Here is a 53887-nt window from a genome sequence, read left to right as displayed (position 1 = left end):
GCGCCAGCACCGCTTCGTCCGGGTGGCGGAACTCCACGCTGAAAAACACCCGCCCCGGCACGACATTGCGCGAGTTGGGGAAGATAGTCGCCATGCCCACCGTGGCCCGGCCTTCGGCGCCCTGCTCCAGGCCCAGGCCGTTGACGGCTTCGACCACGCGGGCAAAGCCGAGCAAGGCGTCGAGGCGATGGTCCATGGGCGTGGTGCCCGCGTGGGCACTGCGGCCACTCAATTCCACTTCGTACCAGCGCTGGCCCTGGGCGCCCGTGACGACGCCAATGGTGATGTCCTGGGCTTCGAGGATCGGGCCCTGTTCGATATGCAGCTCAAACGCCGCATGCACCGCCTGGCCGCCCACGGGATGGGGGCCGGCATAGCCGATCTGCTGCAAGGCCTCGCCGAGGGTGACGCCGGCCTTGTCTGTGCGGGACAGTCCGTATTCCAGGTCAAACACGCCCGCGTATACGCCCGACGAAATCATCGCCGGGGCAAAGCGCGAGCCTTCTTCGTTGGTCCAGTTAACCACTTCGATCGGGCGATCGGTCTCGATGCCCAGGTCGTTCAGGGTGCGCAGCACTTCCACACCCGCGAGCACGCCGTAGATGCCGTCGTACTTGCCGCCAAAGGGCTGGGAGTCGCCGTGGGAACCGGTCAATACCGGTGCCAGATGGTCATGACGACCAGCGCGACGCGCAAAGATATTGCCCATGGCGTCCACGCGGATGCTGCAACCGGCAGCCTCGCACCACTGCACGAAGAGGTCGCGGCCTCGGCGGTCTTCATCGGTCAGCGCCAGGCGCGAGACGCCGCCTTTTTCGGTGGCGCCGATCTGCGCCATTTCCATCAGCGAAGCCCACAGGCGTTCGCCGTTGACCCGCGCCAAGTTACTCATGAGGTTTGGCCCGGTAGCGAAAGTCACAACGATGATCGCCGCCCATGATGGTCTGGGTACGGGTCAGCTTGATGTCCGGGTTGTAGCCGACGATAAACAACTCGTCACGGTTGCACGAGAGCAAGTGACCGATCTCGCCCAGGCCCATTTCGTGGTACATCTCGGCGTAGCGGCAGCGCTTGACGTCATAGTCGTAGTGCTCGGCATCGCTGGCAATGATCTCGACGTTCAGCGCGTCATCTTTTTCCCACAGCACTTGCAGCTCGACAAAGCTCTTGAGGTCGGCGCCCTGCGCTTCCAGCGCGGCAAAATGCTTGCCGGCCTGGATCGCCGCATTGCCCACGGCTTCGCCGATCACCGCGGCTGCAAAGTCCTTGCCCTGTTCGCGCTTGAGGATCTCGTAGATCGGCTTGATGATTTCGGCCTCGATGCGCCGCCGGGCGAGGATGCCCAGTTCACCTTCCAGTTTGCTCATTGTGTGCCTCTTGTAGGCGCTGGCTTGCCAGCGAAAATCGTCAACGATTGCGCGTTCCGCTCTGAAGGAACGCGCTGTTCTCCTGCTCTTCGCCCCCCAACGCGGGGCAAGCCCGCTCGCCACAACACGCCGTTCACCGGCCAGCATTCGGCGGTTATTGACCGCCTGCCACACTCACCGGCTGCCACTGGTTGGCCTTGACCTGGTAAACGGTGAACGACGGTTTCTTCAAGTTGCCCTCGGCATCAAAGGCGAGGGTGCCGGTCACGCCCGGGTAGCTGATGGCGCGCAGCACCGGCAGGTATTTCTGTGGATCAACCGAATCGGCCTTTTCAATCGCCGCCACCAGCACGCCGACGCCGTCATAGGCAAACGGCGCATGCAGTTCGATATTGGTTTTGTAGCGTTCTTTATAGGCCTGCTCGAACGCCTTGCCACCCGGCATCTGCGCGATCGCCAGACCCGGCTCCAGGGCAATCACGCCCTCGCCTTCGTTCTGCGCCAGTTGCAGGAAGGTCTGGCTGACAAACCCGCCCGCGCCCATCAACGGCGCCTTGATCCCCAATTGCTTGATACGACGGGCCAGCGGTGCGGCCTGGGCGTCGACGCCGCCGAAGAAAATCAGGTCCGGGTTCTGGCTGCGGATATTGGTCAGCACCGCGCTGAAGTCGATGGTCTTGTCGTCCACGTATTCGCGGGCAACCACTTGGGCGCCACCGGCCTGGATGGATTTGACGAACTGGTCCGCCAGGCCCTGGCCGAAGGCGGTGCGGTCGTCGATCACGGCGATGCGCTGGGCCTTGAGGGTTTTCAAGGCATAGTTGCCGGCTACCTGGCCGCCATCGTCGTCATGGCCCATGATGCGGAAACTGGTGTCGAACCCCTGCTGGGTGTAGGCGTGCCCGGTCGCAACCGGCGCCACTTGGGCGATGCCTGCGTCGTGGTAGACCCGCGCTGCCGGAATGCTGGTGCCCGTGTTCCAGTGGCCGACCACACCGACCACGCCTTCGTCCACCAGGCGCTGGGCCACGGTGACGGCGGTACGTGGGTCGGACTGGTCGTCTTCGGAGACCAGCTTGAAGGTCACGGCTTCACCGTTGAGGGTCGGGTGCTTGGCATTGGCCTGGTCGATGGCCAGTTGGGCGCCATTTTCCAGGTCTTTGCCAATACGCGCCGACGGACCGGTCAACGGGCCTGCGAGGCCGATCAGCACGGTCTGGTCGGCCTGGGCCACGGCACTGGCGAGGCTGCTCAGGGCCAGGCCGATCAATGCGGTTTTGTTCAAAGTCTTCATCAGTGGTTCCTGTTTCTTTTCGGGCGGGTCGGAACACGCCGGGCGTCCGGTAGCGTTGTCGGTTGTTATTCACCGAGGTAAGCGCTGCGTACCTCTGGGTGTTCAAGTAAATCGGCGCAGAGCCCGGTCAGGCTGATGCGCCCGGTGTCCATCACGTAGGCACGGTCGGTGACCTGCAGCGCCAGCCGCGCGTTCTGCTCCACCAGCAACAGGGTCATGCCCTGGCGGCAAACGTCATCGATGACCTGGAAGATCTTCTCGACCATGATCGGCGCCAGGCCCATGGACGGTTCATCGAGGATCAATAGACGCGGACGCGACAGCAACGCACGGGCCAGGGCGAGCATCTGTTGCTCGCCGCCCGAGAGCAGCCCGGCGGACTGATGCAGGCGCTCCTCCAGGCGCGGGAAGTGCTCGAACAACTGGCGCATTTCACGCTGTACCTGCGCGTGGTCACGGCGCAGAAAGGCGCCGGCCTGCAGGTTTTCCAGCACGCTCATGCGCGCAAAAATCCCGCGTCCTTCGGGGACCATGGCGATGCCCTGGCGCAGCAGTTGGTCCGGGGCCTGGCCGAGTATCGAGCGCCCGGCAAAGCGGATCTCGCCCTTGGCCGCCGGCAGCAAGCCGGTCAAGGCCTTGAGGCTCGAGGTCTTGCCGGCGCCATTGGCCCCGATCAGCGTGACGCGTTCGCCCTCATTGATCTGCAGGTCCAGGCATTTGACGGCTTCGATGGCGCCGTAGCGCACCTGCAAACCCTCGACGTTCAACAGCGCTTCAGACATGCGCACTGGCTCCCAGATAGGCCTGGATCACGGCCGGATGCTGACGGACTTCGGCCGGCGCGCCGACAGCGATGACCTGGCCGTAATCCAGCACGCTGATGCGGTCGCATACACCCATCACCAACTTCACGTCATGTTCGATCAACAACAGCGTGTGGCCGTCATCGCGAATCTTTTCCAGCAGGCCACGCAGTTGCACTTTCTCGCTGGCGTTCATGCCGGCGGCCGGTTCATCCAGGGCCAGCAAACGCGGTTCGGTGGCCAGGGCGCGGGCGATTTCCAGGCGCCGTTGATGGCCATAGCTGAGGCTGTCGGCGCGGTAATTGGCAAACCCGGCCAGGCCTACATAGGCGAGCAACCGGTGTGCATGGGCGCGGGTCTGCGCCTCTTCTTCAAGGGCGCGACGATGGCGACTCAAGGCCGCCCACAGGCCATTGCGGGTGCGCACATGGCGCCCGACCATGACGTTTTCGAGGGTGCTCATGGCGTTGAACAGGCGGATATTCTGGAAGGTCCGCGCAATACCCGCCTCGGCGACCTGGTGCACGCTGGTGGGCTGGTAGTCACGGCCATCCAGCTGGAAGCGTCCGGAATCCGGGGTGTACAGGCCGGTCATCACATTGAAGAAGGTGGTCTTGCCGGCGCCATTCGGCCCGATCAGGCCGTAGATCTCGCCGGGCAGGATGCTCAGGCTCACATCGGCCAGCGCCGCTACGCCGCCGAAGTGCTTGTTGACGTGGTCAATCTGCAACAGAGGTGCGTTCATCGTGCCACTCCTTTGGGCCACAGCCCGGCAGGTCGGTAGAGCATCGCCAGGATCAGCGCCAATCCGTAGAACAACTGCCGGATGATTTCCGGGTCCACCAGCACCTGGCCGAACAACGCCTGCTGCAGCGGCCCCATGCTGGCGCGCAAGGCTTCGGGCAAGGCCGCCAGTAAGACGCAGCCGAGGATCACACCCGGGATATGGCCCATGCCGCCCAGCACCACCATCGCCAACACGGCGATGGATTCGTTGAGGGTGAAGGACTCCGGCGAAACAAAGCCCTGGAACGCCGCGAACAGTGCCCCGCTCACGCCGCCGAACGCCGCGCCGATCGCAAACGCCAGCAGCTTGAGGCGCACGGTATTCACCCCCATCGCCTGCGCGGCTTCTTCGTCTTCACGGATCGCCACCCAGGCACGGCCGATACGCGAACGCTCCAGGCGGATGCAGGCAAACAGGATCAGCACCACCAGCGCGGCGAACAGGTAGTAATACAGGTACACCGAGGGCAGGCGCAGGCCGAACAGTTCCTGGCTACGCCCCAAGTTCACGCCCAGCAGGTTGACCGGATCGACCTGGGCAATGCCTTTGGGGCCGTTGGTGATATTCACCGGACGGTCCAGGTTGCGCAGCAGAATACGGATGATCTCGCCAAAGCCCAGGGTGACGATGGCCAGGTAGTCGCCGCGCAGGCGCAGGGTCGGCGCGCCCAGCACCACACCGCACCCGGCGGCGAGCAGCGCGCCCAACGGCAGGATCAGCCAGATCGACGTATGCATGCCCGCAGGCAACAGCGCCATCAGTGCGGGAAACTGTTGCAGCAGATGGGGCGATGACAGCAACGCCGCCAGGTAGGCGCCCACCGCGTAGAACGCGATAAAGCCCATGTCCAGCAGCCCGGCGTAACCGACCACGATGTTCAGGCCGAGGGCGAGCATGATGTACAGCAGGGCAAAATCCAGGGTGCGCACCCAGGTGTTGCCGCCGGCATGCCCGACCACCCACGGCGCCAGCACCAGGGCGACCGCCAGCAACAGCAGGCCGAGGCTCGCGCGTTTGTTGGGTGTGAGTGAGTTGATCATGCGCGGGTCGCCAGACGTTCGCCCAACAGCCCGGAAGGACGGAACACCAACACCGCAATCAACACGATAAAGGCGAACACATCCTGGTAATTACTGCCGAACACACCGTGGGTGACCACGCCGAGGTAGCCGGTGCCCAGGGCTTCGATAAGGCCCAGCAACAGGCCGCCGAGCATCGCGCCCTTGAGGTTGCCGATGCCGCCCAGCACGGCTGCCGTGAAGGCCTTGATGCCCGGCAGAAAGCCCATGTAGAAATGCGCACTGCCGTAATTGCTCGCCATCATGATGCCGGCCAGCGCCGCCAGGGCACCGCCGATGGCGAAGGTGATCACGATAACGCGGTTGGGGTTGATGCCCATCAGGCTGGCGACCTGGGGATTTTCCGCCACGGCGCGCATGGCCCGGCCGAAGCGCGTGCGCTCCACCAGCACCAGCAGCGCGACCATCACCGCGAGGGCGATGGCGATGGTGGTCAGGGCGGTGACGTTGGTGATCGCCGGGTGGGTGGAAGCGCTGGCCAGCACTTCAATCGGCTCAAGCGGCAGCAACTGCGGGAACATCTGCGGGTTGCGCGTCCACACCAACATGGCGATGGTCTGCAGCAGCAACGACACGCCAATGCCGCTGATCAGCGGTGCCAGGCGTGGAGCATGGCGCAGACGGCGATAGGCGACGCGTTCGATCACCACCGCCAACACCGCACAAAAGGCCATGGCGACCAGCGTTGCGCAGAGCAGTACCAGTGCCGGCGGCAAGGCGGGCCAGGTGGCCTGCACCAGGCGAATCACTGACAGGCCCACCAACGCGCCGATCATCAACACATCGCCATGGGCAAAGTTGATGATGCGCAAAATGCCATAGACCATGGTGTAACCCAAGGCTACCAGCGCGTAGAGACTGCCCGTCATCAAACCGTTGAGCAGTTGTTGGATAAACCCATCCATCAGGACCCTAGACCTCAGTGCGTACAAGGGCGGCACACTAAGCATCTATTCTATTTTTATCAAATATCAGAAAGTCATATGGATATACCAAACCAATAACAGGCTATTTATGCCACAAATACGGCGCTTATGGCTCTTTATTCACATACAAAGTTAGTATTTAATTCAACACATGAATAAATCAGAACAGCTAGCCAATGACCCACCTCTGCGTGCCGTGCGCACGTTCGAAGCCTTTGCGCGCCATGGCGGGGTGAATGCCGCCGCACGCGAACTGGACGTGTCCGCCTCGGCCATCAGCCATCAACTGCACTTGCTGGAAGACTTCCTGCAGCAGCCCCTGACCCTGCGCCAGGGGCGCAACCTGGTGCTTACCGATGAAGGCCGTGAGTACTACCGCGCGATCCGCTCGGCATTTGCCGTGCTGCGCAGCGCCACCGAACACGTGCGCGAAAAGAGCGCCACGCGCCAGGTGACCATCAGCTTGATTCCCCTGTTTGGCATCAACCTGTTCATCCCTCGGCTGGCGAATTTCCTCAAGGACCACCCGGCGCTGGACATCAACGTGACCTACGCCAACCACCGCAGCTACCCCAGCGATGCGGCCGACCTGTCGATCCGTTTCGGCACCGGGCACTGGCCGGGCTATCACAGCGAGCCATTGATCTCCGGCGCGGTGACGCCCTATTGCAGCCGTGCTTTCCTGGCGCAACACGGCCCCATCGACAGCCCCGAGGCCCTGAGCCAATTGCCGCTGCTGCACGACGAAGAGCGCGGCACCTGGGGCCAATGGTTCGAGGCTGCCGAGGTCGACACCACCGCACTGAATGGACTGTTGCTGGAAGACGGCCAACTGGCGCTCACCGCCACCCTCACCGGCCTCGGCTGCGCCTTGCTGCGCGAGCCGTTGGTAGCGCCCTTGGTGGCGAGTGGTGAGTTGGTGAAGCTGTTTGATCTGGAGGTCAATGATGGCCGCCAGTACTACCTGTGCCGGCGGGCCAACAGCGAATTGTCGAGCGAGGGGAATGATTTGTATGACTGGATCAAGCGCAGCCTGATTGCTGACTGACCCACTGCAGGAGCGAGCTTGCTCCTACAGAAAAATGGATATCAGCTGCCGTTGCCGCCATGGGCTTCTTCGAAGAAGTAGTCCTTCCAGCTGGCGGCCTTGTTTTTCAGCACGCCCAGCGCCTGCAATTTCTCGGCATAGATATAGGTACGCTGCGGCACGATGGTGAAATCGATCTCCGGGTCCTGGACGATCTTCTCCACCAGGTCCAATGGCAACTTCGACTGTTCTACGCGGATATACGCCTTGGCCGCGGCGGGTTTGTCCGCCTTGATGATCTTCTCGGCTTCGGCCAGCGCGTCATAGAACGCCTTGTAGGTCTTGGGGTTCTCGTCGTGGAATTTCTGCGTGGTGTACAGCACGTTGAACGTCGCCTGGCCACCGAGGATGTCGTAGGAACTCAACACCTTGTGCACATTCGGATTGAGCAGTTCCTGGTACTGGAACGGCGGGCTGGAGAAATGCGAGTTGATCTCCGAACCACCGGCGATCAGCGCAGCGGTGGCGTCGGGGTGGGCCAGGCTGATGGAGATGTCGTCGAACTTCTTGTAGTTGGCATCGCCGAACTGCTTGGCGGTCTCGATCTGCAGCGTGCGCGACTGGAAACCCACACCCGCGGCAGGCACGGCGATACGGTCTTTTTCGGTGAAGTCCTTGAGGGTCTTCACGTTGGGGTTGTTGGTCAGCAGGTAGTTGGGCATCGAACCGAGGGAGGCGATGGCCTTGACGTTCTGCTTGCCCTTGGTACGGTCCCAGAGGGTCAGCATCGGTGGCACACCGGCAGAGACCACGTCGAGCGCGCCGGCCAGCAGTGATTCGTTCATTGCGGTCGCGCCGGAAATGCTGTTCCACTCCACCTTGATATCCAGGCCCTGCTCCTTGCCGTGCTTTTCGATCAGGTTCTGGTCGCGCACCACATCGAGAATCAGGTAGCCGATACCGAATTGCTGGGCGATGCTGATTTTGCCTTCGGCCTGGGCGCCGGGGCTGAGCAAGGCGCTGGCAGCAGCGAGAGACGCTGCCAGAAGAGTCAGGGAAGAACGCTTGAAGGTCATGGGAGGTCTGCCGCGCTTTTGAGAAGGTGAGCGAGGGTAGCCACGATTTTTAAGACGGGAAAAGAATATCGGGTTCTATTGTTATGCAAATAACCCACAAACAGGCGCGTGGCTGTTATTGTGCCGCGCTTTGAAAAGCTACCGAATACTGCGAGGAAGTGGACGTTGAACACTGACGAAAAAATGACCGGAGACCTGTTCGAGGTGGATAAGCGCCTGTCACTCAAACCCGTGGTGGACTTCAACGCCTACCTGCGCAGCGCGTTCGGCGACGGCCCGTGCAGCTGCATCCGCTGCACCAGCGGTAACGGTGATGAAAGCGGCTATGAGTTCCAGCACAGCTTCACCTTCGACGGTAAACCCACCCAGCGCCGATTCGCCAATACGGCAGGCAGCGATGTATTGCAAGTTTTGAAGAAAGCCTGGTTGTCGTACACCAAGGCCGAGTTGCCGCTGAGCGGTGTGCTGGCGCTGGATACGGTGAAGGAGTTTGTCGAACCGCAGTTGCACAAGCGCCTGACGCCGTTGTTTTTGGCCAGTGGTTTGGTCAAGGACGTAGACGGAGCGTTACAGGTTCAGCCGCAGGCAGCGTAAGCCACATTTTGTGGTGAGCGGGCTTGCCCCGCGCTGGGCTGCGCAGCAGCCCCAGAACCAGACAACCAAGTTCCGCCTGAAGGAAATCGATGCCTGTCATGGGGTGGCTTCGCCACCCAGCGCGGGGCAAGCCCGCTCACTACAATTGCACAGATGTGATTACTTACGCGCAGCCTCCCACTGCTTGAGCAGGTCGTTGTAGCCCACGGTTTCGCCTTTCGGTTTCTCGTTGGCCAGTTTCGGTTTCGGTGCGCCCGGCTGGTCGAACCAGTATTGCGCATCACGCTCGGGGTTCATTTTCGGGCCGCACACCGGCTGCACCTTGGAGCGCTCCAGGCGCGTCATGATCGCGTCCTGCTCCTTGGCCAGGTTGTCGAGCGCCTGTTGCGGGGTTTTCTCGCCGCTGGCGGCGGCGGCGATGTTACTCCACCACAGTTGCGCTAGGCGCGGGTAGTCCGGCACGTTGGTACCGGTCGGAGTCCACTCGACCCGCGCCGGGCTGCGGTAGAACTCCACCAGGCCACCGAGTTTCGGCGCCAGGTCGGTCATGGCCTGGGAGTTGATGTCGGACTCACGAATCGGCGTCAGGCCGACAATGGTTTTCTTCAGCGACACGGTTTTCGACGTCACAAACTGCGCATAGAGCCAGGCCGCAAGCTTCTGCTTCTCAGGCGTCGACTTGAGGAACGTCCAGGACCCCACGTCCTGATAGCCCTTCTTCATGCCCTTTTCCCAATAAGGCCCGACTGGCGAAGGTGCCATGCGCCACTTCGGCGTGCCGTCGGCGTTCACCACCGGCAGGCCCGGCTTGGTCATGTCGGCGGTAAACGCGGTGTACCAGAAGATCTGCTGGGCGATGTTGCCCTGGGACGGTACCGGCCCGGATTCGGAGAAGGTCATGCCCGCGGCCTCCGGTGGCGCGTAGGCTTTCATCCAGTCCACGTATTTCTGCGTGGCGAATACCGCGGCCGGGCCGTTGGTGTCGCCGCCACGGGTCACGCTGGAGCCCACCGGGTGGCAGTCCTCCACGCGAATGCCCCACTCGTCCACCGGCAAGCCGTTGGGCAAGCCCTTGTCGCCGCCACCGGCCATGGAGAACCAGGCATCGGTGAAGCGCCAGCCCAGGGACGGGTCTTTCTTGCCGTAGTCCATGTGCCCATAGATGCGCTTGCCGTCGATTTCCTTGACGTCTTCGCTGAAGAACTTGGCGATGTCTTCATAGGCCGACCAGTTCACTGGCACGCCGAGGTCGTAGCCGTATTTTTCCTTGAACTTGGCTTTCAGCTCCGGACGCTCGAACCAGTCGGCGCGGAACCAATAGAGGTTGGCGAACTGCTGGTCGGGCAGCTGGTAGATCTTGCCGTCCGGCGCGGTGGTGAAGGAGATGCCGATAAAGTCCTTGATGTCCAGGGTCGGCGAGGTGAACGCCTTGCCTTCATTGGCCATCAGGTCAGTGATGGATTCGGTCTTGCCATAGCGAAAGTGCGTACCGATCAGGTCCGAGTCGTTGACCCAGCCGTCGTAGATATTCTTGTCGGACTGCATCTGGGTTTGCAGCTTCTCCACCACGTCGCCTTCCTGCAGCAGGTCGTGGGTCAGCTTGATCCCGGTGATTTCACTGAAGGCCTTGGCCAGCACCTTGGACTCGTACTCGTGGGTGGTGAGGGTTTCCGACACCACGTTGATCTTCATCCCACGGAACGGTTCGGCGGCCTTGATGAACCACTTGAGTTCCTCGAGCTGCTGGTCGGCCGTGAGGGTGGACGGTTTGAACTCGCTGCCGATCCATTTTTTCGCAGCATCTTCGTACGCATCGGCCCAGGCCGAAGCGCTCAAACCGCTGAGGGCCAGTACGGCGGCCAATGAAATGCTATGTCGCAGCTTATTGTTCTTATTCAACATAGAGACCTCCTGGTTATTTTCAAACGGGACTACAGACGCCACCGCCCTGTGTAGGAGCCGGCTTGCCGGCGATAGCGGTTTCAAGATCGCCATCGCCGGCAAACCGGCGCCTACAAGGGCGCGGTATCCGCACTAGCCCCAACGCATCACACTCAACAGCCATACCAGGGAGAGCGCGGACGCCACCCAGATGCTCCAGTCGGTAGCGCCGATGACCAGCAAATGCAGGTAGGCGCTGCCGAGAAGACCGATAAACAAGCGATCACCACGGGTGGTGCTGATCGGTAAGAAACCGCGCCGGGGAATGCTCGGCGAGCGCAGTTCCCAAGTGGTCATACCCGCCAGGATCAGGGCTATGGCACCAAAGAACAGCGCAGTGGGGGTGGTCCAGGCCATCCATTCCATCATCGACTCCTCAGACCCGGCCCAGGGCAAAGCCCTTGGCCACGTGGTTGCGAACAAACCAGATCACCAGCATGCCAGGCAGGATAGTCAACACTCCCGCCGCCGCCAGTACGCCCCAGTCGATACCCGACGCCGACACCGTGCGCGTCATCACCGCCGCGATGGGCTTGGCGTTGACCGACGTCAGGGTGCGCGCCAGCAACAGTTCGACCCAGGAGAACATGAAGCAGAAAAACGCGGTCACACCGATGCCGGAGCCGATCAACGGGATAAAAATCTTCACGAAGAACTTCGGAAAGCTGTAGCCGTCGATGTAGGCGGTTTCGTCAATTTCCTTGGGTACGCCAGACATGAAGCCTTCCAGGATCCACACCGCCAACGGTACGTTGAACAGGCAGTGGGCCAGCGCCACCGCGATGTGCGTGTCGAACAAGCCGATGGACGAATACAGCTGGAAGAACGGCAGCAGAAACACCGCCGGTGGCGCCATGCGGTTGGTCAGCAGCCAGAAGAACAGGTGCTTGTCGCCCAGGAAACGGTAGCGCGAGAACGCATAGGCCGCCGGCAGCGCCACGCTCAGGGAGATCACCGTGTTCAGGCTCACGTAGTACAGCGAGTTGAGGTAACCGGTGTACCAGCTCGGATCGGTGAAGATCACCTTGTAGTTGGCCAGGGTGAAATCCTGCGGAAACAGCGTCAGCCCACCGAGGATTTCGGTGTTGCTCTTGAAGGACATGTTCAGCAGCCAGTAGATCGGCACCAGCAGGAACAGGATGTAGACCAGCAACGGGATTAGCTTGCGTTTGCTCATGTTGGCGGCCTCAGCGGTTGGCGTCGGAGTGGGTCATGGCGGTGTAGAACAGCCAGGACACCAACAGGATGATCAGGAAGTACACCAGGGAAAACGCCGCGGCCGGGCCCAGGTCGAATTGGCCTACGGCCATCTGGGTCAGGGTCTGACTCAAGAACGTGGTGGCGTTACCCGGCCCGCCGCCCGTGAGGACGAAGGGTTCGGTGTAGATCATGAAGCTGTCCATGAACCGCAGCATCACCGCGATCAGCAGCACGCTTTTCATCTTCGGCAACTGGATGTGTCGGAACACCGCCCACGCCGAGGCACGATCAATTCGTGCGGCCTGGTAGTACACATCCGGAATCGCCCGTAGGCCGGAGTAACACAGCAAAGCCACCAGCGACGTCCAGTGCCACACGTCCATCACCAGCACCGTGACCCAGGCGTCCATGGTGTTGGCCGCGTAGTTGTAGCTGATGCCCAACGCATTGAGGCTGTAGCCCAGCAAGCCGATGTCGGCGCGGCCGAAGATCTGCCAGATGGTGCCCACCACGTTCCACGGAATCAGCAGCGGGATGGCGAGGATGATCAGCACCAGCGACGACCAGCGGCCCTTGGTCGGCATGGTCAGGGCGATGGCGATGCCCAGCGGGATTTCGATCAGCAACACACAGGCCGAGTAGATGAACTGACGCAGCAGCGAGTCATGCAAGCGCGGGTCGAGCAGCACCTGCTTGTACCAGTCGGCGCCGACGAAGTAGCGGCTGGATTGGTCGAAGATGTCCTGCACCGAGTAGTTGACCACGGTCATCATCGGGATCACCGCACTGAACGCCACCAGCAGGAACACCGGCAGTACCAGCCACCAGGCCTTGTTGTTCTGCACCTTGTTCATGGCTGCACCTCCAGCAGGTAGTCGTCGGCGTACACCATCAGCCATTGCGCGGGAAAGCTGATGGAAGCCTTGCCTTCGGGCACGGGTTTGTCTTCGGCCAGGCGCACCTTGAGCAGTGCGCCATCGAGGTTAAGGGTGATGATCTTGTAGGTGCCGAGGTCTTCGAGATGAGTGACATCGGCCTGCAAGGCGTCAGGGTTGTACTCGTCCCACACGTGGATGAATTCCGGGCGGATGCCCACCTGCAATTTCTTGTAGTCGGTGTTGGCAATGCGTTGCTGCAAGGCCTCTGGCAGTGGCAGGTGAGTACCGGCAAACCGTACCCCGCCCGCCTCGGCCTGCACTTCGATCAGGTTCATCCCAGGGCTGCCGATGAAATAGCCGACAAAGGTGTGGCTCGGCCGTTCGAACAAGTCACGCGGTGTGCCGAACTGTACGATCTGCCCGCCGTACATCACCGCGATCTTGTCGGCGAAGGTCGAGGCCTCCAGCTGATCGTGGGTGACGTAGACCATAGTGATATTGAACTGCTCGTGAATCTGCTTGAGCTTGCGCCGCAGTTTCCACTTGAGGTGCGGGTCGATCACCGTCAGCGGCTCATCGAACAGGATCGCCGACACATCATCGCGCACCAGGCCACGGCCCATGGAGACTTTCTGCTTTTCATCGGCGGTAAGGTTGCGGGCCTTCTTGGTCAGCAGGTTTTGCAGGTCGAGGACCTCGGCGATCTCCTGCACCTTGCTGTGGATCTTCGCCTCGGCCATGCCCTGGTTGCGCAGCGGGAACGCCAGGTTGTCGAACACCGTCATGGTGTCGTACACCACCGGGAACTGGAACACCTGGGCGATGTTGCGTTTTTCCGGGGTGAGGTCGTTGACCACTTTGGTGTCAAACAGCACTTGGCCTTCGGACGGGCTGAGCAGGCCGGAGATGATATTGAGCAACGTCGACTTGCCGCAGCCCGACGGCCCGAGCAAGGCGTAGGCACCGCCCTGCTCCCATACGTGGTTCATTTCCCGAATGGCGTAGTCCTCAGGGCCGCTCGGCGTAGGGCTGTAGCTATGCGCCAGGTTCTGCAAATGGATTTCGGCCATCAGGCAACCCTCGCGACACGGCGCCCGGGAGCCTGGACCAAACGGCCCTGACCATCGAACACAAACAGTTTATGGGTGGGGATGTACACGCGGATCGGCGCGTCAACGTCGTATTCGTGCACCCCCGGCAGGTGCAGCACCAGCAGGAAGTGTTCGCTGCGCACATGCAGGAAGGTTTCCGAACCACTGATCTCCGCGACTTCCACGGTCACCGCCAGCTCCAGGTCGTCGTCGTTGCTCGGCACCAGGCTGATATGGCTGGGGCGTACGCCGAAACGGAATTCGCCTTCGCCGATGGGGCGCAGGTCGACGTTCAGCGGGAAGTGCACGAAATTGGCGAAGCTGACTTCATTGCCGCTGATGCGCCCCGGCATCAGGTTGATCGGCGGCTCGGAAAACAGTTCGGCGGCCAGCACGGTTTGCGGCTGGTGATAGACCTCGGCAGCCTTGCCGCTCTGGATCACCCGGCCTTCGTGCAGGATGGTGGTGGTACCGCCCAGGGCCAGGGCTTCGTTGGGTTCGGTGGTGGCGTAGATCGCAATGGTGTGGCGCGCGGCAAACAGCTCGCGCATTTCCTGACGCAGCTCTTCGCGCAGCTTGTAGTCCAGGTTCACCAGCGGTTCATCGAACAGGATCAACTCGGCGTCCTTGACCAGTGCACGCGCCATGGCCGTGCGTTGCTGCTGGCCACCGGAGAGTTCCAGCGGGTGGCGCTGGAGAAACTTCTCGATGCGCAACATCTTCGCGGTCTCCAGCACCTTGCTCTGGATCAGCTCGTTGGACACACCGGCCTGGCGCAACGGCGAGGCGATGTTCTCGAACACCGTCATGGTCGGGTAGTTGATGAACTGCTGGTAGACCATCGACACGTTGCGCAGGCGCACCGGTTTTTGCGTGACGTCCACGCCGTTCATCAGGATGCGGCCGCTGTCGGGCTTGTCCAACCCGGCCATCAGGCGCATCAGGCTGGTTTTGCCGGACAGCGTGCGGCCGAGCAAGACGTTGAAGGAACCGGCTTCGAAACGCAGGTTGGCGTCGTCGATCCAGGTCTGGCCTTCGACAACGCGGGAGACATGTTCCAGGGTCAATGACATGACACGACCTTTTTATTATTGGAATGAATCTGGCCAGGTGTCAGAGCGAGTTTCGTGCCAAAACGGCAAGTGGTTGATGTGTAAAGAAATGGGGTAAAGCGGATGTTCGGGAGTGAACACTTCGGGTGAACAACTGAACAGTGCTGGGGTTGACAATGAACAGTTCTGAACAACACTCTCATGCCTAACACAGACTAAATGTGGGAGCTGGCTTGCCTGCGATAGCGGTGTACCCGTAGCAAATGAGCAAGCTGACCCACCGCTATCGCAGCGGTGCGACGACTCGACAAGCCAGCCTCCCACAGTTTGATCCGGTTTCAACCGCTGAATAGTGCAAGACCCCATAACAATAAAAAGAAGGTCAACATGGCCGAACCCTTGGCTCACGACACCCTTATCCAGGAATCCTGGCGCCGTTGCCGCGCCTTCGGCCTGGACCACCAGAGCACGCCCAGCTTCGACCAGCTCCCCGCCGAGGGCATCAGCCAATTGCTGGAGAGCCAGCACTCGCTGGTGCAGACCACTCACCAGGAAGTGCTGCCCTACTACGAAAACATCCTCAGCAACTCCAACTGCCTGATCATGCTGGCCGACAATCAGGGCCAGGTGCTGACCAGTTGGGGCACCCAGCGCTTTATCGAGCCCAAGCTGGCCCGTGGTTTCAACCCCGGCGCCAGTTGGATGGAACGCTCCAGCGGCACCAATGCCATCGGCACCGCACTGGCCTGTGCCCAGGCGGTGCACATCGAGCACGACGAACACTTCCTGAAGGCCAACCGTTTCATGACCGGCTCGGCGGCGCCGATCTTCGATGCCCAGCGCGAGATCATCGCGGTGCTGGACGTGTCCAGCGACAGCTACCTGCCGCCCTCCCACACCCTGGGCATGGTCAAGATGATGAGCCAGACCGTGGAGAACCGGCTGATTCTCAACCTGTTTCGCGGCGAGCACTTCCAACTGACCTTCAATACCGGCCTGAGCAACCTGGATAGCCAATGGGCCGGCCTGCTGATCTTTGATGAAAGCGGCCAGGTGCTGTCGGCCAACCGGCGTGCCGACAACCTGCTGGGCATCAGCCTGTCGCGGGTAATGATCGACAGCTTGTTCAAGGTGTCGCTGCTGGAGTTGTTGAACCAGCCGGAAGGGCTGCCCTTCTCCCTGCAAGCCGCGGGACGCAACCGGTTCCAGTGCTTGTTGAGGCGGCCCAGGCAAACGCCGGTGCAGGCGCGGGTGTTCACTGAGCCGGCGCCGCCCAAGCCCACCGCGATTGGCCTCAAGACCCTGCATTTCGGCGACGTACGCGTGGAGAAAGCCGTGCGCCAGGCCGAACGCTTGCTGGAAAAGGATATTCCGCTGCTGATCCACGGTGAAACCGGGGTGGGCAAGGAAGTGTTCGTCAAAGCCCTGCACCAGGCCAGCTCGCGCAGCCAAAAGGCATTTATCGCAGTGAACTGCGCGGCGATTCCCGCCGAACTGGTGGAGTCGGAACTGTTCGGCTACGAAAAAGGTGCCTTTACCGGCGCCAATCAGAAAGGCAGCATCGGCCTGATCCGCAAGGCCGACAAGGGCACGCTGTTTCTCGACGAGATCGGCGACATGCCGCTGCCGACCCAGGCCCGCTTGCTTCGGGTGTTGCAGGAACGTTGCGTGCAACCGGTGGGCAGCAGCGAATTGTTCCCGGTGGATCTGCGCATCATCTCGGCCACCAACCGCGCGCTGCGCGAGCTGGTTCAAGCGGGGCGTTTTCGTGAGGATCTGTACTACCGCATCGGCGGCCTGACCCTGGAATTGCCGCCGTTGCGCGAGCGCACCGACAAGCAGGCGCTGTTCCAGCAGCTGTGGCAGCAACACCGTGAGCCGACCCAATGGGCGGGCCTGAGCACCGAAGTACTGGCACTGTTCGAACAGCACCCGTGGCCGGGGAATCTGCGCCAGGTGAGCAGCGTGTTGCAGGTGGCGCTGGCGATGGCGGAAGAACAGCCCATTCGCCCGGAGCATCTGCCGGATGATTTTTTTGTCGACTTGAAAGTGGAACCACCGCAGCCCATCAGTGAGTACCTGGATGACAGCATCGACCTGAACCAGCGCCTCAAGGCCGTCGGTGGAAATATCTCCCACCTGGCGCGCGAACTGGGGGTGAGCCGCAATACCCTGTACAAGCGCCTGCGCCAGCCCTAGCGCGGCTTGACCACCACCAGCAGGTCGGTGAAGTACTCCACCTGGATCGGCAGGTTATCGGCCAATGACGACAGCGCAGCTGCCGTATCGTCGAGCTTGAACACGCCGGACACCCGCAGGTTCTGCAAGGCCTGGGGGTCGAAGCGCAGCAGGCCGTGGCGATAGCTGGCCAGCGTTTGCAGCACGTCGCTCAGGGGTTGGTCGTTGACCTTGAGCAGGCCACGGGTCCAGGCATCGGGGTCGCTGTCGTTGACGGCTTGCGGCGGCTGCGCGCGACCGTGATCGAGGACCGAACGCTGCCCGGCCGTAACCTTGACCCCATCACTGGCTTCACCTTTGACGGCCACGCTGGACTCGATCACCGTGACCACCGTGGTGCCGTCTGCCACACGCTTGACCAGATAACGCGTGCCCAATGCCGTGGCCGTGCCCTGGTCGGTGCGGACCACGAAGGGCCGTTGCGCATCCTTGGCCACTTCCACCCAGAGCTCGCCTTGCAGCAGTTCGATCACCCGTTGATGGCCGTCGAATTTCACATCCACCGCCGAGTTGCTGTTGAGCTGCAACTGGCTGCCATCTTCGAGGGCGATCTGCCGGCGCTCACCGACGCCGGTGCGCTGGTCGGCCATCCAGATCGGCAGGTGCTGCAAGCCCAGCCAGCCGCACAAGACCACGCCGAGCAAGCCCACCGCCTGTACGCCGCGCGGACGTCGCGGTGCGAATGCGCGGTTCAGGGCCACGCGGGCGGGCTTCGCGGGCACTGTATCGAGGCTGCCCCACAAGGCGCGCATGCGTTCGATGGCCACGGCGTGACGCGGGTCGGCCTCGCACCAGGCGTTGAACGCCAGGCGATCGGCATCGGTGACGTCCTCGTCGTGCAGGCGGGTCAACCACTGCGCCGCTTGCTGGATGATGTGTTCGGTGCTCATACCAGTGGGTCTGCCGGGTGCAGGCTGTGGTAGCAGTGCACCAGGGCGCTGGAAATGTAGTTCTTCACGGTGCTGGCCGACACGTCCAGGCGCGTGGCGATCTCGCTGTAGGTCAGGCCATCGAGGCGACTCAACAGGAACGCTTCGCGGGCCTTGGCAGGCAGCCCGGCAAGCATCTCGGCGATGCGTTCCAAGGCTTGCAACGCCACATGAATCGCAGCCGGGTCGGGCATGCCGGCGTCCTCGCACTGGATCGCCAGGGCTTCCATATAGGCTTTTTCGATGCGGCGACGACGGGCGCCGTCGATCAATAGCCGCCCTGCCGTGGTGGCGAGGAAGGCGCGAGGCTCCTTGATATTTTGCGGTTCGGCCAGCATCAGCACACGGATGAACGCGTCGTGGGCCAGGTCGGCGGCATGCTGGGAACAGCCGAGTTTCTTGCGCAGCCAACCATGCAGCCAGCCGTGGTGCTCGCTGTACATCGCCGTGAGGGTCTGCTGCCGGACGGAATCGCCCAGCGCGGCCGGAATGTCATGCATGCGCAAAAAGATCTCAAATGGGAAGTGTTACCAATTGCGCAAACAATGCCAGTAAATCGCTGTAGGAGCAAGGGCCGCTCCTATGTCGGAGCTACCCAATGAAATGGAGGTGTTTTAAAAATTACGTTCCTTTAGCGCCAGCTCCAGGACACGCCGGTGTAGATGCCACGGCCATCTGCCGGCGTGGAGCGCGCGACGTCCAAGCCTTTGTCGTCGTAACCCGGCGTGACGGTATTGGCATAGCGCCGGTTGGTCAGGTTACGCAGGTCGACCCAGGCTTGCCAGTCTTGCTTGGGCGCGTCGTAACCGAAGGTCGCGCCGAGCAGGGTGTAGGACGCAGCGTAGTAAGAGTTTGCGTAGTCCACTGCCACCCTGGAGGAATACTCGGTATTGAGGCTGGTGTAGAAGCCCGTCGGGTGGCTGTAGCGCACTTGGGCCTGGTAGTAGTGCTTGGGGATGCCCGGCAAGGTGTTGTCGCCGAAACGGTCATCGTCGCGGTAGTGGAAGTCGCTGAAGGTGTAGGCCTGGCGCAGGGCGACCTGGCCGTTGCGGCCACCGTCCCACAACGGGCTGAGCAGGCTCAGCTCAACGCCTTGGTGCAAGGTGGGGCTGGCGTTGGACTCGGCAACGATGGCATTGCTGGTGGAGGTTTGCGCCTGGGTTTCCACGGTGAGCAGCTCGTGGCGTACTTCGGAGCGATACAGCGCCAGGTCCCATTGGCCGAGCCAGGCTTCGCCACGGCCGCCGATCTCCAGGGTGGTGGCGGTCTGGTTTTTCAGGCTCACGCCTTCGCGCTGCAAGCCGGTGGCCGCTCCACTGCCTGCGGGGAAGTATTTGTTCGAACCCCAGATCATCGACCACGCATGCGGCGGCTCCACCGACCGGCTCAGGTTGCCGTACACCTGCAATTGCGGGGTGAAGTCATAGCGCAGGCCGATGCGCGGCGCGTAGTCCCAGTCGTGCTGGCTCAACGGTGCCTGGCCTTCGGGATAGGTGACCTGGGTTTCGCGGCGGGTGTAGATCGCGGCCAGGCCGGTGGTCAGCCACAGGTCGGGAATCAGTTCCAGGTCGTTGCCGATGTGCAGCACGGTATCAGAGCCCAGGTAGCTGTAGTCGCGGGTCTTGGTGCCGGGGGCGTAGAGGGCAGTGTTGCCGGCCGGCGTACGCACGTATTCCGAGGCGCCGTTGTTGGGCATCGCCTGGGTGGTGCGCAGACCGAGGGTGGTTTTGCTGTCGTGACCGAACAGCGTGTCCTGGCGGATGTAGTTGAGGGTGCTGCTGATGTCGGTGTAGGCGACTTTCAGGCGGTTGGTGCCTTCACGCAGGTCCATCGGATAGTCGTGATAGGCCAGCCCGAGTTCGACCCGGGCATCGTCATCCAGCTGCAAGGTGGTCTTGTTGGCGATCCAGGTGGAGCCCGGTTGCAGGCGCTTGGAATCGCGGTCGGCATTGAGGCTGGCAGCCGCGCGTGGGTCGTGGCTGATCTGGTAACGCGTGAGTTTGCCCGGCGTGTCGTTCGTGGTTTCGCGGTAGCGGAAATAGAAGCGGGTTTCCAGGTCCGGGTTGAAACGATAGCCGAAGTTGGCGGCCACGCCCTTGCCGGTGGCGGCGCTCTGGTGCTGGTAACCGTCGGATTCGGAGTCGGTGAGGCTGATGTAATAGTCGGCATCCCCCAACACCTGGCCGGAACTGATCTCGCGCTGGGCGTAGCCTTTGCTGCCCGCCTCATAGCGCAGTTGCAGCTTGGGCGCATCGTAGCCCGTGCGGGTCACGTAGTTGACCGCGCCGCCGAGGGCCAGGGCACCCTGGTCGAAACCGTTGGCGCCGCGCAGCACCTCTACCCGGCTTTGCCACAACGGGTCTTTCAGCTCGTAAGGGGTGCCGCCAGGACCGGTCAGCGGCAGACCGTCGAACATTTCGTATACGCCAGACGCATGGGCGCCGGGGCTGCGGTTCAGGCCCGAACCACGAATCGAGAGTTTCACCCCTTCGTTATTCGCCGCCTTGGCGTACACCCCGGGCTGGTACTTGAACACGTCTTCGTTGGTGCTCACCCGGCCCTGCTGCACGCTGTTCATGTCGATGTAGTTGGTAGCGCCGGGCACGCTCTTGAGTTGCGCCTGGGCCACTTCGCTGGCGCTGGCCTCGCTGCTGGTCACTTCGACCGGGGCCAATTGCAGGTCTTCGGCGTGCACCAGCGAGCTGAACGTCAGGGCGGCAAGAAGGAACGGAGGGTGGCGCAACAGCATGGGGCAGGTCCTTGGAATTCGGGGGGCACGAGGTGGGAAGACGGGGACGCCCGCCAGGTCACTCCTTATTAACGGACCAGACCCTTCCCACAACAGCGTCGGACCGGGATTATTTGTTAAGTCCAAAATCGAATTAACACATGCAAACTCAGTATTTAAAGAAATAACCGCCAAGCATTACTGTGGAGCCACTGAGTCACCCACGTACCACGAGACCGCACCCATGCAGACATTCGCCACCGTCATCGACTTCACTCTCCACCGCAAACGCCGCCAAGCGCGTGCAGCGGCCGAGCTGATGTGGGCGATGTACGCAGCGCGTGCCGGGCTGGCGGTGTTTACCGCTCAGGCCGCCCCGTCCAGCGATACGCGCCGGGCGTAAGGCCGATGAACTTCCTGCACGTGCTCCCCGAACCGCCTGAACCCCTGCCCAAACCCAGCACCGACGACGATGTGATCAGCCTGTGCGTCGCCCATAACCTGCAACGCCTGCGCAGTAAACGCCACTTGTCTCTGGATGGATTGGCACGCGCCTGCGGCGTGAGCCGGGCGATGCTGGCGCAGATCGAATCCGGGCGCAGCGTGCCGTCGATCAAGGTGCTGTGCAAGATTGCCAAGGGCTTGAAAGTGTCAGTGGCGGCGTTCCTGGAAGACCGCGCCTTTGAGGGCGTGGAAGTGCTGCCGGCGCAACAGAGCAAGCGCCTGGTGAGTGCCGATGGCGCGTTTATCAGCCGTGCGCTGTTCCCCTACGATACCGCACGCCAATCCGAGTTCTACGAGATCCGCCTGCGGGCGCTGGGCGAAGAAGTTTCCGAAGGCCACGGGCCCGGCATCCAGGAGAATCTGGTGGTGGCCCAAGGCGTGCTGGAAGTCAGCGTCAACGACGAGCGCTACCTGCTTTCAACCGGCGACTCGATCCTGTTCTACGCCGACCAACCCCACCGCTACCGCAACCCGGCGGACAGCGAGGCCGTGGCGTTTCTGGTGATTACCTACCCCGAACGCCTGGATTGACCGGGATTGAAATGCAAAACGCCCCGAATGGTCGGGGCGTTTTTTTGGGTGCGGAACCTATCAGCAGGTGCAGCACATCATCGGCATGCCGTTGCAGCTCATCATCATCGGCATGGCGCAGTCGTTCATCATTTTGTTCATCAGCATGCAGCAGTTTTTCATCATGTCCATGCTCATGCCGGGCATCGGCATCATTTTGCACATCATGCTGTCGCCCATCATGGTGCATTCCATCATGCAGGTCATCATTGGCATCGACATGCCCATGGACATCATCGGCATCATCGGCATCATCGGCATCATCGGCATGTTCATGCCGGTCATCATTTTCATGGCATCGGCCGACATGCACATCATCGACATGTTGGCGCACTGCATCATCATCGGCATGCCACAGTTCATCATCATCGCCATCATTTCGGCGTTGGTCTTGAACTGAGCCATGTCCATGCCGGCAGCCGGCTTCATGGTGCACATCATGGCGTCCGCAGCCATTTCGCACTTCATGGTGGCCATCATCATCGGCATGCCCATCATCGGCATCATTGGCATGGCGGTGTTCATCGGCATCTGCATTGCATTCATCATGTTCGAAACTCCGTAATCGACAGGAAATGAGTAAGTTCTGGGGCCGATTCTAGAGACGCCAGACGGCGGCGCAAGACGGCGGCAGAGCAGCAGGAATGGATGTTCGGAAGGAAGCTTAGCTGAAGAAAACAGCTGCCATGGATGCGATGACAGTCATTTCGATGCTATTGCATCCCGATTGATCGTTACCCGCTCTAAATCGACGCGATGGATATTCGATCCTGGAATCTCGACCAATCTTATGGAAATAAACGATCTAACAGGCCGAAGCGCGCCTCAAGGTTTGCCCAGCGCTTGCATCAGTTCCTCCGCTTCCGAGCCTGGCGGCAGCCGGAAACCGTACATTTCCTCCTCCGCCAGGATGTCGTCCAACGCCTCGAGCAATTGCGCTTCGGTTGGCGAGTCACGCAGCAGCTTGTGCGCTGGCAGTAACAGTTCGGAGGCAACACCCTGAACACTCGCCGCATCGATTACGGCAAAGAGGATAAAACGCAAACGTATTTCGCGATCAGTAGGCCAAACCGTCTTTCGCTTACCCATTGGTGCAGGCCTCTATGTTTCGGAAAAATCCGAGGCTATTGAGGACCGCAGGGTGTTTCAAGCAGGGGGAGGTAAGATAGGCAACTTCCTACAGAAGAAAGGGAATAACCGTACCGAACATTCACGAGGGCCAAGCGCTTGCGGGTCGTGCTGACGTTTGTCGCGTACCGGTCAAACGATCATTGCACCGGCAGGAAATTCATCAGCAACAAGCTCTGCGCGTAGTTGAGGCCTATACGCCGGTAACGCTCATCGAGCATCTGGGTCAGCAAGTCGAGGCGCGCGACGATCTTGCCGAACTCCACTGCAAAGCTGAGGTTGCTGCCCTCCTCCGATATCTCGTTGGAAAACAGCAGTAGCACCCCATTGGCGTCCTGACGCTTGCTCAGCAGCCAGGTGGCTTTCTCGATATTACGCGCGGCATTGCTGACGAACTGCGGGTTGATCGAATCGGTGATATAGAACTCAGTGCGCCCACCGTGGGCGGTCACGATCATGCTGCCGATCGCATAGATAAACGCCCCGACCCGATCGCCTTTGAATTCCGGGCTCAAGGAATAACTCAGGGCCACCAGGTCCCGACGCTCCCCCAGCGCCGGCAGGGTTCGCCGCTGCTCGATGGCCTGGCGAATCTCCCGGGCAGCGCTCACCGCATCCGGGTAACCCGACTGACGCCACTGGCTGGGGTTACGCAGATAGAGCTTGTTCATCAGCAAATACAGGCTTTGCAGGTTGTCGCGCATGCCCAGCGTCGCCATGCGGTCGACACTGGTCTGAAAGAACTCATCGGGCTTGCCATTGCTGAACTGCTTGGCGATATCCCGTCCCTGTTGCTGGCTGCAACCACTGGCACAGAGCATTAACACCGCGGCCAGCAGCAAGGGCTGGCGCATCCGTCGAATGTTGAAACAAGGAAACGTGCGATCCATCGGCACCCGGTCTGAATTCATCTGCCCACGCGGGAATCGGCGGGGCTGCGACAGAGATAGAGCGGATAAATCCAAAAAAGTGCGATGAAGGTGGGGAGATAGTTGTCAGCAGGGCACGCCGGGAGCGGTGAAAAGGCCCCATCGTGAAGATTTATTTCCAGGGTCTATACTGATTGCAACAGTTGCGTGCGTTGTCGGCGATCCAGGTGGTATTTGAGCCGTTGAACGGCCTGGCGTGTTCGTCTACATCGCCCACGGCATACTGACCAGCAACTGTACTTGAGGGTGACGGCAATGAAACATCCAATTCGAGCGCAAATGGTTGTTCAAATGATTTGCCTGCTTTCGGTGGCGCAGCTTTTTTGCTGAGCAACGTATCACTGCCTTGAAAATCGGCTGCCGTTGCAGCGGTGAGAGGTATTGCCCGCAACCTGCCGATAATCCGGCCCGACATTCCTCTGCCGGGCCAGAACGTGCAGCTACAGCAAGACCCTGGCCAACATGCCCAGGGCGCCCAGGCAAAACCCGATCAATGCGCCGCGCCCGGGGACTTCATGGAACAGCGCCCAGATCACCACAGGCTCCAGTAGCAATAACGAGGTGATCGACACCACCGTCCCCCCCAGATGTCACCGATCGCACCCGTTGTTTGGAACAACCAGGGTTGGGCCGGCGAACAAGGCATTAAAAATTTGCAGCCACCCTCGCCGCCTCCCTTCGTGATCGGGCTATGATCGGTCCATATGAACCGGACGCCCAATGCCCCATGCCTGTCGACCTGCAAGCGCTCTATCCCAAACTGATCCACTTGATGCTGGATACGGTCTTCGTCGTCGACGGTGATAACGTAATTGTCTTCGTAAGCGATGCCTGTGAGGCACTGCTCGGCTACCGTGCCGAAGAGCTGACGGGCACCCTGATCACCCATTACATGCACCCGGAAGACTTGGCGCGCACCCGCGCCTCCATTGTCCGGGTCATGAATGGCCAACCCCATGTCGACTTTCGCAATCGTTATCTGCGCAAGGATGGCAGCGTCGTGCACATCCTGTGGGCGGCCTTCTGGTCCGAAGAGGTAGGCGCGCGAATCGGCGTCGCACGAGACGTGACCGCGCTCACCCAGGCCGAGGAGGAGCTACGCTTCCTCGCCCATCATGATCCGCTGACAGAACTCACCAACCGATCGCTGTTCAATGACCGGCTGGATCAGGCCCTGCACATCGCACGAAGTCACAACCACACCCTGGCGTTGCTGTTTCTGGACATCAATGACTTCAAGGGCATCAACGACGTGCATGGCCATGCCATGGGTGATCGCGTGCTTTGCGTGATTGCCCGACGACTGGAGCGCTGCGTGCGCGAGACCGACCTGGTCGCTCGGATGGGCGGTGATGAATTCACGGTGCTGATCACGGATATCCGGTCGCCGGATGCGGTTGCCGGCAAGGTGGCGCAGATACTCGCGGTCATGGCTGAGCCACTGGGGGCTGAGTTTGGCGGGGTGAAAATGCCGTCCTGCAGTGTGGGCGTGGCGTTCTATCCGAGGGATGGGGAGGATGCGGACACGCTGTTGAGTCATGCGGATGGGGAGATGTATCGGGTGAAACGGCAGCGGTTTGCGAGTGAGTGATCAGTGAAGGTCGAGTCAAGCGCTGCATGACCCGCAGCCGACGAACAGCGTGAAAGAATTCACATTTATAGAAAACGAAGATTGAAGCTCAAAAATTGACCAAATAATATTTTGCCCCAACCGAGCACCACCTTTATACGGATATTGCTCTGCACCAGCTCGGGTGCCACGCGTGTGCAGACAATAAAACATTGAGGTTTGCCATGCGTCTTTCCAAGCTCGCTCCATCCGCCGCTTTGTTCAGCCTGATCTCCCTATCAGTCCAAGCCGCTGACTTGAGTGCTCTGACGGGTGCTCTTTCTTCTGCTCTGGGTGGAGCAAACACCACCACCAACAACACCGGTTACTCCAACAACGCTTCCTCCTGCCAGCAACAGGTCCGGGACTTGCAGGCAAACATCAATGCCGCCAATGCCAAGGGCGATACGTTGCGCGCTACCGCCTATCAAGCCGCCCTGACACAAACAAACAAAAGCTGCAGCAATTCCAGCTACAACGCCCAAGCACAAGTTGACACCAACCCACAGCACCAACAAAACGTGAATAAGGCAGCCGACGCGATCAATGCCATTGGCGGCCTGTTTAAGTAAGCCGGAAAATCGATGTGAAAGGCCCGCGATCGCGGGCTTTTTTAACGCTGCAGAGCTGGCCGTGAGATCTTCAAGCGGATCATGTCGAAACACGATGCGCATGGCGGTTCTCATGGAACGGACATTGGGTTCAGTGATGATGGCCAGTATTTGAGTGGCGGTTATTTTTTCGCGGAAACCATTCAACACCGCACCGACTGCTTCGGATGCATACCCAGCCCCCATCCATTCGTCGCCAGGCACGCTTGATACCTCAATATCGACGCGGCGCTCCCCTTCACCAACGATTGGATTGAGTTGCGGAATCCACCTGAAACGAGCGAAAACGATCAGGCGTTCAACCGAAAGCGTCATCGGATGCCAGACACACAAAAGTGCATCGACTCCCCGGGTATCAACCCAACGGAACAGAATTGCGTGAAGTCCTTTTTGTTTTCTTTTGCTTGGCCTCCAGAAACGCGCCCCAATCTTCCATCGCGTGCAAAATCGGTGAAAGGGTAACGCCCAACGTGGAAATACTATATTCGACCCTAGGCGGAATTTCGCCAAAATCCTTGCGGATAACCACACCGTCTTCCTCCAGCTCACGCAATTGTTGGGTAAGGGTTTTCGGCGATATGCGCCCCAGATTTCTCGCCAGCTCACCAAACCGTTGTGTGTCTTCAAGCAGGAAGTGAATGATCATTACCTTCCACTTTCCTCCTATGACTTTCAGGGTCGTTTCTACGGGACAACTTGCATTCTTTTTAGCAACGGGCATGGTAGGCCTCAGTATCATTTAGGAAACTAGTATCCTGAATGTAAGTACTTGCGATTTCAGTACGCAAGACCTAATTTGTTTGGGCAAGAATAAAGTGCCCTCGTTGAATTGTTGGCACAACACTAGCACCAAATTTTGACATCTGAGGTAACAAAATGGCGAGCACCAATGGAATGCTGGATGCAGACGATGCGGTAATTCTTCTTATCGATCACCAAAGCGGCCTATTCAACACCGTGCGCGATGTACCCGTTCCCGATCTTCGCAATTACGTAATAGCCATCGCGAAAACCGCGACCTTACTGAACATTCCAGTGATCACCACCGCATCGGTACCGGATGGCCCCAACGGCCCGTTGATTCCAGAAATCCATCAGCATGCTCCCCACGCGGTATACGTGCCACGCACCGGACAGATCAATACCTGGGACAACCCTTTGTTCGTTGATGCGGTCAAGAAGACCGGTCGTAAAACATTGATCATCGCCGGCACTCTCACCAGCGTTTGCATGGCTTTTCCTGCTGTAAGTGCGGTGCGAGAAGGTTACAACGTTTATTGTGTGGTAGATGCTTCAGGCAACTGGAGCAAGTTGGCGACCGACACCACAATCGCACGTGTCACCCAGGCGGGTGCAGTTCCGACAGACACTTTCGCTATAGTTGCTGAGCTGATGCGAACGTGGAACCGTCCTGAAGGCTCGCGTTTCGCTGAAATCCTTGCCGAGCATGTTTGTCCGGAATACAAGTGCCTTATGGAAAGCTATAGCAAAGCCCAGGCAGTGGCTAAGGACGGTCCTGAGACGAATCTAGACAAATACAAGTAAATCCGTGTGACGGTTGAAAATAGAGGGACGCTTCGGCGCCCTCTTTTAGATCCCGCAAGTAAAGGTGTTGAGAGAGTTTTGTGAGGTATGAAACCTGCTTAATTAGCTCAGATTAAGATAACTTCAGCTCCAGCATCGTTACTTTGGAAACAGTTACCAAGCGCTTGCTGCTACGCTGTTCACTCTCAGGAGGTTTACCGAGGAACTGGCGCGACCGCCAAGCCTTCCAAATAGGCAAAGTTTCGGAACTCATAACCGAAAGTTCAGGAACTCCTGCCGCTTGCCCAGTTCTGCCTCCTACCCCCAGAAACACGAAAGCCCCGCATGTGCGGGGCTTTCGTTTGAATCTTGGCGGGAAACCAGGGATTCGAACCCTGGAGACGCTATTAACGTCCGCCGGTTTTCAAGACCGGTGCATTCAACCACTCTGCCAATTTCCCTTGTGCATCACAGGATTATAGTAGCCTATCCCGTCTCAGCGGGCGCCATAATACCCGAATGAAACACACTGTCAAACTCTCGCCATCGCTTGTTACAGAGCGTCTGTTATGATCTTTGCGACTGAACGTTTCAAAACCGAAGGAGTGTCGCCATGCGCGAACAGAATTACGCAGTGAATGGTAACGCGCAGGCTGAGCAGCTTGAAGTCAGCCGCGTGTTGCGCAACACCTATGGCTTGCTCGCCCTTACCCTCGCATTCAGCGGCGTGATGGCGTTCGTGGCTCAACAGATGCGCGTCGGCTACCCGAATATCTTTGTCGTGCTGATCGGCTTCTATGGTCTGTTCTTCCTGACCAACAAGCTGCGTGACTCGGCCTGGGGCCTGGTGTCGGCGTTTGCCTTGACCGGTTTCATGGGCTTTATCCTCGGCCCGATCCTCAACCGTTACCTCGGCATGGCCGGTGGTGCGGAAGTGGTCAGCTCGGCGTTTGCCATGACGGCCCTGGTGTTTGGTGGTCTGTCGGCCTACGTGCTGATCACCCGCAAGGACATGAGCTTCCTGGGTGGCTTCATCACCGCGGGCTTCTTCGTGTTGCTGGCGGCTGTGGTTGCAAGCATGTTCTTCCAGATCAGCGGCCTGCAGCTGGCGATCAGCGCAGGTTTTGTGCTGTTCTCCTCGGTGTGCATCCTGTTCCAGACCAGCGCTATCATCCACGGTGGTGAGCGTAACTACATTATGGCGACCGTCAGCCTGTATGTGTCGATCTACAACCTGTTTATCAGCCTGTTGCAGATCTTCGGCATCATGAGCCGCGACGACTGATCGCTGGCGCAATAAAAAATGCCCCGTATCGAAAGATACGGGGCATTTTTTTTTACGTGATCAAAGGCAGCCGATCAGTACTGGTTGGGTTCCATTTCCAGATCGACCTTGAAACGCTCTGCAATGTCCTGCTGGATACGCCGGGCCAGATTGGCGATATCGTGCCCCGAGGCACCGCCATAGTTGACCAGCACCAGCGCCTGCAACTTGTGCACGCCGGCATCGCCGTCACGAAAGCCTTTCCAGCCGGCCTTGTCGATCAGCCAGCCGGCTGCGAGCTTCATCTGCCCATCGGTTTGCGGGTACGCGACCAGGTCCGGGTACAGCGTTTGCAGCTCAGCCGCCAGCGCCTGGGATACCAATGGGTTCTTGAAGAAGCTCCCGGCATTGCCCAGTTCTGCCGGGTCCGGCAGTTTTTCCCGACGGATGCTGCAGATGGCACGGCTGACATCGCTCGGTGTCGCGTCGGTGATGCCCTGCCCCGCCAGGCGCTGCTGTACTGGGCCGTAGTCGAGTTTGAGGTGGCTGGCGCGGCTGAGGGCAAAGCGCACCCGCAGGATCAGCCAGCGTCCGGTCTCGTGCTTGAACAGGCTGTCGCGGTAGGCGAAGTTGCATTCTTCCAGGCTGAAGTCGCGCAGTTCGCCGGTGTGGCGATCCAGGGCCGTCAGACCGGCGAACACATCCTTGATCTCCACACCGTAGGCGCCGATGTTCTGCATGGGGGCTGCGCCGACGGTGCCAGGGATAAGGCTGAGGTTTTCCAGGCCGCAGAAACCCTGCTCCAGGGTCCACAGCACAAAGGGGTGCCAGGCTTCGCCCGCTTCGGCCTCGACCACCACGTGGGTGCCGTCATCGTGCAGTACGCGGATGCCCCGGGTGGCCATGCGCAGGACCAGCGCCGGGATGTCCTGGGTCAGCAGCAGGTTGCTGCCACCGCCGATCACCAGCAGCGGCACCGCGTGCGCGGCTGAATAGGCCAGAGCCTCACGGACGTCATCGTCACTGTGGGCCTCGGCGAACAGTTGGGCACGCACATCAATGCCAAAGCTGTTGAATGGCTTGAGCGATACCTGCGCAAGCACCTGCAAGGTCATAGCCGCCCCTTCAATTCGATCACCAATAAATCACAGGCACGTTCGATCAGGTCCAGGACCCGTTCGAAGCCTTGTTCACCTTCGTAGTACGGGTCGGGCACTTCGTCCACTTCGGCGTCGTAGCGGCGCAGGAACAGGTCCAGCTCCGCCTTGCCCTGGCTTGGCTGCATGGCCTTGAGGTTGCGCAGGTTGCTGTGGTCCATCGCCAGGATCAGGTCATAGCGCGCAAAGTCGGCGCGGGAGACCTGCTGGGCACGCTGGGCCGACAGATCGTAGCCACGCACCAACGCCGCACGCTGGCTGCGTTGGTCAGGCGGGTTGCCGATATGCCATTCACCGGTACCGGCGGACGCTACGTCGACCTGCCCCGCCAGCCCGGCTTCGCGCAATTTATGGCGCAGTACGCCTTCCGCGGTGGGCGAACGACAGATATTGCCCAGGCAGACAAACAGAACCTCCATCAGGCGCCCAGCAGGCGACGGACGCGCTCAAGGTCTTCCGGGGTATCGACACCGGCCGGCGGCGCTTCCAGCGCATCGCCCACGTGGATGCGTACGCCATGCCACAGCGCCCGCAGTTGCTCCAGGGATTCGGTGTTTTCCAGCCAGCACGGGCCCCAACTGACGAAGTCATGCAGGAAGCCGGCGCGGTAGGCGTAGATGCCGATATGGCGACGGTATGGCACACCTTCTGGCAACACGTCAGGCTGCTTGGCAAAGGCGTCGCGGGCCCATGGCAGGGTCGAACGACTGAACGTCAGCGCCAGGCCGTTGATGTCGCTGACCACCTTCACCACGTTCGGGTTGAACAGGGTCTCGATGTCTTCGATCGGCTCGGCCAGGGTGGCCATGCGCGCTTCGCCATGGGCGGCCAGGTTGGCAGCCACCTGATCGATCACGCTCGGCGGGATCAACGGCTCATCACCTTGCACGTTGACCACGATGGCGTCAGGCGCCAGGCCGAGTTGGGTGGCGACTTCGGCCAGACGGTCGGTACCGGAGTTGTGGTCTTCCCGCGTCAGCACAGCCTCGGCGCCAAAGCTTTTGCAGGCTTCGATGATGCGCGGGTCATCAGTGGCGACTACCACGCGCTCGGCGCGGCTTTTGCAGGCCTGTTCCCATACCCGCTGGATCATCGGCTTGTCGCCGATCAATTGCAGCGGCTTGCCCGGCAGGCGGGTCGACGCGTAGCGGGAGGGAATGACAACGGTAAAGGCTGTGGTCATTTATCCAGGCGCTCATCGGTGGTCAGGGTGCGGGCTTCGCTTTCGAGCATCACCGGGATGCCGTCACGGATCGGGTAAGCCAGGCCGGCGCCTTTGCTGATCAGCTCGGTCTTGTCGGCGCTGAGCTTGAGCGGGCCTTTGCAGATCGGGCAAGCGAGGATGTCGAGCAGTTTGGTGTCCATGAGTGTTTCCTGGAAAGAAGCGGTTTAAGGCAAGAGACGGGCAGGCAGCAGGCGCATCAGTTGCGTGTCGAACCAGGCGACGAACGCCGGCGACGGCAACGCATCCACCGCAAGGTACCACCAGTCGGGCTGGGCAAAGGCGCGGCACTTCACCGCGTCCTTCTCGGTCATGACCAGCGGCAATGACGGGGTAAAATTCAAGACCTCTGCGCTGTACGGCGCGTGGTCGGCAAACGCATGGGGTATCGGCTGCCAGTGTAGCGTTTCAAGAGTGTTGAAGAAACGCTGCGGGTTGCCGATGCCGGCGACCGCATGCACCTGCTGGCCCGGCGCAAAGTGATTCACCGGCTGGCGCTCGCCGGTCTTTAGATTGACCAGTGCGGTGGGCTGCAGTCGAAAGGCAAAGCCGTCCTCGCGGTCGCTGGCGGCGCCGTTGTACAGCAGCGCATCGACACTCTGCAGCCGCTCCACCGGTTCGCGCAACGGCCCCGCCGGCAGGCAACGACGGTTGCCCAGGCCACGGGCCGCGTCGATCAGCACCAGCTCGAGGTCACGGGCCAGGCGGTAGTGTTGCAGACCGTCGTCGGAGAGGATCAGGTCCAGGGGTTCACTGGCCAGCAGCGCCTTGACCGCACGGCTGCGATCGGGGTCGATCATCAACGGAACGCCGCAGCGCTGCACGATCAACAACGGCTCGTCACCCGCCACCTCGGCGCTGTGACTGGCTTCGACCCGCCACGGAAACTGCGCAGGCTTGGCGCCATAACCGCGGCTGACCACGCCCACGCGCAAGCCACTGCGCCGGCAGTGGTCGATCAACCACAGGATCAACGGCGTCTTGCCTGTGCCACCCACAGTGATATTGCCGACCACCACCACCGGCACCGGCGATTGATAGATCTCACCCTCGCCCGCCACGAAGCGTGCGCGCTTGTGCTGCACCACCCGGCGGTACAGAGATTCCAGCGGCCGCAACAGCGTGAGCGCCGGATGGCCCTCGTACCAGGCTTTGAGCAAACGATCGGACATGGCCATCAGGGTTGGCTCGCCGCCTCGACGGTGGTCATGCGCAGATGGCTGAAACCGAGCTTGCCGGCGGCATCCATCGCAGTGATCACGGCCTGGTGCTGGGTCTTGCCATCGGCGCTGATGGACAACGGCAGCTTGGTGTCACCGCCGGACTCTTTCTGCAAGGCATCCATCAGGCTGGCGAGGTCGTTTTTCTCGAGCAATTGGTTATTCACCGAAAATACCCCGTCGGCGCTGATGGCGATGTCCAGTTGCTTGACTTCCTGGTCTTCGGCCGGCGAGCCGCTCACGGCTTCCGGCAGGTCGACGCGCAGCTCGGTTTGCCGGGTGAAGGTGGTGGTGACGACAAAAAACAGCAGCAGGATAAACACCACGTCGATCAGCGACGCGAGGTTGATATCGACATTTTCCCGTTGCTTGCGGCGAAATTTCACGCTTTGCCCCCAACCAGGTCCACGTCACGGTCGCCCTGTACCACTTCCACCAGCTTGATGGCTTCCTGCTCCATGCCGACCACCAGTTCATCAATGCGGCGTTGCAGGAAGCGGTGGAAGAACACTGAAGGGATACCCACCATCAAGCCCGCCGCCGTGGTGATCAGTGCCTTGGAGATACCACCGGCCAGCACCGCCGCATTGGTGGTCATGCCGGAGCCCATGAATGAGCTGAAAATATCGATCATGCCCAGCACGGTACCGAGCAAGCCGAGCAATGGCGCCATGGCGGCGATGGTGCCGAGGGCATTGATGTAGCGTTCCAGCTCATGGATGACGCGGGCGGCGGCCTCTTCGATGCACTCTTTCATGATCTCGCGACCATGCTTGGAGTTGGCCAGGCCTGCGGCAAGGATTTCACCCAACGGGGAGTTGGCGCGCAGTTCCTTGAGCTTTTCCTTGTCCAGTTGCTTGTTCTTGATCCAGCCCCAGACCAGCCCCAGCAGATGCTCGGGGGTGACACGGCTGGCGCGCAGGGTCCACAGGCGTTCGGCGACGATGCCGAGTGCGGCGATAGAGCTCATGATGATCGGCAACATCATCCAGCCGCCGGATTTGACCAATTCCCACACAGTGAATGTCCCCTTGAAAAAGTGCGCCACTTTACCATATAGGTTCGCCGGCCACAGACCCCATCGGCCGCGGCCATGAGCGCCTAGGGTAACCGCTCACGCCAGAACCTGCGTTGACTGCGCGCAACAACCGGTGGCGAGAAAGCCCCCAACTGCAGGCGCACGGCCCCCTGCTCGGCACTGTCATACACCTGGCTGCCCAACCGTTGGTAACGCGCCATCACCTGCGGGTGAGGATGGCCGAACGCATTGCTGCGACCCCGAGAAATAAGCACGGAACGTGGGGCAAGGCGCTCCAGGAACGCCCAGGACGAAGAACTGCGACTGCCATGGTGTGGTGCTTGCAACCAATCGGTGGGCACCGCCAGCGGTGAAGCGAGCATGGCCTGTTCGGCGGCGCGCTCAATGTCGCCGGTCAGCAGCAGGCGCTCGCCATTGGCCTGTACCTGCAACACGCAGGACTTTGGATTGCCGGTGATAGCGTCAGGCCACTGCCAGAGTTCGAATGTCACACCGTCCCAGTTCCAGCGCTCACCACTGATGCACGGCTGTGTGCCGAGAAACAGCGGCAGCCCTTCGGTTTCCCCGCCTACCACGCGCTTGATGGGAATCCCCCTGGCAACGGCGGCTGCGCCACCGGCATGATCCGCGTCGGCGTGGCTGAGCAGCATCAGGTCCAAGGCCTCCACTCCAAGCTTTCGCAGCGACGGCAACACCACCCGCGCGCCCAGGTCAAAGGTTCCGGAGCGCGGGCCGGCGTCGTAAAGCAAGGTGTGGTGACGGGTGCGCAAAATCAGCGACTGCCCCTGCCCGACGTCCAGTTGCAGCACGTCCACCTGCCCATGGGGCACCAGTGCTCGCGGGGGAAACACCGCCAGCAACAGCATCGGCCAGCCCAGCAGCCGAAAGGGCACGCCCTTGGGCAGCAGGAGCAGCACGGCACCGAGCAGGCTCATCAGCCAATAGCCCAACGGAACCTCGGCGGGAATCCACGCTGGCACCTGCCCGGCGAGCCACGCCAAGCCCTTGAACAACCCATCCAGCGCACCGCCCGCCAACCACAGCAACCCCTCACCCAGTAACGGCACCGGCAGCAACGCCGTCCCGAGCAAGGCCAGTGGCAACACCATCAGGCTGATCCACGGCACCGCCACCAGGTTGGCGAACGGCGCGCTCAGGCTGATGGGCAGCCCCACCACCAACAACACCGGAAACAACCCGATGGCAATCAACCATTGCGGCCGGGTCCACGCTTGCCAAACGCTCCAGGGGCCCAGCCGGCCACCGAACGCCAGGATCAACACCGCCACCGCCGCAAACGATAGCCAGAAACCGGGCTGCAGGCTGGCCAACGGTTCCAGGACCAGCACCCCATTGAGTGCCAGCAGCAACGGCCACCACAGCCCCAGGTGTCGGAAGCGCAACCGCCACAACAACACCAGCCCGACCATCATGCAGGCGCGCTGCACCGGCACGCCAAACCCAGCCAGCAAGCCGTAACCCAGCGCGGCGGCGAATGCCAGGCCACAGGCCCAAGGCAACCACGGCCAGGTTCGCGGCCAACAGCCGTAGCGCGCCAAGCCGGCGATCAACCCATAGATCAAGCCCGCCAGCAAACCGATGTGCTGGCCGGAGATGACCAACAGATGCACAGTGCCGGTGTCCTGCAATACTTGCCAATCGGCGGCGGCCAATCCGGAGCCGTCCCCCAGCACCAGGGCAATCAGGCCGGCTTCCCGGCCCTGGGCATCCACCGCCAGCAGGCGTTGGCGCACGCTGTCGCGCCAAGCGTTGCGGGCCGGTGTCAGACGCTCGCCGTCTTTTACGGTGCCGGTGGCGCCGATGCGCTGGGCCAGCAGCCAGGCTTCCTGATCAAAACCATGGAAGTTCAGCAGCCCGGCCGGCTGCTTGAGGGTGACCGCCAAGCGCCAGCGTTCACCACTGCGTACCGGCGGCCCGCCACGCCAGGACACCCGGATGCGTTGGGGCAACCGGGCATTGCGTGACCGACTGTCGGCCAGCACAAAACGCACGCCGTCGCCGGTGTGTTGCGCCAGCCCGGTAATCCGCCCCTCTACCCAGCGTGTCTGGCCGTCCAGTGCCGGCCGCAGGCGATCAGCCAGCGCCCACTGCGCGCTGATGCACGCCCAGCCCAGCCCAAACAGGAAAAACGCCATGGGGTACGTGCGAAACGGCAACAGCATCAACGCCAGCACCCACAGGGCGATCAGCCAACCGGTCGCCGGCAATGCCGGTAAGAAGCGCAGGGCCAGCAGCCCCAGCGCAAGTGCGAACATCCCTGCCCTCATGAATCATCCTTTTCCAGTGATCCACTCAGTCTTAGCCGGGTACCCAGCACTGCCGATGATGTTTTGTCACAAAGTCTGAATTTTCTGTTTATAGAATGCGGGCATACTTGCCCCTCGAACTGACCTGGACCCCTTATGCCCCGGCGCTTATTCAAACGGTACATGCCCGATCCCAGCAGTATCCGGGAACACAAGTCATTACAGTTTCTCGGCACGTTGCTGCACGACCCGAACCTCTGGCACCTCAATCGGCACTCGGTCGCACGCGCCATGGCCGTGGGTTTGTTCGCGGCTTTTATCCCGATTCCGTTGCAGATGCTGCTGGCAGCCATCCTGGCGATCACCGTGCGTGGCAACATGCCCATTGCGGTCAGCCTGGTGTGGCTGACCAACCCGATCACCATGCCGGTGGTCTTTATCTGCACCTACATGACCGGCGCCTGGCTGATGAATGTGCCCCCCCGCAGCCTGCCCGACGACCTGACCTGGGAATGGATCAGCGGCCAACTGAGCACGTTGTGGCAGCCGTTCCTGCTGGGTTCCGTGGTGCTGGGGCTGGTACTGGGCGCCCTCGCCTACTGCCTGACCATGCTCTATTGGCGCTGGTGGGTGGCGCACCAATGGAAAAAACGCAAACAGCGTCGCGCTTAGCAGGCTCGCAAACGCAGATGCACGCGCAAACCTTGCCCGGTATTTTCCGCCCACAAGCTGCCGTCCTGGCGCTGCACGGCGTTGCGGGCGATGCTCAGCCCCAGGCCGAAGCCACCATCGCCGGGACGTGAACCGTCCAGCCGGGTGAAGGGCGCAAAGATCCGCTCCAGGTCGCCCTCATCGATCCCACCGCCTTGATCTTCCAGCCACAGGTGCCAGTAATCCCCTTCACGACGCCCATCCAGGCTGACCACGCCGCCCACGGGCGAGTGGCGGATGGCGTTGCGCAGGATATTTTCCAGGGCTTGGGCCAGCGCATTCAGGTTGCCCCGCACCCAACACTCCGCCCCCAGCAGGCATGGCAGGCGCGAGGGCGGCCAGCCGCTCTCGAAGCACGCGTTTTCGCGCAGCATGTCCCACAGCGCCTGAAGCTGGATAGCTTCCTGGGGCAGTGGCGCCCGCTCGGTGTCCAGCCAGGCGAGCTGCAGGCTGTCCTCCACCAGGCGCTGCATGGCGTCGATCTCACGGCCCAGTCGCTCGCGCAGTTGCGTCAGGTCCTGCTCACTGTCACAGGCCACCCGCAAGCGGCTCAGCGGTGTGCGCAGTTCATGGGACATGTCTCGCAGCAGTTGCTGTTGCAATACCACCGTGCCCTGCAAACGCTCGGACATGTGGTCGAACGCGCGGCCCAGCTCGCCCAGTTCATCCTGGCGACTGGTGGCATCGTGGGACAGCCGCGTATTCAACTGGTCGGCACGCCAGGCATTGGCCTGCTCGCGCAGTTGATTGAGGGGCATGATCAACAGCCGGTATAGGCCGATACACAGCAACAGGGTAAACAGGCCGGGGATCACCCCGTTGGTTACCACGCGCCAGAACAGTTGATAGCGCCCCGGCATGAAGCGCTGCGGCAACTCGATCACCAGCGACCCCGCGTTGGGGTCTGCGGGAAACGGGATCTTCAGCCACGGCAAGCCTTTGACATGCCGGCTCACTGGCCAGTCCAGCCCACGCAGAAAGGTCAGCCGCTGGCTTTCCTTGTCGGTCAGCGGGTAGCTGCTCAGCGACTGCAGGTCATTGCCGATCACGCCTATCCAGGTGGTCTCACGCGTGCCCATCGCCTGCAGCCACGCATCGACGCCGGCATTGCCGCCGCGATTCCACGCCTGTTCGGCATCGAGCGCGTAACCACGCAAGGTGATCCGCGCTTCGTCGGACAGGTAAGCGTTCTTCTGCTCCATGTACCGACCCCATGACCAACTGAGCCAGATCATCAGCAAACAGAAGGCGATCAGCAGGCACGCCAGTTTCCAGAATAACGAATGCTTGCCCGGCAACCGTTTCAACGGGCGTTCAAAGACCGTCATCGTGACCGCTCAGCACATAGCCCTTGCCCCACACCGTGCGCACCTCCCGCTCGGTGTATCCGATGGCCTTGAGCTTGCGGCGGATCTGGCTGATATGCATGTCGAGGCTGCGGTCGTGAGGGGCATAACCGCGTTGCAGCACGTGCTGGTAAAGGAAGGCTTTGCTGAGGACTTCTTCGCTGTTGCGATGCAGGGTTTCGAGCAGGCGATATTCACTGCGGGTCAGGCCGGCCCAGTGTTCCAGGTGGAAGACATCGCACAGCTCATCGTCAAAGCGCAGGGTGCGTGCATCGTCGCGCACCGGCGCCAGGCTCGGCAACGGGCGCCGGTCCAGGGCCACCCGGCGCAGGATGGCCTCAATGCGCACGCGCAACTCGATCATGCTGAACGGCTTGGGCAGGTAATCATCGGCGCCCAGGCGAAACCCACTGATGCGATCGGCTTCGGCGCCGAGTGCAGACATCAGGATCACCGGGATCGAATGGCTCTTGCGCAGATGGGTGAGGATCGACAGGCCATCCATGCCCGGCAGCAGAATATCCATCAACACCACATCGAACACCTGGTCGCGCGCCATCTGCAGGCCTTGCTGGCCGTTCTGGCACCAGGTGACATGAAAACCACAGCGCCCCAGGTGCTCATGGACATAGGCACCCAGCACGGGGTCATCTTCGATGGTGAGGATACTGGGTAGGCCAACTGCTGCGGGATTCATTAGTATCTGCAAGTCATTCTCAATCACTGATTATTCAAGATTACCCCGCCACAGGCAATCGCCACCGGGCGCCAAATGGCGTGAAGATTGCCGCATGTCATTAATTTGCAAGATTCCACGCCGCGCAAATGGCTACACTGCGCAGGTGGCGCGGGCCGGATGCTCGCGTGAAGGGTAGATATCAATGTGGTAGCAGGAGAGTGGCGTGCTTAGAAGAATGGGGATAAAAGGCCGCGTACTGTTGCTGACCTTATTACCGACCAGCCTGATGGCCTCGTTGTTGGGGGGCTATTTCACCTGGATGCAACTCTCCGAACTGCAGTCCCAATTGCTGCAACGTGGCGAAATGATCGCCGAGCAACTGGCGCCGCTGGTGGCGCCCGCCTTGAGTGCACGCAACACCGACCTGCTGGAGCGCATCGCCACCCAGTCCCTGGAACAGCCGGACGTACGCGCCGTGTCGTTCCTCAGCCCGGACCGCGCATCGCTCGCCCACGCCGGCCCGACCATGCTCAACCTAGCCCCCATCGGCAACAGCTCGCACCTGTTGCAGCGCACCGGCAATGACGCCACCCGCTACCTGCTGCCGGTGTTTGGCCGCCATCGCAACCTCGCCGGCGAGCTGATCCCGGATGAAGCCGACCGCCTGCTGGGTTGGGTCGAAGTGGAACTGTCCCACAACGGCATGTTGCTGCGCGGCTACCGCAGCCTGTTCGCCAGCCTGCTGCTGATTGCCATCGGCCTGATCTGCACCGCGGCCCTGGCCCTGCGCATCAGCCGTACGATCAATTCACCGATCGGCCAGATCAAGCAAGCCGTGGCCCAATTAAAGGACGGCAACCTGGAAACCCGCCTGCCACCGCTGGGCAGCCAGGAACTGGACCAACTCGCCTCGGGCATCAACCGCATGGCCGAAACCCTGCAGAATGCCCAGGAAGAACTGCAGCACAGCATCGACCAGGCCACGGAAGATGTGCGCCAGAACCTGGAAACCATCGAAATCCAGAACATCGAGCTCGACCTCGCCCGCAAGGAAGCCCTGGAGGCCAGCCGCATCAAGTCGGAATTCCTGGCCAACATGAGCCACGAGATCCGCACGCCGCTCAACGGTATCCTCGGCTTCACCCATTTACTGCAAAAGAGCGAGCTGACCCCGCGCCAGCTCGACTATCTGGGCACCATCGAGAAATCCGCCGACAACCTGCTGGGCATCATCAACGAGATCCTCGACTTCTCGAAAATCGAAGCCGGCAAGCTGGTCCTCGACAGCATCCCGTTCAACTTGCGGGATTTGCTGCAAGACACCCTGACCATCCTTGCCCCCGCCGCGCATGCCAAGCAGCTGGAGCTGGTAAGCCTGGTTTACCGCGACACGCCGCTGGCACTGGTAGGCGACCCGCTGCGCCTCAAGCAGATTCTCACCAACCTGATCAGCAACGCGATCAAGTTCACCCGCGAGGGCACCATCGTGGCTCGAGCGATGATCGAGGACGAGCAGGAAGACAGCGTGCAACTGCGTATCAGCGTGCAGGACACCGGCATCGGCCTGTCCAGCCAGGACGTGCGCGCGCTGTTCCAGGCCTTCAGCCAGGCCGACAACTCCCTGTCGCGCCAACCCGGTGGCACGGGGTTGGGCCTAGTGATCTCCAAGCGCCTGATCGAGCAGATGGGCGGCGAAATCGGCGTCGACAGCACACCGGGTGAAGGTTCGGAGTTCTGGATCAGCCTGAACCTGCCCAAGACCCGTGACGACGTCGAGGACCTGCCTTCCGCGCCCCTGCTGGGCCATCGCGTGGCCGTGCTGGAAAACCACGAGCTGGCGCGCCAGGCGCTGCAACACCAACTGGAAGACTGCGGCCTGGAAGTCACACCGTTCAATAGCCTGGAAAGCCTGACCAACGGCATCACCAGCGCCCATCAGACCGACCAGGCGATTGACCTTGCGGTGCTTGGCGTGACGGCCAATGACATCCCGCCCGAGCGGCTCAACCAGCACCTGTGGGACCTCGAACACCTGGGCTGCAAGGTACTGGTGCTGTGCCCCACCACCGAGCAGATGCTGTTCAACCAGTCGGTACCCAACCCCAACAGTCAATTGCAGGCCAAGCCGGCGTGCACGCGCAAACTGCGCCGTGCGTTGTCCGACCTGATCAGCCCGCGCCCAGCGCGCAGCGAACCGGGCGAGCCGCTGTCCAGCCGGGCGCCGCGCGTGCTCTGCGTGGACGACAACCCGGCGAACCTGCTGCTGGTCCAGACCCTGCTGGAAGACATGGGCGCACGGGTGCGTGCCGTGGAAAGCGGGTATGCGGCCATTGACGCGGTGAAACAGGACACCTTCGACCTGGTGCTGATGGACGTGCAGATGCCTGGCATGGACGGTCGCCAGAGCACCGAGGCGATCCGCCAGTGGGAAAGCGAACGCAGCGGCACGCCACTGCCGATCGTCGCCCTCACCGCCCATGCCATGGCCAACGAAAAACGCGCCCTGCTGCAAAGCGGCATGGACGACTACCTGACCAAACCCATCAGCGAACGGCAACTGGCCCAGGTGGTGTTGAAGTGGACCGGCCTGGCCCTGCGCAATCAAGGTCCGGAACGTGCGACCGAGGGCCTGGGCCCGGGCGTGCAACTGCCGGTGCTCGACCATGAGGAAGGCCTGCGCCTGGCAGCCGGCAAGGCTGATCTGGCGGCGGACATGCTCGCGATGCTACTGGCATCGCTTGAGGCCGATCGCCTGGCAATCACCCTCGCCCGCGATGCCAATGACAACAACGCCTTGATCGAACGCGTGCACCGCCTGCACGGTGCGACCCGTTACTGCGGCGTACCGCAATTGCGAGCCGCTTGCCACCGCGCCGAAACCCTGCTCAAGCAGGACGACGCCAAGGCCCAGCACGCGCTGGATGAACTGGACATGGCCATTGCCCGGCTCGCCAGTGAAGCGCGAGTCAATGCCTGACTTTGCACAGGAACAGGCTTTTGTGGTGAGCGAACTCGCCTCGCGCGGGTGTAGCCCGCTCACCACAAAAGCCTGATTCTTCATTTGTAATTGCAGGGAGCATTTCCATGCGCGTGATTCTTTTCAGCAGCCAGGCCTACGACCGCGACAGCTTTCTCGGCGAACCGCTGCCATCAGGTCTGGAGCTGCAGTTCCAGCCCGCCCGGCTCAACCTCGACACCGTGGCCCTGGCCGAACATCACGAAGTGGTGTGTGCCTTCATCAATGACGACCTCAGCGCCCCGGTGCTGGAACAGTTGGCCAAGGGCGGCACACGGCTGATCGCCCTGCGTTCGGCGGGCTACAACCATGTGGACCTGCCCAGCGCCAAGCGCCTGTGCTTGACCATCGTGCGCGTACCGGCCTATTCACCCCACGCGGTGGCCGAACACGCGGTCGCGCTGATCCTCGCCCTCAACCGTCGCCTGCACCGCGCCTACAACCGCACCCGCGATGGCGATTTCAGCCTGCATGGCCTCACCGGCTTCGACCTGGTGGGCAAGACTGTCGGTGTGGTCGGCACGGGGCAGATCGGTGCCACGTTCGCCAAGATCATGGCCGGCTTCGGTTGCCAATTGCTCGCCTACGACCCCTTCCCCAACCCGCAGGTCGAGGCCCTGGGCGCGCGCTACGTAAGCCTGGCCGAATTACTGGCCCAGGCGCAGATCGTCAGCCTGCACTGCCCGCTGAACACCGACAGCAAACACCTGATCAATGCCGGCTCGCTGGCGCAGATGCAGCCCGGTGCGATGCTGATCAACACCGGCCGCGGTGGCCTGGTCGACACCCCGGCGCTGATCGAGGCGCTCAAGGATGGCCAACTCGGCTATCTCGGGCTGGATGTGTACGAGGAAGAAGCCCAGTTGTTTTTCGAGGACCGCTCCGACCTGCCCTTGCAGGACGACGTGCTCGCGCGCCTGCTGACCTTCCCCAACGTGATCATCACCGCGCACCAGGCGTTTCTGACCCGCGAGGCCCTGGCGGCCATCGCCGGCACCACCTTGGCCAACATCGCGGCCTGGGCCGAGGGCCGGGCGCAGAACCTCGTCGAAGGATGATCAGCGGTCACATACCAGGCGCATGATGAACCAGCACCCGTGATAGGATGCCGCGCCTATTTGGAGGATCCATGGCCGAACACGATTTCCGCTTCAGTTTGCTGAGCCCGCAACACACCCTGATCGAATGCCGCGCCCTGGTGCCTGGCCGTTACCAGGTCACTGGTAACGGTGGTTCGATCAAGCATGGCGACGTTTTGATCGTCTCCCTGCGCGGCAGTAAAACCCTGTCGATGCGCCTCACCGTCGAAGGTGACGCGCGCTACTCCATCCGCCCGGCGGGCCAGTGGGTCGCCATGGCCCAGGGGCCGAAATTCGGCGAGTTGGAGATTCACACCTGGAAGGTCAATTGCAACAGCTGCGACAGCGTGCTGGAGTTTGAATTCGCGGTGGAAACCAAGCTGACCAAAGAGCCGCTGCAACCGGCCGCCAACGCGCGGATCGCCGAATTGGGCTGGGCCAGCGAGGGCGACAGGCACCGCTGCCCTAAATGCCAGAAGGCCGCGCAATGAGAGGCCTGCTTCTGCTCGCCGCCGTCGGTGCGGCCCTGACGGGCTGCGCCGGCGACTCGGTCAAGCTCAAGCAGGATCACAGCTACGTGGTGGAATGGATCGGTGAACGACCGCTGATGGATTACGCGCACCTGACCGTCACCCTCGGCGCCGATGGCCGCGCCTACGGCAATGGCGGTTGCAACCATTGGTTTGCACCGTACACCGTCGAGGGCGACAAGCTCAGCTTCGGCAAGATCGGCAGCACCCGCAAACTCTGTGCCGAGGCCTTGATGGAGCAGGAACACCGCTTCTTCCAAGCCCTGCAAGGCGTGCAGCGCTGGGACATCTCGCCGATCGAGCAGACGCGCTTCTGGCCGGCCGACGGCAAGCCGATACGCTTGTGGCTGGAAGAAGGCTAACCCTAGCCTTTCGCAATCAACATGTGGGAGCGGGCTTGCTCGCGAAGGCGGTCGTTCAGCCGGTATATCCGGTGACTGACACACTGCCTTCGCGAGCAAGCCCGCTCCCACATTTGTTTTGAGTGGTTGCTTTAGCCACGCAGGGCCTTGAGTTTTGCCAATACACCTTCCGCCGTCTGCTCACCCATCAACTGCTCACGCACCTTGCCCTTGTCATCGATGATGTAGGTCACCGGCAACGCTTCGCTGCGCGGAATATCGAAAATCTCTTCCGGGTTCTGCGCCAGTACGGTGAACTTGATCCCCAGCTTTTCACTGGCGGCCTTCAGCTCTTCACCCTGCACATTGTCGAAGTTGACCCCGAAAACGCCGACGTTCTGCGCCTTCAACTGTTCGGCCAAGGCATTGAGCTCGGGGATTTCCGTGCGGCACGGGCCACACCATTCGGCCCAGTAGTTGACCACCAGCCACTGCTTGTCCAAGCGTTCGGATGCTACTTTCTGGCCATATTGGTCAACGCCGTAATCGTTACCGCAGCCGCTGAGCAGCAGGGTTGTAATGATCGCCAATGCTCCGATCAGTCGCCTTGTCATGGGGTAATCCTTCGCAAAAATGAACGTTGGCTGCGACCTATCGCCTCTTACGGTTTAAGGACAGGTCGCTGCGCGGGTAGAATACCCGCCACCTTACGCAAGATGCGACCCGCACATGACCGATCTGACGCTTTATCACAACCCGCGCTGCTCGAAATCCCGCGGTGCGCTGGAACTGCTCGAAGCCCGCGGCCTCACGCCTACCGTGGTGCGTTACCTGGAAACCCCACTCGACGCCGCGCAATTGAAGGCGTTGCTGGGCAAGCTAGGCATCAGCGCGCGCCAACTGCTGCGCAGCGGTGAAGACGAATACAAGGCGCTCAACCTCGCCGACGCCAGCCTCAGCGAAGCCCAGTTGATCGCAGCCATCGCCGAGCACCCGAAGCTGATGGAGCGCCCGATCCTGGAAACCGCCGACAAAGCCATCATTGGCCGTCCTCCGGAAAACGTATTGGAGATCCTGCCGTGACGTCGCCGTATGTGCTGGTGTTGTATTACAGCCGTAACGGCTCGGTCAGCGAAATGGCCCGGCAGATTGCCCGGGGCATCGAGCAAGGCGGGATGGAAGCCCGGCTGCGCACCGTGCCGGCGATCTCCACCGAGTGCGAAGCCGTGGCGCCGAGCATTCCGGAAGAAGGCGCGCTGTATGCCAGCCTCGATGACCTGAAGCACTGCTCGGGCCTGGCCCTGGGCAGCCCGACCCGCTTCGGCAACATGGCCGCGCCGCTCAAGTACTTCCTCGACGGCACCAGCAACCTGTGGCTCACCGGCGCCCTCGTCGGCAAGCCGGCTGGCGTGTTTACCTCCACGGCCAGCCTGCACGGCGGCCAGGAAACCACGCTGATGTCGATGCTGCTGCCGCTGCTGCACCACGGCATGCTGATCACCGGCCTGCCCTACAGCGAACAGGCGTTGCTCGATACCCAGGGCGGCGGCACGCCGTATGGCGCCAGCCACCACGCCGGGCCGGACGGCAAGCGCCTGCTCGATCAACATGAAATCGCCCTGTGCCGTGCTCTCGGCCTGCGCCTGGCCACCACCGCCACGCTGCTGGAGAACGGCCGTGGCCAGAAAGCCTAAGGTCCTGCCGCCCCAGGCGTGGCTGGAGCCACGGGTCAAGGTCGCTCGAGTGCTGAGCCTGCTGGCGTTTTTTGGCCTGGTGGGCCTGCTCTGCGTGTACTACCTGTTCGTCGCCGACCTGCACGGCGCACGGCCGTGGGTGATCCTGCTGATCGAACTGGTGCCCCTGCTGGTGCTGGCACCGGGCATGCTGCTGGGCAGCGCGCGCGGGCATTCGTGGATGTGCTTTGTGGTGAACCTGTACTTCATCAAGGGCGCGCTGGCGGCGTATGACCCGAACCGCCAGGGCTTCGGGGTGTTGGAAATGCTGGCGAGCCTGGCAGTGTTTTGTACGGCACTGCTGTATGTGCGCTGGCGGCATCAGCTGAATCGGCGGCTCGCGAACTGATTCTGTGGTGAGCGGGCTTGCCCCGCGCTGGGTGGCGAAGCCACCCCATCTCACGCACTGAGTTTCTCCAGTTAGGACTGAGGCGTCTGAGTTTGGGGCGGCCTCGCCACCCAGCGCGGGGCAAGCCCGTTCACTACAGGTTAGTGATTCACCGTATACGCCAGCATCATCGACAACTGGCACATCGGCCGCCCACTCTCGGCATGCCACTGGTTGAACGCGCCCTGCACCGTCGCCAGGTCTCGCAGGCTGGTCGGCGCCTTGTCGACGATCTTCTGCGCATTCAGCGCGGCCACCACATCATAGCTGGGCACGAAGGTATCCTTGCCAACCATGCGCAAGAAGCGCGGCGCGGACAGCCCGCCGAGTTGATGACCGTGCTTGCTCAGGTACTTCCACAACCCAACGATATCGGTCACCGGCCAATCGGCGATGAACGCGCCAAAGCTGCCCTTCTCCTGCTCGATGTCGAGGATCATCTGCGCATTGCGCGGTACGCTCTTGAGCTTGCCCAGGTGACGGATGATCCGCGTGTCCTGCATCAGCCGCTCCAGGTGCTCAGCGCCCATCAGCACGACCTTTTCTGGGTCGAAGCCAAAAAACACCTGCTCGAACGCTGGCCACTTGGCGTCCACCACACTGTGCTTCAAGCCCGCACGGAACACGCGCAATGCCAGGGTCGACAGGTAGCGATCATCGCTGATCTTGCGCAACTGCGCCGGGGTCTTGGGAACAGGCAGATGGGCTTCCAGCTCGGCCACCGAACCGAAGCGGTTCAGACAATACTCGTGCAGCCACTTGTAATCGCGCATGCCCTCTCCTGGCAATTGAATTGAAAACGGCGCCCGCAAGCGCCGTGTGTCAGAGCATGGAATCGGCTCAGAGGTTCACAACATTGACAAAGCGCGAGGCAGCGGTTTCATCAATCTTCAAGCTGGTGAAGTCGAACAGGTTACGGTCGGCCAACTGCGAGGGGATCACGTTCTGCAGGCTGCGGAAGATGCTTTCGGTACGGCCTGGGGTCTTGCGCTCCCAATCCACCAGCATTTCCTTGACCACCTGGCGCTGCAGGTTTTCCTGGGAGCCGCACAGGTTGCACGGGATGATCGGGAATTGCTTGAAGTCGGAGTAGGCCTGGATGTCCTTCTCGTTGCAATACGCCAGCGGGCGGATCACCACGTTGCGTCCGTCATCGGCACGCAGCTTGGGCGGCATGGCCTTGAGGGAACCATTGAAGAACATATTGAGGAAGAAGGTTTCGACGATGTCATCGCGATGATGACCCAGGGCCATCTTGGTCGCACCGATCTCATCGGCGAAGGTGTACAGCGTGCCACGACGCAGGCGCGAACACAGCGAGCAGGTGGTCTTGCCCTCCGGGATCAGCTCCTTGACCACGGAATAGGTGTCTTTTTCGACGATGTGGTACTCGATGCCCAGTTCCTTGAGGTAGGCCGGCAGCACGTGCTCAGGGAAGCCCGGTTGTTTCTGGTCCATGTTGACGGCGACGATCTCGAACTTGATCGGCGCGACCTTTTGCAGGTGCAGCAGCACGTCGAGCATGGTGTAGCTGTCTTTGCCGCCGGAGAGGCAGACCATGACCTTGTCGCCGTCCTCGATCATGTTGAAATCGGCGACCGCTTCACCGGCCAGGCGACGCAGGCGTTTTTGCAGTTTGTTCTGGTTGACCGTAAGAGTGCCCATGGCGCTTGGATCCGCTAGAGGTGTGTGACGAAAAGCCGGGTATTTTACGCAAAAAAAATCATCAAAAGGGCTAGCGGTAAAAGACTCCGCCGCGATTAGGGCCAATGTTTACAGCGCAATTCGCTCTAAAGCCTTACAGTTTTTCCGGTCATCACTTCCTATACTGCGACTAGAGGTCGCATATCTATCCAGACCTTTGAGGCCAGTTGGCCCGTGGGCGCTCCGATGGGGGGCGATAGCAATAACGACAGGAGTGAATGGCATGATCCATCACGTCGTGGGGCTTTTTACCCATCCCGACCAGGAATGGCGGGAAATTCGTGGCGATAAAGAAGAAAGCATCGGCCACATGTACCTCACCCATACCTTGATTCTCGCGGCGATCCCTGCCGTATCCGCCTTTATCGGCACCACCCAGGTCGGCTGGGTCATCGGCAACCGCGCGCCGGTGATGCTCACCCAGGAAAGTGCATTGTGGATGACCCTCATGTCCTATGCCGCCATGCTCGGCGGCGTGGCAGTGATGGGCGCGTTCATTCACTGGATGGCGCGCACCTACGACGCCAACCCCAGCATGGCACGCTGCGTGGCTTTTGCCACCTACACCGCCACACCGCTGTTCATTGGCGGGCTGGCCGCGCTCTACCCGCATATGTGGCTGGGCATGGTCGTGGGCACGGCGGCGATCTGTTACACGGTGTACCTGTTGTATGTAGGCGTACCGACCTTCATGAACATCGATCCGGATGAAGGCTTCCTGTTTTCCAGCTCGATACTGGCCGTAGGGCTGGTGGTGCTGGTGGCGATCATGGCGTTTACCGTGATCGTCTGGGGGCTGGGCGTAGGCCCGACCTATACAAGCTGAGCAGATAAAACCGTAGGCAAAGCCACCGCAAGGTGGCTTTGTGCGTTATGCATGACCATTCGGCGCCTGACAGATTCGGAAACACCCAGCTTTGCGGCATACTGGACATCTCTGGAGATATGTACAGCATGCCCGAGCAACTCAATACCCGCGTCGAAGATTGTTTCCTGCAAGCCGAATCCTTTTTCAAACGAAGCTTCAAACGCCCCCAGGTCAGCCTCAAGCTGCGGGGCCAGAAGGCCGGTGTCGCGCATTTGCACGAGAACCTGCTGCGTTTCAACCCACAGTTGTACCGCGAGAACACCCAACACTTCCTGAAACAGACCGTGGCCCATGAAGTGGCGCATTTGATTGCCCACCAATTGTTTGGCGAGCGCATCCAGCCCCATGGCGAGGAATGGCAATTGATCATGCGCGGGGTTTACGAACTGCCGCCGGACCGTTGCCACACCTATGAAGTGAAGCGCCGCCAGGTGACGCGCTACATCTACCGATGCCCGTGTGCGGACAGCGACTTTCCGTTCTCGTCACAACGCCATGGGATGGTGGCCCAGGGTCGAAGGTATTTGTGTCGGCGGTGCCGGCAGACCTTGGTGTTTACCGGCGAAACCCGCGTCGAATAAGCGTCAGGCAATCACGCGGGCTGTGCGCAGCTCGCTGATTCGCTGCGGGCTCAGGCCCAATTCCGCCAACACCTCATCACTATGGGCGCCCACGGCAGCGCCAATATGCCTCGGCGCTGGCAAACCTTCCGAAAACTTCAGCGGGCAGGCCAGCTGTGCCTGGGTCGACCCATCACCCCGTGGCACCTGACTGACCAGTCGCCGCGCTTTGAGCTGTGGATGCTCCACGGCTTCACTCAGGCTCAATACCGGCTCCACACACGCATCCACCCCGGCAAACAACTCACACAACTCATCAAAGCTGCGTTTCTCGAACTCAACCTGCAGCGCCTGCTTGAGTGTGGGCGACAGACCCAGCGCCGCAAGTTCCGGTCGCCCCAGGGCGTCACAGAGTTGCTGCATAAACCCAGGTTCCAGACTGCCCACCGACATCCAGCGCCCATCCCGTGAGCGGTAATAGTCGTAAAAACTGCCACCGTTCAACACGTGGCTTTCGCGTTCAGGCTCGACGCCGCACGCCAGGTAACCCGCGCCGGCCATGGCGTTCAGGCTGAACGAGCAATCGGTCATGCTCACATCCAGATACTGGCCGACCCCGCTCTGCTGCCGGGCGATGACCGCCGCGAGCAACCCCACCACCGCATGCAACGAACCGCCACCCACATCCGCCAGTTGCACGCCAAGCGGCAGCGGCCCGCTGTCCTGGCGCCCGGTGTAACTGGCCACCCCGGCCAGTGCCAGGTAATTGATGTCGTGCCCGGCGCGATCCTTGTAGGGCCCGGTCTGGCCATAACCGGTGATCGACACATAAATCAGCCGCGGGTTGATCGCCTTCAATGCCTCGTACCCCAGGCCCAGGCGCTCCATCACCCCAGGCCGGAATTGTTCGAGCACAATGTCGTAGTCCTTCACCAGCGCCCGCACGATCTCCAGCGCCTCGGCCTGTTTGAGGTCCAGCGCAAGGCTGCGCTTGTTACGGTTGAGATAGGCGTGGCTGGCTGAGGTGCCCTGGTCGAGGGGCGGCAGTACGCGCAACAGGTCGATGCGCGTCGGCGATTCGATGCGCAGCACCTCGGCGCCCATGTCCGCCAGCATCAACGAGGCGAACGGGCCAGGCAGCAAGGTGGAGAAATCCAGCACTTTGAGGGACACCAAGGGACCTGACATGAGCACTCCATTTCCGTTGTGAATGCCCACAGACTAGGCAGCCTTGGGCCTACCGGCAATCGCCGGAACGGTCATCGACAGTGACCGTTTTGATCACGGCGGGCTTTTTCGTGGCGGCGGCTTTATCATTGGCCCACGTTTGCTTGCAGAGTGTTCCATGAAGTTTGCGATTGCACTGTTTTCCGCCGCCCACGCGCCCTCCTCGCGCCGCGCCCTGCTGTTCGCCCAGGCGGCGCTGGCCGGCGGGCATGAGATTGTGCGGCTGTTTTTCTATCAGGACGGTGTCTACAGCGCCTCCAATGCCATCGTTGCGCCTCAGGATGAGCTGGACATCGCACGCCAGTGGCGTGAGTTTGTCAGCGCCCACCAGCTCGACAGCGTGGTGTGCATCGCCGCCGCCTTGCGCCGTGGCGTGCTCAACCAGGAGGAAGCCACGCGCTATCAACGCAGCGCGGTCAACCTCGATGCGCCGTGGGAGTTGTCGGGCCTGGGGCAACTGCACGACGCCGCCCAGGCCGCCGATCGCCTGATCTGTTTTGGAGGGCCGTGACATGTCCAAATCCTTATTGGTGATCAGCCGCCAGGCGCCGTGGTCCGGGCCAAGCGCCCGCGAAGCGCTGGACATCGTGCTGGCCGGCGGCGCCTTCGATCTACCGATCGGCCTGCTATTCCTCGATGACGGCGTGTTCCAACTGGCACCGCACCAGGACGCCAAGGCCGTGCAGCAAAAAGACCTCGGCGCAAACCTCCAGGCACTGGGCCTGTTTGGCATTGATGAGGTGTTCGCCTGCAGCCACAGCCTTGCCGAGCGCGGCCTCACGCCCCCCGCCAGCGCCCAGCCGCTGGACAGTGCCGCGATCTCCGCCCTGATTGACCGTTACGACCAGGTGATTACCCTCTGATGTCGACTCTCCATGTGGTTTCCCACTCCCCGTTTACCGATAGCCGCCTCGACAGCTGCCTGCGCATCTGCGGCGCCGAAGACGCCATCCTGCTCTGCGGCGATGGCGCCTACGGGCTGCACAACCCGGCCCTGCACACCAAGGGCGTGAAGGTCTTTGTGCTGGCCGAAGATATGCAGGCGCGCAATCTGCCTCTGCCGGATTGGGCCGATAGCGTCGATTACCCAGGTTTCGTGCAGCTGTCGATCGACTACGACAAGGTCAACAGCTGGCTATGAACACCCTGACCGTAGGCGCACGCACCCTGGAACTGGACAAGGACGGTTACCTCGTTGACCTGAACGACTGGTCCGACGAAGTGGCCAACGCCCTGGCCGCCGCCGAACCGCTGGCGTTGACCGCGGACCATTGGGAAATCCTCACGCTGCTGCGCCAGTTCTATGCCGAATTCCAGCTGTCGCCCGCCACGCGCCCGTTGATCAAGTACACCGCCTTGAAACTGGGCCCGGAAAAGGGCAACAGCCTGCACCTCAACAAATTGTTCAATGGCACTCCCGCCAAACTCGCCGCCAAGCTGGCGGGCCTGCCCAGGCCGACGAATTGCTTATGACCGATTTTGCCCCGCTGACCCTTGAAACCCCCGCCGAGCACCCGTTTGCACAGTTCGTGCGCATCCTGGGCAAAGGCAAGCGCGGCGCGCGCAACCTCACCCGCGAAGAAGCTCGCGAAGCCATGGGCATGCTGCTCGACGAAAAGGTCGAGGACACCCAATTGGGCGCCTTCCTGATGCTATTGCGCCACAAGGAGGAAAGCCCGGAAGAACTCGCCGGTTTCACCGAAGCGGTGCGCGAACGCCTGGACGCCCCGGCGCTGAACGTGGATGTCGACTGGCCCACCTACGCCGGCAAGAAGCGCCACCTGCCGTGGTACCTGCTGGCGGCCAAGTGCCTGGCGCAGAACGGCGTGCGCATCCTCATGCACGGCGGTGGCGCCCACACGGCGGGCCGGCTGTACACCGAGCAATTACTCGACGGCTTGCAGATCCCGCTGTGCCGCAACTGGCAGCAGGTCGAAGCCGCCTACGAGCACGGCAACCTGGCGTTTATCCCGCTAGGGGATTGGGCACCACAACTGCAGCGCATGATCGACCTGCGCAACACCCTGGGCCTGCGCTCGCCGATCCACTCCCTGGCGCGCCTGCTCAACCCGCTGAATGCGCGCCTGGGCCTGCAAAGCATTTTCCATCCGGGTTACCAGGGCGTGCACCGTGATGCCAGCGGCCTGCTCGGCGACAATGTGATCGTGGTGAAGGGTGATGGCGGTGAAGTCGAGATTAACCCCGACACCCTCAGCCATCTGTACGGCACCACCGGCGGCGAAAGCTGGGACGAAGAATGGCCTGCCCTCTCCGCCCAGCGTCACGTCAAGCCGGCCACGCTCGAACCCGAACACCTGAAAGCCGTGTGGCGCGGTGACGTTGAGGACAGCTACCCGCAACTGGCGCTGATCGCCACCATGGCCTTGGCGTTGCGCGGTCTGGGCCACCCACGGGAACACGCCTTTGAATTGGCCCAGCAGTACTGGGCCGCGCGGGACAAATCGATTTAATCGATGATTCACGCCCGGTCTTTGCGCTTTTAGTTCGAACTCATCCCTTTAGACTGGGCTCCAACGCTTATTAGCCAAGGAGCCAGTCATGGGTTTGCTGATCGAAGGACACTGGAAAGACCAGTGGTACGAAAGTAGCGCAGACGGCGCGTTCCAGCGCGAACAGGCGCAACGCCGGCACTGGGTGACCGCCGACGGCTCGCCTGGCCCGAGCGGCGAAGGTGGCTTCAAGGCCGAGGCCGGCCGCTATCACCTGTACGTGTCCCTCGCCTGCCCGTGGGCCCACCGAACCTTGATCCTGCGCAAGCTCAAGGGCCTGGAAGACTTGATCGAGGTGTCCGTGGTCAGTTGGTTGATGCTCGAAAACGGCTGGACCTTCGACAAGGCCCATGGCTCCACCGGCGACAAACTCGACGACTTCGCCTTCATGCACCAGCGCTACACCGCCGACACAGCCGATTACACCGGACGCGTCACCGTGCCGGTGCTGTGGGACAAAACGCTGCAGCGTATCGTCAGCAATGAATCGGCGGAGATCATCCGCATGTTCAACAGCGCCTTCAACGACCTGACCGGCAACACCCTGGATTTCTACCCCGCGCCGCTACGCGCCACCATCGACACGTTGAACGAACGTATCTACCCCGCCGTGAACAACGGCGTGTATCGCGCAGGCTTTGCCACTTCGCAGCAGGCGTATGAAAGTGCCTTCGATGATGTATTTGCGGAGTTGGATCATCTGGAACAGCACTTGGGCGACCATCGTTACCTGGCCGGTGAATACCTGACCGAGGCGGATGTGCGACTGTTCACGACCCTGATTCGCTTTGATGCGGTGTATTACAGCCACTTCAAATGCAACCTGCGCAGGATTGCGGATTATCCGCACCTGTCGAATTGGTTGAGGGAGCTGTATCAGTGGCCGGGCGTGGCCGAAACGGTGGATTTCGCGCACATCAAAGGGCATTACTATGCCAGTCACCGCACGATCAACCCCACGGGGATTGTGCCGATGGGGCCGTTGCAGCGGTTTGATGGACAGCATGATCGGGCACAACTGAACGGCAAAGGCGTCTGGAGCTGATCAGTCACTGTGGTGAGTGGGCTTGCTGTGGTGAGCGGGCTTGCCCCGCGCTGGGCTGCGCAGCAGCCCCAAAACCAGACGCCGAGTTCTTTCTGA

General features: G+C 61.3%; 62 protein-coding genes and 1 tRNA gene (1 of these 63 cut by a window edge). 25 read left to right on the top strand and 38 right to left on the bottom strand.

Features of this window, described 5'->3' with window-relative positions; genetic code table 11:
- The 7 genes from BM70_RS0122900 to BM70_RS0122870 form a co-directional block, all read right to left on the bottom strand.
- Positions 1 to 892, bottom strand: partial view of a Zn-dependent hydrolase gene (locus tag BM70_RS0122900; protein ID WP_025858186.1) — the 5' portion only. Its footprint begins 344 nt before the window's first position; the window shows 892 of its 1236 coding nt (coding positions 1-892); the start codon lies at positions 890 to 892; its stop codon lies beyond the left edge, outside the window.
- Entirely contained in the window at positions 885 to 1367 is a 483-nt protein-coding gene (locus BM70_RS0122895) for an L-2-amino-thiazoline-4-carboxylic acid hydrolase (RefSeq protein ID WP_025858185.1), read from the bottom strand. Before BM70_RS0122895 ends, BM70_RS0122900 begins: the two co-directional genes overlap by 8 nt.
- A 154-nt stretch (positions 1368 to 1521) precedes the next feature.
- Positions 1522 to 2661 carry a branched-chain amino acid ABC transporter substrate-binding protein gene (locus tag BM70_RS0122890; RefSeq protein ID WP_025858184.1) on the bottom strand — a complete coding sequence of 380 codons (1140 nt, stop codon included), beginning with the start codon at positions 2659 to 2661 and terminating at the stop codon, positions 1522 to 1524.
- Positions 2662 to 2726: 65 nt separating this feature from the next.
- Positions 2727 to 3443: an ABC transporter ATP-binding protein gene (locus BM70_RS0122885; RefSeq protein ID WP_025858183.1), complete on the bottom strand. Its 717-nt coding sequence runs from the start codon at positions 3441 to 3443 to the stop codon at positions 2727 to 2729.
- The gene (locus BM70_RS0122880; protein WP_025858182.1) at positions 3436 to 4209 is read right to left on the bottom strand and encodes an ABC transporter ATP-binding protein; all 774 of its coding nucleotides are present in this window, start codon (positions 4207 to 4209) and stop codon (positions 3436 to 3438) included. Before BM70_RS0122880 ends, BM70_RS0122885 begins: the two co-directional genes overlap by 8 nt.
- Positions 4206 to 5291: an ABC transporter ATP-binding protein gene (locus tag BM70_RS0122875; protein WP_025858181.1), complete on the bottom strand. Its 1086-nt coding sequence runs from the start codon at positions 5289 to 5291 to the stop codon at positions 4206 to 4208. Before BM70_RS0122875 ends, BM70_RS0122880 begins: the two co-directional genes overlap by 4 nt.
- On the bottom strand, positions 5288 to 6235 hold the full coding sequence (locus BM70_RS0122870) for a branched-chain amino acid ABC transporter permease (RefSeq protein ID WP_025858180.1): 948 nt from the start codon (positions 6233 to 6235) through the stop codon (positions 5288 to 5290). The genes BM70_RS0122875 and BM70_RS0122870 overlap by 4 nt, the downstream gene beginning before the upstream one ends.
- 172 nt (positions 6236 to 6407) lie before the next feature.
- Between BM70_RS0122870 and BM70_RS0122865 the strand changes: the two genes are divergently transcribed.
- Positions 6408 to 7304, top strand: coding sequence for a LysR substrate-binding domain-containing protein (locus BM70_RS0122865; RefSeq protein WP_025858179.1), 897 nt, complete (start codon positions 6408 to 6410; stop codon positions 7302 to 7304).
- A 41-nt stretch (positions 7305 to 7345) separates the two neighbouring features.
- Here BM70_RS0122865 and BM70_RS0122860 read toward each other — a convergent pair whose 3' ends face one another.
- On the bottom strand, positions 7346 to 8359 hold the full coding sequence (locus BM70_RS0122860; protein ID WP_025858178.1) for an ABC transporter substrate-binding protein: 1014 nt from the start codon (positions 8357 to 8359) through the stop codon (positions 7346 to 7348).
- A 165-nt stretch (positions 8360 to 8524) separates the two neighbouring features.
- Between BM70_RS0122860 and BM70_RS0122855 the strand changes: the two genes are divergently transcribed.
- Complete coding sequence (locus tag BM70_RS0122855; RefSeq protein ID WP_025858177.1) at positions 8525 to 8953, top strand: hypothetical protein; 429 nt, start codon at positions 8525 to 8527, stop codon at positions 8951 to 8953.
- Between the two features lie 159 nt (positions 8954 to 9112).
- Here BM70_RS0122855 and BM70_RS0122850 read toward each other — a convergent pair whose 3' ends face one another.
- From BM70_RS0122850 to BM70_RS0122825, 6 genes are all read right to left on the bottom strand, one after another.
- Complete coding sequence (locus tag BM70_RS0122850) at positions 9113 to 10855, bottom strand: ABC transporter substrate-binding protein (protein WP_025858176.1); 1743 nt, start codon at positions 10853 to 10855, stop codon at positions 9113 to 9115.
- Between the two features lie 132 nt (positions 10856 to 10987).
- Positions 10988 to 11260, bottom strand: coding sequence for a DUF2160 domain-containing protein (locus BM70_RS0122845; RefSeq protein WP_025858175.1), 273 nt, complete (start codon positions 11258 to 11260; stop codon positions 10988 to 10990).
- A 10-nt stretch (positions 11261 to 11270) separates the two neighbouring features.
- Positions 11271 to 12071, bottom strand: coding sequence for a carbohydrate ABC transporter permease (locus BM70_RS0122840; protein ID WP_003192012.1), 801 nt, complete (start codon positions 12069 to 12071; stop codon positions 11271 to 11273).
- Between the two features lie 10 nt (positions 12072 to 12081).
- A complete protein-coding gene (locus BM70_RS0122835; RefSeq protein ID WP_025858174.1) occupies positions 12082 to 12948 on the bottom strand; it encodes a carbohydrate ABC transporter permease in 867 nt (288 codons plus the stop codon).
- Complete coding sequence (locus BM70_RS0122830; protein ID WP_025858173.1) at positions 12945 to 14042, bottom strand: ABC transporter ATP-binding protein; 1098 nt, start codon at positions 14040 to 14042, stop codon at positions 12945 to 12947. The genes BM70_RS0122835 and BM70_RS0122830 overlap by 4 nt, the downstream gene beginning before the upstream one ends.
- Complete coding sequence (locus BM70_RS0122825) at positions 14042 to 15136, bottom strand: ABC transporter ATP-binding protein (RefSeq protein WP_012724886.1); 1095 nt, start codon at positions 15134 to 15136, stop codon at positions 14042 to 14044. The genes BM70_RS0122830 and BM70_RS0122825 overlap by 1 nt, the downstream gene beginning before the upstream one ends.
- 366 nt (positions 15137 to 15502) lie before the next feature.
- Between BM70_RS0122825 and BM70_RS0122820 the strand changes: the two genes are divergently transcribed.
- Entirely contained in the window at positions 15503 to 17314 is a 1812-nt protein-coding gene (locus BM70_RS0122820; protein WP_025858172.1) for a sigma-54-dependent Fis family transcriptional regulator, read from the top strand.
- On the opposite strand, the gene BM70_RS0122815 is transcribed toward BM70_RS0122820, so the two are convergent.
- From BM70_RS0122815 to BM70_RS0122805, 3 genes are all read right to left on the bottom strand, one after another.
- Positions 17311 to 18243 (bottom strand): FecR family protein, encoded by a 933-nt coding sequence (locus BM70_RS0122815; protein WP_025858171.1) that lies wholly within the window; start codon positions 18241 to 18243, stop codon positions 17311 to 17313. The genes BM70_RS0122820 and BM70_RS0122815 overlap by 4 nt on opposite strands.
- Positions 18240 to 18782 (bottom strand): sigma-70 family RNA polymerase sigma factor, encoded by a 543-nt coding sequence (locus tag BM70_RS0122810; RefSeq protein WP_025858170.1) that lies wholly within the window; start codon positions 18780 to 18782, stop codon positions 18240 to 18242. Before BM70_RS0122810 ends, BM70_RS0122815 begins: the two co-directional genes overlap by 4 nt.
- 131 nt (positions 18783 to 18913) lie before the next feature.
- On the bottom strand, positions 18914 to 21031 hold the full coding sequence (locus BM70_RS0122805; RefSeq protein ID WP_025858169.1) for a TonB-dependent receptor domain-containing protein: 2118 nt from the start codon (positions 21029 to 21031) through the stop codon (positions 18914 to 18916).
- A 223-nt stretch (positions 21032 to 21254) separates the two neighbouring features.
- On the opposite strand from BM70_RS0122805, the gene BM70_RS33385 reads away from it, so the two are divergent.
- Together BM70_RS33385 and BM70_RS0122795 are read left to right on the top strand one after the other, a co-directional pair.
- A complete protein-coding gene (locus BM70_RS33385; protein ID WP_177326582.1) occupies positions 21255 to 21413 on the top strand; it encodes a hypothetical protein in 159 nt (52 codons plus the stop codon).
- 5 nt (positions 21414 to 21418) lie between these two features.
- On the top strand, positions 21419 to 22045 hold the full coding sequence (locus BM70_RS0122795; protein ID WP_025858168.1) for a helix-turn-helix domain-containing protein: 627 nt from the start codon (positions 21419 to 21421) through the stop codon (positions 22043 to 22045).
- Between the two features lie 60 nt (positions 22046 to 22105).
- Here the strand turns inward: BM70_RS0122795 and BM70_RS33695 are convergent, their stop codons facing one another.
- The 5 genes from BM70_RS33695 to BM70_RS33690 form a co-directional block, all read right to left on the bottom strand.
- The gene (locus BM70_RS33695; RefSeq protein WP_081782115.1) at positions 22106 to 22633 is read right to left on the bottom strand and encodes a hypothetical protein; all 528 of its coding nucleotides are present in this window, start codon (positions 22631 to 22633) and stop codon (positions 22106 to 22108) included.
- A gap of 276 nt (positions 22634 to 22909) precedes the next feature.
- Positions 22910 to 23173, bottom strand: coding sequence for a hypothetical protein (locus tag BM70_RS0122785; RefSeq protein ID WP_025858167.1), 264 nt, complete (start codon positions 23171 to 23173; stop codon positions 22910 to 22912).
- A 179-nt stretch (positions 23174 to 23352) separates the two neighbouring features.
- A complete protein-coding gene (locus tag BM70_RS0122780) occupies positions 23353 to 24066 on the bottom strand; it encodes a hypothetical protein (protein WP_155952186.1) in 714 nt (237 codons plus the stop codon).
- A gap of 187 nt (positions 24067 to 24253) precedes the next feature.
- A complete protein-coding gene (locus tag BM70_RS33165) occupies positions 24254 to 24556 on the bottom strand; it encodes a hypothetical protein (RefSeq protein ID WP_155952185.1) in 303 nt (100 codons plus the stop codon).
- A gap of 25 nt (positions 24557 to 24581) precedes the next feature.
- On the bottom strand, positions 24582 to 24713 hold the full coding sequence (locus BM70_RS33690; protein WP_256220936.1) for a hypothetical protein: 132 nt from the start codon (positions 24711 to 24713) through the stop codon (positions 24582 to 24584).
- 155 nt (positions 24714 to 24868) lie between these two features.
- Between BM70_RS33690 and BM70_RS0122770 the strand changes: the two genes are divergently transcribed.
- Complete coding sequence (locus BM70_RS0122770; protein WP_025858165.1) at positions 24869 to 25732, top strand: diguanylate cyclase; 864 nt, start codon at positions 24869 to 24871, stop codon at positions 25730 to 25732.
- A 203-nt stretch (positions 25733 to 25935) separates the two neighbouring features.
- Entirely contained in the window at positions 25936 to 26322 is a 387-nt protein-coding gene (locus tag BM70_RS0122765) for a DUF1090 family protein (RefSeq protein WP_025858164.1), read from the top strand.
- A 394-nt stretch (positions 26323 to 26716) separates the two neighbouring features.
- Here the strand turns inward: BM70_RS0122765 and BM70_RS0122760 are convergent, their stop codons facing one another.
- Positions 26717 to 27082 (bottom strand): helix-turn-helix domain-containing protein, encoded by a 366-nt coding sequence (locus tag BM70_RS0122760; RefSeq protein WP_025858163.1) that lies wholly within the window; start codon positions 27080 to 27082, stop codon positions 26717 to 26719.
- 155 nt (positions 27083 to 27237) lie between these two features.
- Between BM70_RS0122760 and BM70_RS0122755 the strand changes: the two genes are divergently transcribed.
- Positions 27238 to 27906 (top strand): isochorismatase family protein, encoded by a 669-nt coding sequence (locus BM70_RS0122755; RefSeq protein WP_025858162.1) that lies wholly within the window; start codon positions 27238 to 27240, stop codon positions 27904 to 27906.
- 349 nt (positions 27907 to 28255) lie between these two features.
- Here the strand turns inward: BM70_RS0122755 and BM70_RS0122750 are convergent.
- Positions 28256 to 28346 (bottom strand) — tRNA-Ser (locus BM70_RS0122750).
- 152 nt (positions 28347 to 28498) lie between these two features.
- Here BM70_RS0122750 and BM70_RS0122745 point away from each other — a divergent pair.
- Positions 28499 to 29170, top strand: a complete 672-nt coding sequence (locus BM70_RS0122745) for a Bax inhibitor-1/YccA family protein (RefSeq protein ID WP_025858161.1) — start codon at positions 28499 to 28501, stop codon at positions 29168 to 29170.
- Positions 29171 to 29244: 74 nt separating this feature from the next.
- Here the strand turns inward: BM70_RS0122745 and murB are convergent, their stop codons facing one another.
- From murB to BM70_RS0122705, 8 genes are all read right to left on the bottom strand, one after another.
- Positions 29245 to 30264, bottom strand: coding sequence for a UDP-N-acetylmuramate dehydrogenase (gene murB, locus BM70_RS0122740; protein ID WP_025858160.1), 1020 nt, complete (start codon positions 30262 to 30264; stop codon positions 29245 to 29247).
- Positions 30261 to 30725: a low molecular weight protein-tyrosine-phosphatase gene (locus BM70_RS0122735; RefSeq protein WP_025858159.1), complete on the bottom strand. Its 465-nt coding sequence runs from the start codon at positions 30723 to 30725 to the stop codon at positions 30261 to 30263. The genes murB and BM70_RS0122735 overlap by 4 nt, the downstream gene beginning before the upstream one ends.
- Positions 30725 to 31489 (bottom strand): 3-deoxy-manno-octulosonate cytidylyltransferase, encoded by a 765-nt coding sequence (kdsB, locus tag BM70_RS0122730; protein WP_025858158.1) that lies wholly within the window; start codon positions 31487 to 31489, stop codon positions 30725 to 30727. Before kdsB ends, BM70_RS0122735 begins: the two co-directional genes overlap by 1 nt.
- Positions 31486 to 31671 (bottom strand): Trm112 family protein, encoded by a 186-nt coding sequence (locus BM70_RS0122725; protein ID WP_003174668.1) that lies wholly within the window; start codon positions 31669 to 31671, stop codon positions 31486 to 31488. Before BM70_RS0122725 ends, kdsB begins: the two co-directional genes overlap by 4 nt.
- A gap of 24 nt (positions 31672 to 31695) precedes the next feature.
- Entirely contained in the window at positions 31696 to 32706 is a 1011-nt protein-coding gene (gene lpxK, locus BM70_RS0122720) for a tetraacyldisaccharide 4'-kinase (RefSeq protein WP_025858157.1), read from the bottom strand.
- The gene (locus BM70_RS0122715) at positions 32706 to 33134 is read right to left on the bottom strand and encodes a biopolymer transporter ExbD (protein ID WP_025858156.1); all 429 of its coding nucleotides are present in this window, start codon (positions 33132 to 33134) and stop codon (positions 32706 to 32708) included. Before BM70_RS0122715 ends, lpxK begins: the two co-directional genes overlap by 1 nt.
- Positions 33131 to 33766, bottom strand: coding sequence for a MotA/TolQ/ExbB proton channel family protein (locus BM70_RS0122710; RefSeq protein WP_025858155.1), 636 nt, complete (start codon positions 33764 to 33766; stop codon positions 33131 to 33133). Before BM70_RS0122710 ends, BM70_RS0122715 begins: the two co-directional genes overlap by 4 nt.
- Positions 33767 to 33849: 83 nt before the next feature.
- The gene (locus BM70_RS0122705; RefSeq protein WP_043274339.1) at positions 33850 to 36063 is read right to left on the bottom strand and encodes a DNA internalization-related competence protein ComEC/Rec2; all 2214 of its coding nucleotides are present in this window, start codon (positions 36061 to 36063) and stop codon (positions 33850 to 33852) included.
- A 147-nt stretch (positions 36064 to 36210) separates the two neighbouring features.
- Here BM70_RS0122705 and BM70_RS0122700 point away from each other — a divergent pair, with 147 nt between their 5' ends.
- The gene (locus BM70_RS0122700; RefSeq protein WP_025858153.1) at positions 36211 to 36726 is read left to right on the top strand and encodes a DUF2062 domain-containing protein; all 516 of its coding nucleotides are present in this window, start codon (positions 36211 to 36213) and stop codon (positions 36724 to 36726) included.
- Here BM70_RS0122700 and BM70_RS0122695 read toward each other — a convergent pair.
- Positions 36723 to 38093 (bottom strand): sensor histidine kinase, encoded by a 1371-nt coding sequence (locus BM70_RS0122695; RefSeq protein ID WP_025858152.1) that lies wholly within the window; start codon positions 38091 to 38093, stop codon positions 36723 to 36725. The genes BM70_RS0122700 and BM70_RS0122695 overlap by 4 nt on opposite strands.
- Positions 38080 to 38808, bottom strand: a complete 729-nt coding sequence (locus BM70_RS0122690) for a response regulator transcription factor (protein WP_025858151.1) — start codon at positions 38806 to 38808, stop codon at positions 38080 to 38082. Before BM70_RS0122690 ends, BM70_RS0122695 begins: the two co-directional genes overlap by 14 nt.
- A 205-nt stretch (positions 38809 to 39013) precedes the next feature.
- On the opposite strand from BM70_RS0122690, the gene BM70_RS0122685 reads away from it, so the two are divergent.
- The 4 genes from BM70_RS0122685 (at position 39014) to BM70_RS0122670 (ending at position 43777) form a co-directional block, all read left to right on the top strand.
- Entirely contained in the window at positions 39014 to 41767 is a 2754-nt protein-coding gene (locus BM70_RS0122685; RefSeq protein WP_025858150.1) for a response regulator, read from the top strand.
- Positions 41768 to 41874: 107 nt separating this feature from the next.
- A complete protein-coding gene (locus BM70_RS0122680) occupies positions 41875 to 42864 on the top strand; it encodes a 2-hydroxyacid dehydrogenase (protein WP_025858149.1) in 990 nt (329 codons plus the stop codon).
- A 71-nt stretch (positions 42865 to 42935) separates the two neighbouring features.
- Positions 42936 to 43376 carry a hypothetical protein gene (locus tag BM70_RS0122675; RefSeq protein ID WP_025858148.1) on the top strand — a complete coding sequence of 147 codons (441 nt, stop codon included), beginning with the start codon at positions 42936 to 42938 and terminating at the stop codon, positions 43374 to 43376.
- On the top strand, positions 43373 to 43777 hold the full coding sequence (locus BM70_RS0122670) for an META domain-containing protein (protein ID WP_025858147.1): 405 nt from the start codon (positions 43373 to 43375) through the stop codon (positions 43775 to 43777). The genes BM70_RS0122675 and BM70_RS0122670 overlap by 4 nt, the downstream gene beginning before the upstream one ends.
- Positions 43778 to 43908: 131 nt before the next feature.
- Here the strand turns inward: BM70_RS0122670 and BM70_RS0122665 are convergent, their stop codons facing one another.
- Positions 43909 to 44370 (bottom strand): TlpA disulfide reductase family protein, encoded by a 462-nt coding sequence (locus BM70_RS0122665; RefSeq protein WP_025858146.1) that lies wholly within the window; start codon positions 44368 to 44370, stop codon positions 43909 to 43911.
- 115 nt (positions 44371 to 44485) lie between these two features.
- Here BM70_RS0122665 and arsC point away from each other — a divergent pair, with 115 nt between their 5' ends.
- Genes arsC through BM70_RS0122650 form a run of 3 tightly spaced genes read left to right on the top strand, consistent with a single transcriptional unit; the run spans position 44486 to position 45838 of the window.
- A complete protein-coding gene (gene arsC, locus BM70_RS0122660) occupies positions 44486 to 44839 on the top strand; it encodes an arsenate reductase (glutaredoxin) (RefSeq protein WP_025858145.1) in 354 nt (117 codons plus the stop codon).
- Complete coding sequence (gene wrbA / locus BM70_RS0122655; protein ID WP_010209634.1) at positions 44836 to 45450, top strand: NAD(P)H:quinone oxidoreductase; 615 nt, start codon at positions 44836 to 44838, stop codon at positions 45448 to 45450. The genes arsC and wrbA overlap by 4 nt, the downstream gene beginning before the upstream one ends.
- Positions 45434 to 45838 carry a DUF2069 domain-containing protein gene (locus BM70_RS0122650; protein ID WP_025858143.1) on the top strand — a complete coding sequence of 135 codons (405 nt, stop codon included), beginning with the start codon at positions 45434 to 45436 and terminating at the stop codon, positions 45836 to 45838. Before wrbA ends, BM70_RS0122650 begins: the two co-directional genes overlap by 17 nt.
- Before the next feature lie 140 nt (positions 45839 to 45978).
- Here the strand turns inward: BM70_RS0122650 and BM70_RS0122645 are convergent, their stop codons facing one another.
- Both BM70_RS0122645 and ttcA read right to left on the bottom strand, forming a co-directional pair.
- Positions 45979 to 46650, bottom strand: coding sequence for a DNA-3-methyladenine glycosylase I (locus BM70_RS0122645; RefSeq protein WP_025858142.1), 672 nt, complete (start codon positions 46648 to 46650; stop codon positions 45979 to 45981).
- A gap of 67 nt (positions 46651 to 46717) precedes the next feature.
- Positions 46718 to 47542 carry a tRNA 2-thiocytidine(32) synthetase TtcA gene (gene ttcA / locus BM70_RS0122640; protein ID WP_025858140.1) on the bottom strand — a complete coding sequence of 275 codons (825 nt, stop codon included), beginning with the start codon at positions 47540 to 47542 and terminating at the stop codon, positions 46718 to 46720.
- Positions 47543 to 47804: 262 nt separating this feature from the next.
- Between ttcA and BM70_RS0122635 the strand changes: the two genes are divergently transcribed.
- Both BM70_RS0122635 and BM70_RS0122630 read left to right on the top strand, forming a co-directional pair.
- A complete protein-coding gene (locus BM70_RS0122635) occupies positions 47805 to 48407 on the top strand; it encodes a Yip1 family protein (protein WP_025858139.1) in 603 nt (200 codons plus the stop codon).
- Positions 48408 to 48535: 128 nt separating this feature from the next.
- Positions 48536 to 49030, top strand: a complete 495-nt coding sequence (locus BM70_RS0122630; protein ID WP_025858138.1) for a SprT family zinc-dependent metalloprotease — start codon at positions 48536 to 48538, stop codon at positions 49028 to 49030.
- Between the two features lie 3 nt (positions 49031 to 49033).
- Here the strand turns inward: BM70_RS0122630 and BM70_RS0122625 are convergent, their stop codons facing one another.
- Positions 49034 to 50197, bottom strand: coding sequence for a CaiB/BaiF CoA-transferase family protein (locus BM70_RS0122625; protein WP_025858137.1), 1164 nt, complete (start codon positions 50195 to 50197; stop codon positions 49034 to 49036).
- Positions 50198 to 50354: 157 nt separating this feature from the next.
- Here BM70_RS0122625 and tusD point away from each other — a divergent pair, with 157 nt between their 5' ends.
- From tusD to BM70_RS0122595, 6 genes are all read left to right on the top strand, one after another.
- Positions 50355 to 50747, top strand: a complete 393-nt coding sequence (gene tusD, locus BM70_RS0122620; RefSeq protein ID WP_025858135.1) for a sulfurtransferase complex subunit TusD — start codon at positions 50355 to 50357, stop codon at positions 50745 to 50747.
- A 1-nt stretch (position 50748) separates the two neighbouring features.
- Entirely contained in the window at positions 50749 to 51099 is a 351-nt protein-coding gene (gene tusC, locus BM70_RS0122615; RefSeq protein ID WP_025858134.1) for a sulfurtransferase complex subunit TusC, read from the top strand.
- Positions 51099 to 51377 (top strand): sulfurtransferase complex subunit TusB, encoded by a 279-nt coding sequence (gene tusB / locus BM70_RS0122610; protein WP_025858133.1) that lies wholly within the window; start codon positions 51099 to 51101, stop codon positions 51375 to 51377. The genes tusC and tusB overlap by 1 nt, the downstream gene beginning before the upstream one ends.
- The gene (locus BM70_RS0122605; protein WP_025858132.1) at positions 51374 to 51709 is read left to right on the top strand and encodes a TusE/DsrC/DsvC family sulfur relay protein; all 336 of its coding nucleotides are present in this window, start codon (positions 51374 to 51376) and stop codon (positions 51707 to 51709) included. Before tusB ends, BM70_RS0122605 begins: the two co-directional genes overlap by 4 nt.
- 14 nt (positions 51710 to 51723) lie before the next feature.
- Positions 51724 to 52707, top strand: coding sequence for a glycosyl transferase family protein (locus tag BM70_RS0122600; protein ID WP_371262178.1), 984 nt, complete (start codon positions 51724 to 51726; stop codon positions 52705 to 52707).
- A gap of 88 nt (positions 52708 to 52795) precedes the next feature.
- On the top strand, positions 52796 to 53791 hold the full coding sequence (locus BM70_RS0122595; protein WP_025858130.1) for a glutathione S-transferase family protein: 996 nt from the start codon (positions 52796 to 52798) through the stop codon (positions 53789 to 53791).
- Positions 53792 to 53887 lie beyond the last annotated feature (96 nt).

This window comes from Pseudomonas sp. CHM02 (assembly GCF_000612585.1).
In the GTDB taxonomy this organism is placed as follows: domain Bacteria; phylum Pseudomonadota; class Gammaproteobacteria; order Pseudomonadales; family Pseudomonadaceae; genus Aquipseudomonas.
This window is presented reverse-complemented; position numbering and strand designations above follow the sequence as displayed.

Excerpts from the sequence above, each read along its gene's own strand:
- BM70_RS0122895 (WP_025858185.1), bottom strand. The coding sequence starts at position 1,367 with ATGAGCAAACTGGAAGGTGAACTGGGCATCCTCGCCCGGCGGCGCATC.
- BM70_RS0122890 (WP_025858184.1), bottom strand. The coding sequence starts at position 2,661 with ATGAAGACTTTGAACAAAACCGCATTGATCGGCCTGGCCCTGAGCAGC.
- BM70_RS0122885 (WP_025858183.1), bottom strand. The coding sequence starts at position 3,443 with ATGTCTGAAGCGCTGTTGAACGTCGAGGGTTTGCAGGTGCGCTACGGC.
- BM70_RS0122880 (WP_025858182.1), bottom strand. The coding sequence starts at position 4,209 with ATGAACGCACCTCTGTTGCAGATTGACCACGTCAACAAGCACTTCGGC.
- BM70_RS0122875 (WP_025858181.1), bottom strand. The coding sequence starts at position 5,291 with ATGATCAACTCACTCACACCCAACAAACGCGCGAGCCTCGGCCTGCTG.
- BM70_RS0122870 (WP_025858180.1), bottom strand. The coding sequence starts at position 6,235 with ATGGATGGGTTTATCCAACAACTGCTCAACGGTTTGATGACGGGCAGT.
- BM70_RS0122865 (WP_025858179.1), top strand. The coding sequence starts at position 6,408 with ATGAATAAATCAGAACAGCTAGCCAATGACCCACCTCTGCGTGCCGTG.
- BM70_RS0122860 (WP_025858178.1), bottom strand. The coding sequence starts at position 8,359 with ATGACCTTCAAGCGTTCTTCCCTGACTCTTCTGGCAGCGTCTCTCGCT.
- BM70_RS0122850 (WP_025858176.1), bottom strand. The coding sequence starts at position 10,855 with ATGTTGAATAAGAACAATAAGCTGCGACATAGCATTTCATTGGCCGCC.
- BM70_RS0122845 (WP_025858175.1), bottom strand. The coding sequence starts at position 11,260 with ATGGAATGGATGGCCTGGACCACCCCCACTGCGCTGTTCTTTGGTGCC.
- BM70_RS0122840 (WP_003192012.1), bottom strand. The coding sequence starts at position 12,071 with ATGAGCAAACGCAAGCTAATCCCGTTGCTGGTCTACATCCTGTTCCTG.
- BM70_RS0122835 (WP_025858174.1), bottom strand. The coding sequence starts at position 12,948 with ATGAACAAGGTGCAGAACAACAAGGCCTGGTGGCTGGTACTGCCGGTG.
- BM70_RS0122830 (WP_025858173.1), bottom strand. The coding sequence starts at position 14,042 with ATGGCCGAAATCCATTTGCAGAACCTGGCGCATAGCTACAGCCCTACG.
- BM70_RS0122825 (WP_012724886.1), bottom strand. The coding sequence starts at position 15,136 with ATGTCATTGACCCTGGAACATGTCTCCCGCGTTGTCGAAGGCCAGACC.
- BM70_RS0122820 (WP_025858172.1), top strand. The coding sequence starts at position 15,503 with ATGGCCGAACCCTTGGCTCACGACACCCTTATCCAGGAATCCTGGCGC.
- BM70_RS0122815 (WP_025858171.1), bottom strand. The coding sequence starts at position 18,243 with ATGAGCACCGAACACATCATCCAGCAAGCGGCGCAGTGGTTGACCCGC.
- BM70_RS0122810 (WP_025858170.1), bottom strand. The coding sequence starts at position 18,782 with ATGCATGACATTCCGGCCGCGCTGGGCGATTCCGTCCGGCAGCAGACC.
- BM70_RS0122805 (WP_025858169.1), bottom strand. The coding sequence starts at position 21,031 with ATGCTGTTGCGCCACCCTCCGTTCCTTCTTGCCGCCCTGACGTTCAGC.
- BM70_RS33385 (WP_177326582.1), top strand. The coding sequence starts at position 21,255 with ATGCAGACATTCGCCACCGTCATCGACTTCACTCTCCACCGCAAACGC.
- BM70_RS0122795 (WP_025858168.1), top strand. The coding sequence starts at position 21,419 with ATGAACTTCCTGCACGTGCTCCCCGAACCGCCTGAACCCCTGCCCAAA.
- BM70_RS33695 (WP_081782115.1), bottom strand. The coding sequence starts at position 22,633 with ATGATGAATGCAATGCAGATGCCGATGAACACCGCCATGCCAATGATG.
- BM70_RS0122785 (WP_025858167.1), bottom strand. The coding sequence starts at position 23,173 with ATGGGTAAGCGAAAGACGGTTTGGCCTACTGATCGCGAAATACGTTTG.
- BM70_RS0122780 (WP_155952186.1), bottom strand. The coding sequence starts at position 24,066 with ATGCGCCAGCCCTTGCTGCTGGCCGCGGTGTTAATGCTCTGTGCCAGT.
- BM70_RS33165 (WP_155952185.1), bottom strand. The coding sequence starts at position 24,556 with ATGTCGGGCCGGATTATCGGCAGGTTGCGGGCAATACCTCTCACCGCT.
- BM70_RS0122770 (WP_025858165.1), top strand. The coding sequence starts at position 24,869 with ATGCCTGTCGACCTGCAAGCGCTCTATCCCAAACTGATCCACTTGATG.
- BM70_RS0122765 (WP_025858164.1), top strand. The coding sequence starts at position 25,936 with ATGCGTCTTTCCAAGCTCGCTCCATCCGCCGCTTTGTTCAGCCTGATC.
- BM70_RS0122760 (WP_025858163.1), bottom strand. The coding sequence starts at position 27,082 with ATGCCCGTTGCTAAAAAGAATGCAAGTTGTCCCGTAGAAACGACCCTG.
- BM70_RS0122755 (WP_025858162.1), top strand. The coding sequence starts at position 27,238 with ATGGCGAGCACCAATGGAATGCTGGATGCAGACGATGCGGTAATTCTT.
- BM70_RS0122745 (WP_025858161.1), top strand. The coding sequence starts at position 28,499 with ATGCGCGAACAGAATTACGCAGTGAATGGTAACGCGCAGGCTGAGCAG.
- murB (WP_025858160.1), bottom strand. The coding sequence starts at position 30,264 with ATGACCTTGCAGGTGCTTGCGCAGGTATCGCTCAAGCCATTCAACAGC.
- BM70_RS0122735 (WP_025858159.1), bottom strand. The coding sequence starts at position 30,725 with ATGGAGGTTCTGTTTGTCTGCCTGGGCAATATCTGTCGTTCGCCCACC.
- kdsB (WP_025858158.1), bottom strand. The coding sequence starts at position 31,489 with ATGACCACAGCCTTTACCGTTGTCATTCCCTCCCGCTACGCGTCGACC.
- BM70_RS0122725 (WP_003174668.1), bottom strand. The coding sequence starts at position 31,671 with ATGGACACCAAACTGCTCGACATCCTCGCTTGCCCGATCTGCAAAGGC.
- lpxK (WP_025858157.1), bottom strand. The coding sequence starts at position 32,706 with ATGGCCATGTCCGATCGTTTGCTCAAAGCCTGGTACGAGGGCCATCCG.
- BM70_RS0122705 (WP_043274339.1), bottom strand. The coding sequence starts at position 36,063 with ATGTTCGCACTTGCGCTGGGGCTGCTGGCCCTGCGCTTCTTACCGGCA.
- BM70_RS0122700 (WP_025858153.1), top strand. The coding sequence starts at position 36,211 with ATGCCCCGGCGCTTATTCAAACGGTACATGCCCGATCCCAGCAGTATC.
- BM70_RS0122695 (WP_025858152.1), bottom strand. The coding sequence starts at position 38,093 with ATGACGGTCTTTGAACGCCCGTTGAAACGGTTGCCGGGCAAGCATTCG.
- BM70_RS0122690 (WP_025858151.1), bottom strand. The coding sequence starts at position 38,808 with ATGAATCCCGCAGCAGTTGGCCTACCCAGTATCCTCACCATCGAAGAT.
- BM70_RS0122680 (WP_025858149.1), top strand. The coding sequence starts at position 41,875 with ATGCGCGTGATTCTTTTCAGCAGCCAGGCCTACGACCGCGACAGCTTT.
- BM70_RS0122675 (WP_025858148.1), top strand. The coding sequence starts at position 42,936 with ATGGCCGAACACGATTTCCGCTTCAGTTTGCTGAGCCCGCAACACACC.
- BM70_RS0122670 (WP_025858147.1), top strand. The coding sequence starts at position 43,373 with ATGAGAGGCCTGCTTCTGCTCGCCGCCGTCGGTGCGGCCCTGACGGGC.
- BM70_RS0122665 (WP_025858146.1), bottom strand. The coding sequence starts at position 44,370 with ATGACAAGGCGACTGATCGGAGCATTGGCGATCATTACAACCCTGCTG.
- arsC (WP_025858145.1), top strand. The coding sequence starts at position 44,486 with ATGACCGATCTGACGCTTTATCACAACCCGCGCTGCTCGAAATCCCGC.
- BM70_RS0122645 (WP_025858142.1), bottom strand. The coding sequence starts at position 46,650 with ATGCGCGATTACAAGTGGCTGCACGAGTATTGTCTGAACCGCTTCGGT.
- ttcA (WP_025858140.1), bottom strand. The coding sequence starts at position 47,542 with ATGGGCACTCTTACGGTCAACCAGAACAAACTGCAAAAACGCCTGCGT.
- BM70_RS0122635 (WP_025858139.1), top strand. The coding sequence starts at position 47,805 with ATGATCCATCACGTCGTGGGGCTTTTTACCCATCCCGACCAGGAATGG.
- BM70_RS0122630 (WP_025858138.1), top strand. The coding sequence starts at position 48,536 with ATGCCCGAGCAACTCAATACCCGCGTCGAAGATTGTTTCCTGCAAGCC.
- BM70_RS0122625 (WP_025858137.1), bottom strand. The coding sequence starts at position 50,197 with ATGTCAGGTCCCTTGGTGTCCCTCAAAGTGCTGGATTTCTCCACCTTG.
- tusD (WP_025858135.1), top strand. The coding sequence starts at position 50,355 with ATGAAGTTTGCGATTGCACTGTTTTCCGCCGCCCACGCGCCCTCCTCG.
- tusC (WP_025858134.1), top strand. The coding sequence starts at position 50,749 with ATGTCCAAATCCTTATTGGTGATCAGCCGCCAGGCGCCGTGGTCCGGG.
- tusB (WP_025858133.1), top strand. The coding sequence starts at position 51,099 with ATGTCGACTCTCCATGTGGTTTCCCACTCCCCGTTTACCGATAGCCGC.
- BM70_RS0122605 (WP_025858132.1), top strand. The coding sequence starts at position 51,374 with ATGAACACCCTGACCGTAGGCGCACGCACCCTGGAACTGGACAAGGAC.
- BM70_RS0122595 (WP_025858130.1), top strand. The coding sequence starts at position 52,796 with ATGGGTTTGCTGATCGAAGGACACTGGAAAGACCAGTGGTACGAAAGT.